Genomic DNA, 57,671 nt, shown 5'->3' with positions numbered 1-57,671 from the left:
CGAGGACCTTCCCGGTGTCGGCCGCGGACGCGGAGACCGCGGCCATCGCGCCGGGGTCGCCGTCCGGGACGGCGTCGAGGATCGCCCCGGCCCGGGCGTGGCTGGCGTGCAGCAGCGCCTCGGGCGTGAACGCGCCCGCCGCGGCCAGCGCCGTCAGCTCGCCGTAGCTGTGCCCGCCGAGCATCGCGGGCCGCACGCCGGCGCGGGTCAGCAGCCGGAACGCGGCCAGGCCGGTGAGGCCGAGCGCGGGCTGGGCGACGCGGGTGTCGGTGACGCGGTCGGCGGCCGCCCGCCGCGCGGGTTCGCCGAACGCGGCCGGGCCGAAGACCACCTCGGCGGTCGGCGGGTCCAGCCGCAGGTACCGCTGCAGTTCCGGGAAGGTGACGAACAGCTCGGCGAACATGCCGGGCCGCTGGCTGCCCTGGCCCGGGAACAGGACCGCGACCGCACCCGGCTCGCCGTCGCCCGCGCGGTACACCCCCGGTACGTCTCGCCCGTCCAACGCCCGGCGCAGCAGCCCGGTCAGCTCGTCCACAGTGGACGCCACCACCGCGAGCCGGACCGGACGGCCCTGCGCGCGCAGCGACGCGCTCAGCGCCAGGTCGCGCAGCCGCCACGGCTGCCGGTCCGCCGGCACGTCCGAGGCCAGGGCCAGCAGGTCGCGGGCGGCCGCGTCGGTGGCGAAGAGGAACAGCTCGGCCGGCCACTCGTCGGCCGCCTGCGCCGGCGGGACGCCGTCGTGCGCGCCGAGCACGACGTGGAAGTTGGTGCCGCCGAAGCCGAACGCGCTGACCCCGGCGAGCCGTTCGGCGGGCGGGGCGGCCCACGGCTGGGCGGCCGTCCGGAACACGAACGGGCTGCTGCCGGGATCCCACGCCGGGTTCGGCTCCGTCAGGTGCAGCGTCGGCGGTTTGACGCCGGTGTGCAGGGCCAGCGCGGTCTTGATCAGCCCGGCCAGCCCGGCGGCGCACTTGGTGTGCCCGATCTGGGACTTCACCGAGCCGATCGTGCACCCGCCCGGCGCGGCGCCGGCCTCGGTGAACACCTTCGTCAGCGTGCCCAGTTCGGTGCGGTCGCCGACGACCGTGCCGGTGCCGTGCGCCTCGAGGAGCCCGACGCGCGCGGGCGAGACACCGGCGTTGCGGTAGGCCCGGGTCAGCGCGGTGTGCTGGCCCTCGGGCCGGGGCGCGGTGAGGCCGAGAGCGCGGCCGTCCGAGGCCGCGCCGACGCCCTTGATCACCGCGTACACGCGGTCGCCGTCGCGTTCGGCGTCGGCGAGGCGTTTCAGCGCGACACAGGCGACGCCTTCGCCGAGCGCGATGCCGTCGGCCGCGCTGTCGAACGTCGCCGAGCGCCCGGTCGGCGAGAGGGCGTGCGCCGAGGCGAACAACAGGTAGTCGTTGATGCCGTTGTGCAGGTCCGCGCCGCCGCAGAGGACGAGGTCGCTGGTGCCGGCGGTCAGCTCCTTGCAGGCGACGTCGACCGCGGTCAGCGACGACGCGCACGCGGCGTCGACGGTGTAGTTCGCCCCGCCCAGGTCCAGCCGGTTGGCGATCCGCCCGGCGATGACATTGGCGAGCACGCCCGGGAAGGAGTCCTCGGTGATCCGCGGCAGCCGATCGTCGAGTTCGGACGGCAGTTCGCCCAGGTACGACGGCAGCACGGTGCGCAGGGTCATCGCGTTCGACAGGTCACTGCCCGCCTCGGCGCCGAACACGACCGACGTCCGGGCCCGGTCGAACGCGCGGTCGGCGTAGCCCGCGTCCGCCAGCGCGCGGTGCGCGGCCTCCAGGGCCAGCAGCTGCACCGGTTCGATGCTGGCCAGCGACGACGGCGGGATGCCGTAGCGCAGCGGGTCGAACCCGATCTCCGGCAGGAACCCGCCCCAGCGCGACGGAGTCCGCTCGCCCTGGCCTTCGCGGTCGTAGTAGAGCGAGGCGTCCCAGCGCTGCGGCGGAACCTCGGTGACGGCGTCGGCTCCGGACAGGACGTTCGCCCAGAACGCGGCCAGGTCGGGTGCCTGCGGGAACATGCAGGCCATCCCGACGATCGCGATGTCCAGCGGCTCGGGCGCGGGCGGTTCCGGGGTGGCGAAACCGCATTCGGCGGCCCGGGCGCGCAGGAAGGCGTGCGCGCCTTCGCCGACGGCGGCGTGCAGGTCGGCGATCGTCGTGACGGCCGAGCGCAGCACGGCGACCTCGCCCGCCATGAACATGCCTTCGGCGAGCTGCCGGTCCTCACCGACGTCCCGCAGTTCCGCGCCGACGCGTTCGATGCCCTTGCTCGCCAGGCGAAGCCGTCCGACGTTGAGCGTCTCCAGCCGCTCCCACGCCTCCCGGCTCGGCACCCCCTGCTCGGCGAGGCCGGCCTTGATCGCCGCGTACTCCTCGGTGAACGGGCTGCGGACGCAGCGGGTGGCGTGGCCCGGCGCGGTTTCCAGCAGGTCGGTGTGCTCGGCTTCGAGGAGCCGGCGCTGGAACAGCGGGAGCACGGCGCCCGCGTCGACGGCTTCGCGCGTGAAGAGGTAGGCGGTGCCCATCAGCACGCCGATCGCGGCGCCCCGCGCGGCCGCCGGCGCGGCCAGCGCCGCCACCATCGCGGCCGACCGCTCGTCGTGGATGCCGCCCGCGAACAGCAGCCGCAGGTCCGCGGCGGCGTCCGGCGTCGCCGCGAGGAAGTCGGCGAGGACGCCGAGCTGGGCCTCCCACAACGCGAAGCTGGTGCGGGGCCCGACGTGCCCGCCGCACTCCGAACCTTCGAAGACGAACTTGCGCGCCCCCGCTTCGAGGAACTGCTTGAGCAGGCCGGGCGAGGGCACGTGCAGGAACGTGGCGATGCCGGCGTCTTCCAGCGCCGCGGCCTGGGCCGGGCGGCCGCCGGCGATGATCGCGTGGGTGGGCCGCAGCTCGCGGATCACCTCCAGCTGCGCAGCCTTGACGTCGTCGGCGGCGAAGCCGAGCACGCCGACGCCCCAGGGCGCGCCGCCGACCGCTTCGCGGGTCCGTTCCAGCACGTCGCGGGTCTGCTCCGGGCCGGAGAGGGCCAGCGCGACGAAGGGCAGCGCGCCGGCCGCGGCGACCTCGGCGGCGAACGCGGGCTGGTCGCTGACCCGGGTCATCGGTCCCTGCGCGATCGGCAGCGACGTCCCCGACGCGCGGCTGCCGGGGCCCAGCACCGGGACCTCCGTGCCCAGCGCTTCGCCGACGGCTTCACGCAGGCCGCGCACCGCCGCGGTCACCGTGCCCCAGCGGTCGCGGAACCGGGTGGCGAGGAAGACGTCCTGCCCGGCTTCGAGCGGCTCGGCGCCGCGCCGGGCCAGCACGCGGACGCCGTCGGTGACGACGGTTTCGGAGCCGTCGAGGCCGGTCAGCGCGGCGGTGAACGCCGACGGCAGCTCGGCTTCCGGCAGGAGGGCGAGCTGCGTGTCGACGACGACCCCGGCCGCGCCTCCCGCGACCGCGGCCGCGGCGGTGTGCGGCCCGATGCCGCCCGCCGCCCACACCGGGACGTCGAGAGCGTCGTCCGCGAGCAGGGCCTGCAGCAACACGAACGTGCTCAGCTCCCCCGTCCGGCCGCCGCATTCGTGACCGCGCGCGATCAGCCCGTGGGCACCCCCGGCGACGGCCCGCGCCGCTCCCGCCCGGCTGGTGACCTCGGCCAGCACCCGCCGGCCCGGGAAATCCCGCGCCGTGCACGGCGAGTCGTCGGTCAGCAGGACGGTCGACACGGCTTCGGGCAAGTCGGTGACCGGGCCGGTCAGCCGGACGCCGAAGGCCGGGACGCCCCATTCGCCCAGGAGCGCGAGCTCGTCCGCGGCGGCCGTGTCCCCGCCGGTCAGGTCGAGCACGCCGAGCCCGCCCCCGCGCGCGGCCGCCGCGACCCCGCGCGCCGACGGCCACCGCAGTGGTGACACGGCGACGACCAGCGTGGCCGGTACGCGGACGTCTTTCGAGACACGCATGGGAACTCCCGCTACGCACGAAAGGGTGATGGGTAACGGGGAGTACTTAAGCGGGTTCCTTCGGTGCCGTCAACAACCCGCCCCGATTTCATCGCCGGGGCTCAGAAAATCCGGGATCGACCAGCTTGGGGACGCAAGAATTTAACTTCGCCGTCACGTTCCACCCGCCGGGATGGCGAGCGGGATTGCCTCACGCGAGGGGCGTTCGCCCGCCCGGACCGGTGCGACCGGTGGTCCTGCGGGGTCACGCCTCCGGACGGCGCAAGCCATCCCGCCTGCCGGACGCGGAACCGTTAGCCGGACCGGTCCACTCCGACCGGCGGGTCGGTGTTTCGCGGGAGTCGTCGCGGTGTATCCGCGCGGTAAAGCACCAGCCGCGGCTCCGCGTTTCCGGCAGCGAAGCCCGGATACCGTTCACCGGGTCCGCCCGGCGAATTCCCGGCGCTTTCCGGAGCTCCGGAAGAATCGCCCGGAAAACGCCCGGCGGACCCCCGCGCCGCCCCGGACGTCCACTGTGGATTCGCCGATCGCCGGGGTTCTTCGTGCTCACGCGACCTGGGCAGCCGGACGTCCGGCACCCTCGCGGGCTCTCCCTGCCCGGCACGGACGCACGACGGGCGGTTATCGGGCGCACACCGGCGGTACGACGTCTTGTGAGGTCCGTGTGCCGATGCTCGAAATTTTCCGTCGGGTCGGCACAGTTTTCCCGAGAGAAAGCTGAAAAGGTTTCGCGTACTTGCGAGTAGTACTGGACAGATCGTCTAGGCTTCGACTGGATGTCCAGGTGTGGAGGTGGTCGTGGAGTACTGGTACGCCGACGAGCGCTCGGGAACGCGCTACCCGGGCGACCCGCTGCGGTGGCGCGGCGACGACGGCGCTCCGCTGACCGTCGCGCCCCTGGCCGGGCTCGGCCCCGGCGACGTCGACACCGGGGTCCGGTCGCTCTGGCGGTACCGGGGCGCGCTGCCCGGCGACCTGCGTCCGGTCTCCCTCGGCGAGGGCTGCACCCCGCTGGTGCCGCAGCGGTGGGGTGACGGCGACGTCCGGTTCAAGCTCGAGTGGTTCAGCCCGACCGGCAGCTTCAAGGACCGCGGGTCCAGCGTCATGATCTCCGCGCTGGCCGGCGCCGGCGTGCGGGAACTGCTGGAGGACAGCTCCGGCAACGGCGGCTCGTCGGTCGCGGCGTACAGCGCCGCGGCCGGGATCGCGGCGACCGTCCTGGCCCCGGAGGGGACGTCACCGGCGAAGGTCCTGCAGACCCGCGCGTACGACGCGAACGTCGAACTGGTGCCCGGCACGCGGGACGACACCGCCGCCGAAGCCGTCCGCCGCTCGGCGCGGACCACCTACGCCAGCCACAACTGGCACCCCTTCTTCCTGCAGGGCACCAAGACCCTCGCCTACGAGCTGTGGGAGGACCTCGGCTTCCGCGCGCCGGACGCGGTCGTCACGGTCGCCGGCGCCGGCAGCATCGTGCTGGGCTGCGACCTGGGGTTCGGCGAGCTCCTGGCCGCCGGGTCGATCGCGGAGCGCCCGCGGCTGCTGGTCGCGCAGCCGCGGAACTGCTCGCCCCTCGACGCGGCCTTCCACGACCGGCAGCCGCCGCCCTTCGCCCCGACCGTGGCCGAGGGGACCGCGATCCGGCGGCCGGTGCGGCTGCCCGAGGTCGTGGCGGCGATCCGCCGCTCGGGCGGCGACACCGCCGCGATCGGCGAGGACGCCATCGCCGCGGCCGCCCGCCGCCTGGCGTCCCTCGGCCTCTACGCGGAGCCGACCAGCGCGACCGCCGCCGCGGCCATCGACGTGTTCCGCGCCCGCGGCGCGATCCGGCCCGGCGAGACCACCGTCGTCGTGCTCACCGGCTCGGGCCTGAAGGCGGCCGAGCAGCTGCGGGAGCTGATCGGATGACCGAGGACGAGCTCCTGCTGCGCGAAGCCGGGAAGATCGCCCAGGCGGTCGGGCGGATGTTCCCGGGACTCTGCGAGGTCGTCCTGCACGACCTGCGCGACCCGGCCCACGCCGTCCGCGCGATCGAAGGCGGGCTGTCCGGGCGCGCGGTCGGTGACCCCGCGACCGAGCTGGGCCTGGCCCGGATCGCCGACCCGGAGTTCCCGGACGTGCTCCAGAACTACCCGAACCGCTTCCCCGACGGCCGCCCGGCGAAGAGCACGTCGATCGGCATCCGCAACTCCGGCGGCGAGTACGTCGCGGCGCTGTGCCTCAACCTCGACGTCTCCCTGCTCGGCTCGGCGGCCCGCGCCCTGACCCGGCTCGCGCGCACCGACGAGCCCGCCCCGCTCGCCGAATCCCTGCGCGCCCGGACCGGCGACGAGCTGCGCGCGCTGGTCGAGGACTACGCGACCGAACGCGGCCACACCCCGCGCAGCCTGCCGGCGGCCGGGAAGAAGGACCTCGTCCGGTCGTTGAAGGAGCGCGGGTTCCTGGAGCTGAAGAACGCGGTCCCGGCACTGACCGACCTGCTCGGGATCTCCCGGGCCAGCGTCTACAACTACCTGCGCTGACTCAGAAGATCGACCAGCCGGTCAGCGTCGTGAACCGGTCCAGTGCCGAGACGCCCGCCACCGAGTTGCCGCGCGCGTCCAGGCCGGGGCTCCAGACGCAGACCGCGCAGCGGCCCGGGACGATCGCGACGACGCCGCCGCCGACACCGCTCTTGCCCGGCAGGCCGACCCGGTAGGCGAACTCCCCCGCCGCGTCGTAGGTCCCGCACGTCAGCATCACCGCGTTGATCCGCTTCGCCGCGCTCAGCCCGAGCAACCGGGTGCCGTCGTTGCGGACGCCGTGGCGGGCCAGGAACAGCGCCGAGCGGGCGACGTCGCCGCAGCTCATCGCGATCGAGCACTGGCGGACGTACTGGTCGAGCACCGACGGCACCGGGTGGCGCATGTTGCCGTAGGACGCCATGAAGTAGGCCAGCGCGCGGTTGCGGTCGGCGTGCCCGGCCTCCGAGGCGGCCACCTCCGGATCGACGTCGATCTCCGGCCGGCCGCTCTCCTCGCGGAGGAACGCCAGCAGGGCGGCGACGGCGTCGCCGTGCCGGGCGAGCTCGTCGGTCACCACCAGCGCGCCCGCGTTGATGAACGGGTTGCGCGGGATGCCGTCCTCGTGTTCCAGCTGCACCAGCGAGTTGAACGGGTCGCCCGACGGCTCGCGGCCGACCCGCGCCCACACGCCGTCGCCGCGGGACAGCACGAGCGCCAGGGTGAACACCTTGGACATGCTCTGCACGGAGAAGGGGTGCTTCTAGTCGCCGACGCCGTGCACCGCACCGTCCACTTCGGCCACCGCCATGCCGAACCGCCGCGGCTCGACCCGGGCCAGGGCGGGGATGTAGTCGGCGACGGCGCCGCGGCCGACGTCGGGCGCGACGTCGACGGCGATCCGGTCCAGCAGCGCCGCGAGATCCACGGCCGTAGCGTAGGAGGCGCTCCCGGCCGGGTCGCAGGCGGCCCTGTCAAATCGAAACCGGGCGACAGCGGGAAAAACCGGCCCGTGATCTCCGGCACACCTTAAGTCTTCCTTATGCTGCTTGGTGACTTGCCGCACAAGCTCTAGCGTCCGGGAACCATGGATTCCTCGCTGCTCACCGAAAAAGGTGAAAGCTACTCGAAAGCGCTGGGCAACCGCCAGGTGCAGATGATCGCCATCGGCGGCGCGATCGGCGTCGGGCTCTTCCTCGGCGCCGGCGGCAAGCTCCACCAGGTCGGCCCGTCGCTGATCTTCTCCTACGCGATCTGCGGGGTGGCCGCCTACTTCGTGATGCGCGCGCTCGGCGAGCTCGTCCTGCACGAGCCCAGTTCCGGCAGCTTCGTCACCTACGCGCGGAAGTTCATCGGGCCGTGGGCCGGCTTCGCTTCGGGCTGGATGTACTGGGTGAACTGGGCGATGACCGGGATCGCGGAGATCACCGCGGTGGCGATCTACGTGCACAAGTGGCTGCCGGACGTGCCGCAGTGGGTCACCGCGCTGGTCGCCCTCGGCGTCCTGATCGCGGTCAACCTGCTTTCGGTGAAGCTGTTCGGCGAGCTGGAGTTCTGGTTCTCGGTGGTCAAGGTGCTGGCCATCGTGGTCTTCCTGATCACCGCCGTCGGCCTGGTGCTCACCAGCGCGGACATCGGCGGCACGCCCGCCGGGGTGCACAACCTGACCGGCCACAGTGGACTTTTCCCGGCCGGCGTCGGGATCGCCCTGATGACGCTGCAGGCGGTCATCTTCGCCTACTCGGCCATCGAGGTCGTCGGCATCGCGGCCGGTGAAACGAAGGACGCCCGCAAGGTGCTGCCGAAGGCGATCAACGGCGTGGTCTGGCGGATCGGCGTGTTCTACGTCGGGTCGGTGCTGATGCTGGCGATGCTGCTGCCCTGGCCGTTCTACAACGGCGACGAGAGCCCGTTCGTGACCGTGTTCAGCCGCCTCGGCATCCCGGGCATCGGCGACGTGATGAACGCGGTCGTCCTCACCGCGGCCCTGTCCAGTGTCAACTCCGGCCTCTACTCCACCGGCCGGATCCTGCGTTCGCTGGCCGACGAGGGCGAGGCGCCGTCCTTCGTCAGCCGGATGAGCAGCCGGCACGTGCCCTACGGCGGCATCCTCTTCACCTCGGTCGCCTACCTCCTCGGCGTGGTGCTCAACTACCTGGTGCCGAAGGAGGCGTTCGACATCGCCATCGCGATCGCGTCGCTCGGCGTGATCACGACGTGGGCGACGCTGATCTTCTGCCAGCTGCGGCTCCGCCAGGCGGCGCTGCGCGGCGAGGTGGAACGGCCGTCGTACCGGATGCCGTGGGCGCCCTACAGCGGCTGGGCGACGCTGGCGTTCCTGGCGCTGGTCGTGGTGCTGATGGGCTTCTCGGACGGCGCGGAGAAGATCGCGTTCTGGTCGATCCCGGTGCTGGCCGTGGTCCTGGCGGTGGGCTGGCGCGTCATCTCGAAGCGGCGCGAACGCACCCCGCTCGGGTAGCGCCCCGGCCGCGGGCGGGCATACTCGACGGGTGTCCTCGAGCAGCACCGAACCCCGGCGGGTGACGATCCACGACGTCGCGCGCTCGGCCGGGGTCTCCCGGCAGACGGTGTCGCGGGCGCTGAACGACAAGGCCGAGATCGACGGCTCGACCAAGCAGCGCGTCCTCGACGCCGCCCGCGAACTCGGGTACCGCCCGAGCCGCTTCGCCCGCGGCCTGGTCCGCCCGGACACCACCACGATCGGGCTGGTGGTGCCGGACCTGCTCAACCCGTTCTTCACCGAGGTCGCCTCCGGTGCGCTGGAGGCGGCCCGGGCCCGCGGCTGGCACGTCGTCGTCTACGACACCACCGGCGACCCCGAGCAGGAGCTCGCCACGCTCCGGGTGATCGGCACCCAGGTGGACGCGGTCGTCGGCTACTTCGGCCGGTCCGACGAGGACCTCGACCGGTTCACCGCCGGCGTCCCCGTGGTGCTCATCGGCCGCGAGCCGCCCACCCCGCGGTTCAGCGGTATCTCGATCGACGGCGAGGACGGCGTCCGCGAGGCCGTCGCCCACCTCGTCGGGCGCGGGCACCGGCGGATCGGGATGCTCGACCACGACGGCCGGCCCGAGCCGAGCATCCGCCAGGTCTGGTTCCGCCGGGCCGTCGCCGACCACGGCATCGCCGTGGCGCCCGGCTGGATCACGCGCACCGCCCAGACCGTCGACGGCGGCGGCGCGGCGCTGGCCACCCTGCTCGCCGCCCACCCCGACGTCACCGCCGTGTTCGCCTTCAACGACGTGATCGCCATCGGTGCCCTGCGCGAGGCCCGCCGGTTCGGCCTGCGCGTGCCCGCCGACCTCGCGGTGATCGGGTTCGACGGGCTGGCGCTCGGCACCCTCGTGGAACCGGAGCTCTCCAGCGTCGCGATCGACACCCGCGCGCTCGGCGCGCTGGCCGTCGACCAGGCGGCCCGGCTCGTGACCGGTGCCGCTCCCCTCGAACCCGGCGAGCTGATCGTCCGCGCCGGGCTCCACCTGCGCGAATCCGCCTGATCCCTTGACACGCCGTTCCGTCACCGAGCACACTGCGGCGCGTGCCGTGAACGTTCACGGGAGCGTTCACGGAGTTCTGAAGGGGAGTCCATGTCGTACGTCGAAGACCCCGGCCCCGGGCGCGGTTCGCTGCCCCCGCGCGCGGCCTTCACCTCCGATGCCCCGTCGCTGTCGCTGAACGGCAGCTGGCGGTTCCGGCTGTCGCCGGGTCTCGCGGCCGCTCCCCCCGGCGTCGAGCGCGACGACTTCGACGACTCGGCGTGGGACGAGCTGCCGGTGCCGTCGCTGTGGCAGCTGCACGGCCACGGCCGGCCCGCCTACACGAACGTGCACTACCCGTTCCCGGTCGACCCGCCGCACGTGCCGTCGGACAACCCGACCGGGGACCACCGGCGGCGCTTCGACCTGCCCGCGGACTGGCCCGGCGGGTCCGCCGTGCTGCGCTTCGACGGGATCGACTCGTGCGGCCGGATCTGGCTCAACGGCACCGAGCTCGGCGTCACGAAGGGCAGCCGGCTGCCGTCCGAATTCGAGGTGGGACCGCTGCTGCGGGCCACCGGCAACGTGCTCGTGGTGCGCGTGCACCAGTGGTCGGCCGCCAGCTACCTCGAGGACCAGGACATGTGGTGGCTGTCCGGGATCTTCCGCGCCGTCACGCTGCTCACCCGGCCCGACGGCGGCATCGGCGACTACTGGGTCCGCGCGGACTACGACCACACGACCGGGCTGGGCACGGTCCGGGTCGAGACCGGCCCGGACGTCGTGCTGGACATCCCCGAGCTGGGCGTCACCGGGCACCCGGCCGGGCTCGCCCTCGAACGGCCCGTCGAGCCGTGGACCGCGGAGACGCCCCGGTTGTACGAGGGCACGCTGTCCACCGCGGCCGAACGCGTGCGGGTGCGGATCGGGTTCCGGACCGTCACGATCTCCGGCGGACAGCTCCGGGTCAACGGGCGCCGGCTGCTGCTGCGCGGGGTGAACCGCCACGAGCACGATCCGCGCACCGGGCGCGTCGTGTCGCCGGAAACCGCGCTCGCCGACGTCCTGCTCATGAAGCGGCACAACGTCAACGCCGTCCGGACCAGCCACTACCCGCCGGACCCGGCGTTCCTCGAGCTGTGCGACGAGCACGGACTGTGGGTGATCGACGAGTGCGACCTGGAGACCCACGGGTTCGGGCCGCTGGACTGGGACCGGAACCCGAGCGGCGAGCCGAGGTGGGCGGAGGCGTACCTCGACCGGATGCGGCGCACGGTGGAGCGGGACAAGAACCGGCCCAGCGTGATCCTCTGGTCGCTGGGCAACGAGGCGCACACCGGGGAGAACCTGGCGCGGATGGCGGAATGGGTGCGCCACCGCGACCCGACCCGGCCGGTGCACTACGAAGGCGACCACGAGTGCTCCTATGTGGACGTCCACAGCCGGATGTACGCGACACACGCCGAAGTGGAGCGCATCGGCCGGCGCGAGGACGACAACGCGCGGCGGCGGGACCTGCCGTTCCTGCTCTGCGAGTACGGGCACGCGATGGGCAACGGCCCGGGCGGCCTGCTCGAGTACCGGGAGCTGTTCGAGCGGTACCCGAACTGCCAGGGCGGGTTCGTCTGGGAGTGGATCGACCACGGCCTGGCCACCGCGGACCACTTCGCCTACGGCGGCGACTTCGGGGAGCCGATCCACGACGGCAACTTCGTCATCGACGGTCTCGTCTTCCCCGACCGGACGCCGTCGCCCGGGCTGGTCGAGTACGCGAAGATCATCGAGCCGGTCCGGATCTCGCCGGGCGCGTCCGGCATCGAGGTGGCGAACCACTACGACTTCGTCGGCACGGCGCACCTGGCGTTCACCTGGGTGCTCGAGGACGAGGGAATCGCCGTCGCCTCGGGCGTCCTGGATGTTCCGTCCGTCCAATCCGGACAGAGCGTCGCGGTGCCGCTGCCCGCGTTGCCCGCCACGGGCGGCGAGGCGTGGCTGACCGTTTCCGCGTCGCTGGCTTCGGCGACGCCGTGGGCGCCCGCCGGGCACGTCGTCGGGTGGGGGCAGCTGCCGGTGGCACCGGCGCCGGCCGCGCCGTCCTTGCCGCCGCGCGGGCCGGTGTTCCGCACCGGCGGGCGGCTGGTCCTCGGCGTCGGCGAGTTCGACGCGGTGACCGGTTCGCTGACCGCGCTCGCCGGGCACGAGGTGCGGGGTCCGCGGCTCGACGTCTGGCGCGCGACGACGGACAACGACCGGGGCGCGTTCGCGGGGCCGCCTCCGGCTTCGCAGTGGCGCGAGGCGGGCCTGCACCGGATGCAGCACCGGGTGATCGCGGTCGACGCCGACGGCGACGAACTCGTGGTGCGCACCCGCGTCGCCCCGCCGGGGCAGGCGTTCGGCCTGTTCGCGGACTACACGTGGACGGCGTTCGCCGACCGCCTGCGGCTCCGGGTGGAGGTGACCCCGGACGGTTCGCTGCCGGAGACGCTCCCCCGGCTCGGCCTGACGATGGCGGTCCCGGGCACGCTCGGCTCGGCGGAGTGGTTCGGCGGCGGCCCGGGCGAGGCGTACCCGGACAGCCGCCAGGCGGCGCGGATCGGCCGGTTTTCCCGCAGCGTCGACGGCCTGCAGACGCCGTACGTGTTCCCGCAGGAGAACGGCAACCGCACGGCGGTCCGCTGGGCCGGCCTGACGACACCGGCCGGCACGGGCCTGCGCATCGACGGCGACCCGACGTTCGACTTCACGGCCCGCCGGTGGACGGCGGCGTCCCTGGAGGCGGCCCGGCACACGTCCGACCTGGTCCCGGACGACGTGGTGCACCTGACGCTGGACGTGGCCCAGCACGGCCTGGGGTCGGCGTCGTGCGGGCCGGGGGTGCTGCCGCCGTACCGGCTGGTGCCGCAGAAGACGGCGTTCACGCTGTGGTTCCGCGGTGTCGCAAATTGAGACATCCGGGGCGCTCCGGATGCGGTGTTGTTGAGGCCCAGACAGGACAGGAGCGTCCCGGATGAGCCCCTCCACGACAACCCCTTCGAGCGCGCGGTTGCTGGCGACCCCCGGCGCGCTGGGGCTGGCCGACCTCGTCGCGTTGTTCGAAGACCTGCAGTTCACGCTGAAGTGCTGCGAACGGCTGGTCACGGAGGTGGCGCACCCCCAGCCGGACGCGGTGCTCGTCGAGGCGCTGTGGGTGTCCGCGCTGAACTCCTACGCGCGCTGCTTCCGCCCCGGCGACCGCGGCATGGGCCTGACGGTGGACGACGTCAAGGCCACCGGGGTCCCGGGCGAGGTCGCGGAGTGGCACGAACTGCTCGGCCGGATCCGCGACTTCTCGATCGAAGGACCGGTCAACCCGCGGGAGACGTACGCGGTGGGCGTCTCCCAATCGGAGGCCGGTCAGGCGGCGGGCATCGTCATCACGTCGGCCCTGCGGCCCCTGGTGGACGACGTGACGATCCGCCAGACCGGGCGGCTGGCGTTCGAGCTGAGCCGGCTCGTCGACGACCGGATCCAGGAGCACCAGCGGAAGGTGTTCGAAACGGCCTCGCGAATGACTCCGGAAGAGCTCGCGGCGTTACCGGTTGTCGAGGTCAGCGCCGAGTCTCAATAAGTCTCAACCGATCACCGGTGCAGGAGCGTGCCGGGGTTCGGCGAGAGGGAGGTGGTCGTGCACGAACTGCGCCACGCTGCCGGACGCCTCGACGACTTCGCTGGTCAAGATCCCGCCGCCTTCGCCGACCGCGACGTAGCCCCTTTCGAACAGGCTGTCGCACCCCAGGACGCAGGCCAGCATGCGCCGCACAGCCCGCAGACGTCGCCCGCCAGCTCGACCAGCCGCCGCTTCAGGCTCGGGTGCTCACGACGCCAGTTGACCGTCCGCATGCTGTCGATCGGACCGTCCGGCGCCACCGTCGACCCGACCGGACGGGCGTGGGCGGCGCAGGTCCGCTGGAGGTTGTTCGTGTCTTCGAGGTTGGCGAGGTCGACCAGGTTTCCCGGCCTCTCCCCGCGATCGTCTCAATAAGTCTCATTAATCAGTCTCAATATTCGCGCCTGGCAGGTGCCGGTAGATCGTCGCCCGGGAGACGCCCAGCGCCGTCGCGATGTCGGATGGGGAGTGGCCCGCGTCGTAGAGGCGGCGGGCCGCCTCGATCGTCTCCCGGCTCATCACCGGGGGGCGGCCGCGGCGGCCCCGGGGGCGCTCCTCCGGTTCCGCGGGGCCGAACAGCCGGTCGACGCCGTCGAGGACCGCGACGCGCAGCTCGGCGGGTGGCGCGTCGGCGAACAGGACCACCGGGTCGCTGAGCATCGCGATCGCCTGCGCCGCGCGGACCTGGCCGGCCAGGTCCGCCTCCGGGCCCGCGACCAGCCGGTTCGCCTGCAGCATGCCGTCGCGGAACCGGTCGAACACCGCTTTCGACGCGGTCAGCCCGAGGTCGCGCAGGTTCATCCGGAGCAGGTACCGGTGGGCCAGCCACACGTCGAGAAGGCCTTCGATCGCCGCGGCGCGGGGGTCGGGGGCGGCCGCGGCCTTCGTCATCGTCGCTTCGAGGTCGTCCAGGAGCGGCTCGGCCAGCGCCGTCACGATGTCGGCTTTGCCGGGGAAGTGGTACAGCACCGCGGTCTTGGTCAGGCCGACGCGTTCGGCCAGCTCCCGCACCGACGTCGCGTGGAAGCCGCGTTCCGAGAACTCCTCGAGCGCGGCGCGCAGGATCCGGGCCCGGGTGTCGTCCGTCATCGGCCGAGCCTAGCCGGTTGCCTGACCGATGGACAGGCGTGTACCGTCGCCACTGACCGATGGTCAGGACCTTGATGGGGGTACAGGCATGACGGAGCAGACCGTACTGATTTCCGGCGCGGGAGTCGCCGGACCGACGCTGGCTTACTGGCTGGCCCGCGCGGGCTTCCGGCCCACCGTGGTGGAACGCGCGGCCGGGCTGCGCTCCAGCGGGAGCCCCGTCGACGTCCGCGGGCCGGCCGCGCGCGTCGCCGACCGGATGGGCATCACCGCGAAGCTGCGCGAAGCGAGCACCGACGCGACGTCCCTGAAGTTCGTCGACGACGCCGGACGGCGGACCGCGCAGGTGCCGATGAACGCCCTCGGCGGCGACGGCGACATCGAACTCCCCCGCACCGACCTCGCGGCGATCCTCCACGAGGCGGCGGGCGAGCACGCCGAGTTCGTCTTCCACGACTCGATCACCGAACTGCGGCAGGACGACGGCGGCGTCGACGTCACGTTCGAGCGCGGTGCCCCGCGGCGTTTCGACCTCGTCCTCGGCGCGGACGGCCTGCACTCCGCCGTGCGGCGGCTGGCGTTCGGGCCGGAAACCGCGTTCGTCCGGCACATGGGCGTCTACATCGCGACGCTGCCCCTGGCGGATCCGCCGGCCGACCCGGGCGCGATCGTGATGTACAACTCGCCCGGCCGGGCGGTCGCGGTGCACCCGTCCCGCGGCCACGGCATCGCGGCGTTCATGTTCCGCGGCGCCGCGGTGCCGGGGTTCGACCACCGGGACACCGCGCTGCACAAGGAAATGCTCGCGGAGGCTTACGTGGGCGCCGGGTGGCGGGTGCCCGACCTGCTGGAGCGCGTGCGCGAGGCGGACGAGCTGTACTTCGACTCGGTGAGCCAGGTGCGGCTGGACCGCTGGGCCACCGGCCGGATCGCCTTGGTGGGTGACGCGGCCTCGTGCGTGTCCCTGTTCGGTGACGGATCGACGCTGGCCATGGCGGGCGCCTTCACCCTGGCGGAGGAGCTGCGCCGAACCCCGGACGACGCGGCGGCGGCATTCCGGCGCTACGAGGAGGAACACCGGAAGCTGGTGGAACCGAAGCAGCGCAACGTCTCCACGGCGGCGGCTCTGCTGATCCCGGCCACGCGCCGGGGGTTGGCTGCCCGCAATCTCGGGACGCGCCTGCTGCCGTTGGTGTCCGCGGCGCGACGGCTGGTTCCGGCCCGCGCGGCCTGACCAGCGGCCGCAGCACTCCCGATCACCCCCGCAGCATCGGCGGGTACAGCAGCTCCGCATTCCCGCGCCTATACAACTGGGCCGGGCGGCCACCGTCCCGGGTAGTCGTCCGGCCTGTCGGCTCCAACAGCCCCTCCGCTCCCGTCACCTTGCGGTGGAAGTTCCGCGGATCCAGCCGCGTGTCCCACACCAGCTCGTACACCCTCCGCAGCTCCGCCACCGTGAACTCCGGTGGGCAGAACGCCGTCGCCAGGGGGAATACTCCAGTTTCGCCCGGGCCCGTTCGAGGCCGTCCGCCAGGATGCGGTCGTGGTCGAACGCCAGGCGCTCGCCCAGCAACGAGCGCACCGGGGCCCAGCGGGCCTCCGCCGCGTCCGTGCCCGCGCGGGGCGTCGGCAGGTCCGGCGCCAGCGCCAGGTACGCGACCGTCACGACCCGCATCCGGGGATCCCGGCCGGGGGCGCCGTAGCCGGCGAGCTGTTCGATGTGGACGGTCCCCGGCGCCAGGCCCGTCTCCTCCGCCAGTTCGCGGCGCGCCGCGTCCGACAGGTCCTCGTCGGCGCGGACGAACCCGCCCGGCAGGGCCCATTCGCCCAGGAACGGCGAGACGCCGCGGCGCACCACCAAGGCGCACAGCCCGTCCCCGGTCAGGGTGAGCACGACGAGGTCGACGGTGACGGCGAACGGCGGGTGACCCATGCCACCACCCTACCCGCTAATCGTCAGCTTGACGATTAGGCCGCCCACGCCATATCGTCACCTCGACGATAAGAGGAGGGCTCCATGGCCGACATCGACCGCCGGTTCGGGTTCCGGCACCTGCGCGGCGCACCCACCGTGCACATCCGCCACTACCGCCGCGGCAAGCTCGCGCACGACGGCGTCGGGCTGTCGTTCTGGTACCGGCCGCTGACGGCGGTCGTGTCGGAGGTCCCGGTCGACGACCGCGAGCTGCCGCTGCTGTTCCACGCCCGCACGGCCGACTTCCAGGACGTCACCGTCCAGCTCGCCCTCACCTTCCGGATCGAGGACCCGGCGCTCGCCGCGCAGCGGATCGACTTCTCCATCGACCCGGACACCGGACGCTGGAGAAGCGACCCGCTCGCCCAGATCAGCGGGCTGCTCACCGAAAACGTCCAGCAGTACGCCGTCGAAGTCCTGACCCGCACGCCTCTCGAAACCGCGCTCGCCGACGGCGTCCGGGCGGTCCGCGACCGGATCCGCGCCGGGCTCGCCGAGGAGGACACGCGCCTCGCGCAGACCGGGTCGGCGGTGCTCGACGTCCGGGTTGTCGCCATCCGCGCCGAACCCGAGGTCGAGAAGGCGCTGCAGACGACCGCGCGGGAGAAGGTGCGGCAGGAGGCCGACCGGGCGACGTTCGAGCGGCGCGCGCTGGCCGTCGAACGCGAACGCGCGATCAGCGAAAACGAGCTGCAGAACCAGATCGAGCTGGCCCGGCGCGAGGAGCAGCTGCTCGCCCAGCGCGGCGCCAACGCCCGCCGTCAGGCCGAAGAAGCCGCGGCGGCGAACCACATCGAGACCGAGGCGCAGGCGTCCCGGGAGGAACGGCTGACCCAGGTCAAGGCCGCGGGCACGCGGGCCCTCGGTGAGGCGGAGGCCGCCGGTGAGGCCGCGCGGATCGCGGCGTACCGCGACCTGCCCGAGGGCGTCCTGGCCGGGCTGGCGCTGAAGGAGCTGGCCGGCAACCTGCCGCAGATCGACAGCCTGGTCGTGACCCCCGATCTGCTCACGCCGTTGCTGACGAAGCTGGGCGTGCGGTCGTGAGCCTCGCGCCGCGCGTCGTGCTGGTGCACCGGCGCACCGAGCTCGACGAGCTCGTGGCCCGGCACGGGACCCGCGGTCAGGCGGAGTTCTTCCTGCGCACGCGCGGCCGCGACCTCGCCGAGGTGACCGAGGCGGACGCCGCCGTGCGCGCGGCGCTCGCCGCGGCGAGCGCCGCCATCCCGCTGGACTGGCGCCGCGGCGAGGTCGAACGCGCCGACCTCGACCGGTTCCTGTTCACCCCGGAGGACATCGTCGTCGTGGTCGGGCAGGACGGCCTGATCGCCAACGTGGCCAAGTACCTCGACGGCCAGCCGGTGATCGGCGTGACGCCCGGCGCGCCCGGCGTCCTCGTCAGGCACCCGCCGGCCGCGGTCGCGGACCTCGTGCGCGCCACCGGGAACGTCGAGCACCGGACGATGGCCGAGCTCACCGCCGACGACGGCCAGCGGCTGCTCGCGCTCAACGAGATCTACCTGGGACACGCCGGGCACCAGACCGCCCGCTACCGGCTGGGGGTCGGGGGCGAGCGGGCGGAACGGCAGGCGTCGTCCGGGATCCTGGTCGGGACCGGCACCGGCGCGACGGGCTGGTGCGGCTCGGTGAGGCGCGAGCGCGGCAGCGGGCTGCGCCTCCCGGCCCCCGGCGAGTCCCGGCTGGTCTGGTTCGTGCGGGAGGCGTGGCCGTCGCCGGGCACGGGCACTGCCCACACCGAAGGCGAACTGACCGGCCGGCCCCTGACGGTCGAAGTCGAGTCCGACCGCCTGGTCGCGTTCGGCGACGGCCTCGAAGCCGACGCGGTCGCCCTCACCCGCGGCCAGACGGCGACGTTCGTCCCGGCGGCGAAGACCGTCCGCCTGGTGCGGTGACCCCCGGCCCGGCACACCGAGGGGGCGTGCCGGGCCGGGGGTCACTCAGGTGCCGTAGCGGGACTTGACGATCGACGGCGTGTCGAGGTTGTGGCCCGCGTCCATGCTCTGGGCCAGCCGCAGGTACTGGCCCTCGGCCCACATCAGCGGACCCGCGCTCCCGGTCGGCCGGCCCAGCCCGAAGCAGCCGATGTCGGCGCGGTCCCAGACCTGCTCGGGCACGAAGTAGCCGTCGTTGGCCGAGTCCGCCATGGACTTGAGGTACACCGCCGCCGAGCGGCCGTTGGCCAGTTCGTACTGGCCGCGCTCCCCCGACAGGACCGGCCAGAGCCGCCCGAACCGCTGACTGCCGCCCGCGGGCCAGCCGGTGCAGGTCGCGCCGCTCTCGCCGTAGTTGTCGTGCGGGTAGCGGTGGAAGTAGACGTCGCCGTTGGGCAGGGTCACCTGCACCGGGGAGTTGCCGTCGGACGCCGCGGCCGTCGGCGCGACCGAGTTCGCGATCGTGGCGTCGCCGGCCGGGCGGATACCGAGGCGCACCAGGTCGAGGAACCCGAAGTCGGTGACGTCGTGCTCGTAGAAGCAGCCTTCGTCGAAGCAGATCGTCGCGCCGTCGTTCGGGTTCCCGGCGCGGTCGAGGCGTTCGTAGTAGGTGTGCCCGCCCCAGTAGCCCGAGGTCGTCACGGTCCAGCCCGCGAGGGAGTTGCGCCAGGTGTCCGCCGTGGACTCCCACGACGTCGCGCTCGCGGTGTCGCCGTTGGCCCGCGCGAGCGCGCCCGCGGCGATCAGCCCGGCGATCTCGGCCGCCACCGACGACGGCGACTTGCCGTACTGCTCCTCCCACCGCTCGGTGGTGTCCGGGCCGGTCGCCACGATGTGGTTCGCCGTCGTCTTGACCTTGGCGTACGTCGAGGCGTCGGTGAGGCCGGTCAGCCAGGCCAGCAGGATCGCGTCCGCGTCCTGGTCGAGCTGTTCGCAGCACCCGAGCTGCTGGGCACTGGCGCCCGCGACACCGGAAACCGGGCTGTAGCGCGGGAAGGAGCCCGCCGGGTACGTCGTGCCGTCACCCGCGGTCGGGCTGCCGATCCACTGGGAGTTCCACAGGAACTGGGCCATCCGCTTGGCCTGCGCGCTGTCGCCGGCGGCCAGGAGGCCGGTCGCCTGCTGGTAGAGGTCACGGCCCCAGACGCGGTGGTAGCCGTCGTTGAGCTGGTCGCCGTTCGTGAAGGCGCCCCACGGCGTCGCCAGGCCCGCGACGCTCGCGCCCGGGTGCTGCTTGTCCTCGGCGGTCTTCAGGGCCATCGCCGCGACGTAGTACGCGCGACGTCGCTGGGTGTCGCCCGAAACGCTCGCGGGTGCGGGTTTCAGGCCGCCGACGTAGGAATTCCAGCCGCTGCGGTAGGACGCCGACACGCTCGCGAAGCCACTGCTCAGCGACCCGCCGGCCGCCGACGAAGCGGCGGCCGCGGTGCCGCCGTAGCCGAGGGCGACGGTGAACGTCGTGTCCGCGCCGACCGGGATCTGTCCACACTGGACGACGTTGCCGGTGCCCGAGACGGTGTCGAACTGGTTGTTCAGGTTCTTGTCGGCGCGCAGGTCGACCAGGCAGTCGCTGGCCGCGCCGCTGTAGCCGTTGTCGTGGGCGGTGAAGCCGGTCGAGACGCGCAGGGCGGAGACGACCGTGGTGGCGCTCCCGCCGAACAGCGTCTCGGTGCCGCTCGCCATCAACGCCCCGGACGAGTCCCACCAGGCGTTGTCGTTCGCCCCGCCGCCCGCCATCGACGGGTTGGCCAGCAGGTAGAGCCGGTAGCTGCCGCCGTCGAGGGACTGGAACCGCGTGTTCGTGACCAGGGTCGCGCGAGCCGGATCGGTGACGTAGTTCGTCGTGATCCGGTACTTCCCGCTCTTGGCGGTGTTGGTGACGGTGTACTGCAGCGCCTTCTCGTCGGGCATGGAGACGACGTGGTTCGTGGCGTCGCGTTCGAGGTCGACGAAGCTCGACCCGTCGGTGACGACGTACTGCAGGTCCTGCATGTTGGCGACGTCGGCGCGCGGGTAGAAGACTTCCGAGGTCACGCCGCCGGCGACGGTGAACCACACCGGGCTGCCCGTGGTGGTCGAGGTGCCGAGCGCGGACTTGTCGCCGGTCGCCCAGGAGGCCCCGCCGCCGCAGCAGTCGGTCGCGGTGCCGCTCGCCAGTGCCGTGCCGGGCAGCGTCCCGGCGAGCAGGATTCCCGCTCCCGCGCAGGCCAAGACGGCTTTCCACCTGATCATGGGGACCCTCCGACGTCGTCGTCGTCAATATGTTGCGAGCCGCAACATATTGCGCGCCGGAGCGATGACAGGCAATGTCCGGTCGTCCTGAACCGATACAGCCCTCCGCTGAACGGCTCAGGCGTCGGCGATGCGGTCGAGCCACTCCGCCAGCAGGACGCGCTCGGCCCCGGTCAACGCCGTCGCCCCGTCGAGCCCGGCCCGCAGCGCGATCGCGCGCCCGGGCAGATCCGACCCCGCCGGTTCGGCGGCGCCGGTGAGGATCCGGCTCAACACGGTCTCGCGAGCCGTCGCCGACAGCTCGGGGTCGCGCTCGTCCTCGGGGGTCGCGATGAGCGAAAGCACCACGCCCATGCCGGTCGCGTGCACCAGCCGCGCCGCGCGTTCGACGCTCACGCGCAGCCGGCCCGCCTCCGCGACGCGCTCGACGATGGCCCGCAGCATCGCTTCGGCCTCCCGCGCGGCGGGTGACGTGCGACCCGGGCGCGCGTCGCCGTACATGAGCACGTAGAACTCCGGACGCGAGAGACCGAACTCCACGTGGGTGTCCCAGCCGCGCCGGAGGTCCTCGACCGGGTCGCCGGTCGAGCCCATCGCGCGTTTGCTGCCGAGGTACTCGTCGAAACCGTAGGCGGCGACGGCGTCGAGCAGGCCGTCCTTGTCGCCGAAGAGGCGGTACAGCGCGGGCGGCTGGACGCCCGCGGCCGCGCTCACCGCGCGGGTCGAGAGGCCGTCACGCCCTTCCGCCGCCAGGAGCGCGGCCGCCGCCTCGAGGATCCGCTCACGGGTGTCCACCGCCGTCTTCGTCGCCATGGTTCCAATGATAACAAATCTCGGGTAGCACTCGTTCAGTATCGATGATACGTTCTGATCGATATCAACGGAAACGAGGAGTTCTCGCTCATGAGTACCCGCACCCTCGGCCGGACCGGTCCGGCCGTCTCCCCCCTCGGTCTCGGTCTGATGGGGATGTCCGACCTGTACGGCCCGGCCGACGACGCCGAGTCGGTCGCGACGGTCCACGCCGCCCTCGACGCCGGCGTCACCCTGCTGGACACCGGCGACTTCTACGGCATGGGCCACAACGAGCTGCTGCTGCGGGACGCGCTGCGCGGCCGCAACCGCGACCACGCGGTGATCAGCGTCAAGTTCGGCGCCCTGCGCGGCCCGGACGGCGCCTGGCTCGGCTACGACAGCCGTCCCGAGGCCATCAAGACGTTCCTCGCCTACAGCCTGCGCCGCCTCGGCACCGACCACGTCGACGTCTACCGCCCGGCGCGGCTCGACCCGGCCGTCCCGATTGAAGAGCAGGTCGGCGCGCTGGCCGAACTGGTGCGGGCGGGGCACATCCGCCACATCGGCCTCTCGGAGGTCGGCGCCGACACCCTGCGCCGCGCCGCCGCCGTGCACCCGATCGCCGACCTGCAGATCGAGTATTCGCTGCTCTCGCGCGGGATCGAGGCGGAGATCCTGCCGACGGCCCGTGAGCTGGGCATCGGCGTCACCGCCTACGGTGTCCTGTCCCGTGGTCTGCTGAGCGGGCACTGGACGCCGTCGCGCGCGCTGGACGCGAGCGACTTCCGCGGGCACAACCCGCGGTTCCAGGGCGAGAACCTCGACCGCAACCTCGCGCTGACCGAGGCGCTGGGCAAGCTCGCCGCGGCGAAGGGCGTGACGACCGCGCAGCTGGCCATCGCCTGGGTCGCCGCGCAGGGCGAGGACATCGTCCCGCTGGTGGGCGCCCGCACCCGGGCCCGGCTGGCGGAGTCCCTGGGCGCGGAAGAGGTCGAGCTGACCGAGGCCGACCTGACCGAGATCGAAGCGGCGATCCCGGCCGGGGCCGCGGCGGGCGACCGGTACATGGCCGCCCAGCTGGACCATCTGGACAGCGAGAAGTAGGTCATCGGCCGAGGTGCTCCCCCGGCGAGGCGGCGCGAAAGCAGGTCCCCGGCCCAGGTGCTCCCCCGGCGAGGCGGCGCGACAGCAGGTCCCCGGCCCAGGTGCTCCCCCGGCGAGGCGGCGCGAAAGCAGGTCCCCGGCCCAGGTGCTCCCCCGGCGAGGCGGCGCGACAGCAGGTCCCCGGCCCAGGTGCTCCCCCGGCGAGGCGGCGCGACAGCAGGTCTCCCGCCGAGGTGATCCCCGGCGAGGCGGCGCACCAACAACAGGTCACCGGCCCAGGTGATCCTCGGCCACGCGGTGGGCGAGGCGGCGCAGCAGCGGCGCCGCCTCCGCCATGCAGCGGGCCGGGTCCGGCTCGACGTCCGTGAGTGCGTACGCGGCCGAGATGCCCGCCTCGGCCAGCTCCCGGCCGGACAGCAGGCAGCGTCCGGACACCGCCACGCAGGGGATGCCCTGGGCCGCCGCCGCGCGGGCCACGCCCGCCGGGGCCTTGCCGGACAACGTCTGCCGGTCGAGAGAACCCTCGCCGGTGACGACCAGCGAGGCCCCGGCCAGGGCCGCCTCGAACCCGAGCAGCTCCAGCAGCAGCTCGATGCCCGGGCGCATCCGGGCGCCCAGCACGGCCATCGCGGCGAAGCCGACTCCCCCGGCCGCTCCGGCACCGGGCCGGGAAGCGAACTCCGGCCCGGCGATCGACGCCCAGTGCCGCAACGCGGCGTCGAGCACTTCGACGTCGCCGGGGGTCGCCCCTTTCTGCGGGCCGTAGATCGCAGCGGCCCCGCGCGGCCCGTACAGCGGGTTGTCCACGTCGCTCGCCAGCTCGATGTCCACTTCGGACAGGCCGGTCAGGTCCACCGAAGCGAGCCGGGTGAGGGCCGCACCACCCAGGGGGAGTTCACACCCCGCGTCGTCGAGGAGCCGGGCGCCCAGGGCGGTCACCAGCCCGGCGCCGCCGTCGGTGCAGGCGCTGCCGCCGACGCCGAGCACGATCCGGCGGCACCCCGCCCGGACCGCGGCGGCGATGACGTCGCCGGTGCCCGCGCTGGTCGCCGTGAGCGGTTCCGGCGCTCCGGGCAGCCGGTGCAGCCCGGACGCCTCGGCCAGCTCGACAACCGCGGTGTCGCCGCGGACCGCGTACGACGCGGTCAGCGGCAACCCCGTCGGGCCCCGCGCGGGGACGGCCACCCGGCGGAACCCGGCGGCGACGGCGGCGTCGACCGTGCCGTCGCCGCCGTCGGCCACCGGGAGTTCGTGCACCGCGAGGCCGGGGTGGACGTCGGCGAGGCCGGAAGCCACCGCCGACGCCACCTCGGCCGCGGTCAGCGACCCCTTGAACTTGTCCGGCGCGACGAGCACCTTCACGCGCTCGCCTTGAACGCCCGCCAGTCGCCGATCTCCGTGATGTCCCGCAGGGCGACGGGCGAGGTGTAGGGCCGCCGCAGCAGCATCGCGAACGCCGAACTGCCGTCCGCCAGCTCCACGACACCCAGCTCCAGCTCGTGCGGCTCGGACGGCAGCACCTTGTCCCGCAGGTCGTCCAGCGAGACGTCGTAGACCTCGCCGGTCACCGGGGCGCCGCCGTGCGACACCGGGTACAGCGCCGGGCACTGGTCGCCGACGGCGTAGAACCGGTACTTCGCCGCCGTCCGCGCGGTGCCCACGAAGGGTGAACCTTCGAGCAGGTGGTGCAGCGGCTCGCCGCGCATGGCGCCGCCGTTGAAGAACATCAGGGCCACGGGAACTCCTAACGGAAGAGGGCTTCGACACCGTCGATGGCGAAGTACACCGCGAACACCAGCGCCAGCAGGGACAGCAGCCAGCCGGCCTCGCGCCACTTGCCGCGGCCGATCTTGATCAGCACGAACGCGATCAGGCCGGCGCCGACGCCGTTGGTGATCGAGTAGGTGAACGGGATCAAGGCAGCGGTCAAGAACACCGGGATCGTGTAGTCCGGGTCGTGCCACGGGATGGTCCGGCACTGCGCGACCATCATGCCGCCGATGACCACCAGCGCCGGCGCCGCGGCCTGGGCCGGGACCACCCCGGCCAGGGGCGTGAACAGCAGCGTCCCGGCGAACAGCAGCCCGGTGACGACGCTCGCCAGCCCGGTCCGCGCCCCCTCGCCGACGCCGGCCGCGGATTCGAGGAACACCGTGTTCGGCGACGAGCCGGTGACGCCGCCCGCGATCGCGCCCGCGCCGTCGACCAGCAGGATCCGGCCCATCCGCGGGACCTTGCCGTTCTTCGACAGCCCGGCTTCGTCGGAGACGCTGGTGATCGTGCCCATGGCGTCGAAGAAGCCGGACAGCACCAGCGTGAACAGGAAGACCGTGGCCGCGAGCGCGCCCGCCGAGGCGAAGCCGCCGAAGAGGTCGATGTGGCCGAAGAGCCCGAAGTCGGGTGCCGCGACGACGTGGTCGGGCAGCGCCGGGTCGGTGCGGCCCCAGCCGCCGACGCCGAAGCCGTCGTGCAGGACGACCGCGAGCACCGTGGCGACGCCGATGCTGATCAGCACCGCACCCGGGACCTTGCGCGCCACCAGCACGATCATCAGCAGCAGGCCCACGCAGAACACCACGATCGGCCAGCCGGCGAGGTGGCCGCTCGCGCCGAGGCGGACCGGGACCGGGGAGTCGGCGACGTCCGGTACCCGGGTCACGAACCCGGCGCTGACCAGCCCGACGAGCGCGATGTAGAGCCCGATCCCAACCGTGATGGCGGTCTTGAGCGGCCGCGGGATGGCGTTCATGATCCGCTCGCGGACACCGCTGACGGCCATCAGCACGATGCACACGCCTTCGAGCACGACCAGCCCGAAGGCCTGCGCCCAGGTCATCGACGGCGCCATCTGGAAGGCGACGATGCCGTTGATGCCGAGCCCGGCGGCCAGCGCGAGGGGCGCGTTGCCGACGAGTCCCATGAGGACGGTCATCACCGCGGCCGCCAGCGCGGTCGCCGTCGTCACCTGCGCGGCCGAGAGCCGGGCGCCGGTGATGTCGGCGGAGGCGCCGAGGATGAGCGGGTTGAGCAGCACGATGTAGGCCATCGCGACGAACGTCGTGACGCCGCCGCGGACTTCGCGGCCGATCGTGCTCTGCCGGGCGCGCAGCTCGAACAGCTTGTCGAGCAGCGATCGGCGGTGCGGTGGTTCGGGTACTTCGTCGACTACTGGGGCGGTGATTTCGGTCTGGGTCATGCGTCCTGCCCTTGCCGGTGGGTGCGCTCGGCCAGGCCTAGGCACAGCGCCGTGCCTGGGCGAGCGGGACGTTCGTCGGGTTGTGCTCCGGTCAGCTGGCCTTGTGGGTCAGTAGTCGGTGCGGTCGCTCTTGTCGAGCCAGGCCGCGAAGGGGGCGAAACCGTCCTTTGCCGACAGTCGCGTCACGGGAACCGTCCACGTCTCGCGGGGACGGTCGAACAGTTCGTAGAAGGCCCGGTCGTCGAACCCGGCCTTGGCCGCGTCGTCGCGGTCGGCGGCGAAGATCACCTTGTCCACGCGCGCCCAGAGCGCCGAGGAGAGACACATCGGGCAGGGCTCACAGCTGGAGACGAGCACGCAGCCGTCGAGCTTGAAGGTGCCCAGCGCCTGGCAGGCCGCGCGGATCGCGACGACCTCGGCGTGCGCGGTGGGGTCGAGGTTCGCGGTGACGCGGTTGACGCCGGTCGCGACGACCTCGCCGTCCCGCACGATCAGCGCGCCGAACGGGCCGCCGCCGTTCGCGACGTTGGTCTCCGCGATGCGGACGGCTTCGTCGAGCCATTCCTGTTCGACGGAAATCGACGTGGTCATCTCAGGCTCCTGTGATGTGCTCGGGGCGGATCGGAACGCGCGGCAGCTCGAGGCCGGTGGCCGCGCGGATGGCGTTGGCGATCGCCGGGGTCGCCGAGATCGTGGGCGGCTCGCCGACGCCGCGGACGCCGTAGGGCGCGTGCGGGTCGGGCCGTTCGAGGACCTCGACGCGCATCGGCGGCATGTCGAGGATGGTCGGGATGAGGTAGTCGGTGAACGACGGGTTCCGCACCTTGCCGCCCTCGACCAGGATCTCCTCCATCACCGCGAGGCCGAGGCCCTGCGCCGAGCCGCCCTGGATCTGGGCGACGACGGCGTCGGGGTTCATCGCCTTGCCGACGTCCTGGGCGCAGTCGAGCTGCACCACCTTGACCAGGCCGAGGTCGAGGTCGACGTCGACCACCGCGCGGTGGGCCGAAAAGCCGTACTGCACGTGGGCGTCACCCTGGCCGGTTTCCGGGTCGAGCGGGTATGTCCGGCGGTGGTGGAACTCGCGGGTCTCCTCGATCGCGGTGTCGCCGAGCAGCTCGGCCAGGTCCGCGACGACTTCGCCGTCGGCCGCGACGACCTTCCCGCCCGTCAGGGACATCCCTTCGGAAGACACCCCGAGCCGCGCGCAGACCGCCTCGGCGACCGCGCGGCAGGCGTTGCGGACCGCGCCGCCGGTGACGTACGTCTGGCGCGACGCCGAGCTGGAGCCGGCGTCGCCGACGCTCGTGTCGGCCGGGTGCACGCTCACCCGCGTCAGGCCGAGTTCGGTGCGGGCGATCTGCTGCTGCAGCGTCACCAGCCCCTGGCCGACCTCGGCCGCGGCGGTGTGCACCATCGCCACCGGCTCGCCGCCGAGCACCTCCAGCCGGACGCGGGCGGTCGAGTAGTCGTCGAGGCCTTCGGCGTAGGAGATGTTCTTGATGGTGACGCCGTAGCCGACCCCGCGGACGACGCCTTCGCCGTGGGTGGTGTTGGACGCGCCGCCCGGCAGCTCGCGGATGTCCCGCGAGCCGGTGGGTTCGGGCGGCAGCGGCAGGTCGCGGACGCGCTGGACCAGTTCGGCGACGGGTGCCGGGAAGTCGACCACCTGACCGGTGACCACAGTGGACCCTTCGCTCAGCGCGTTGCGGATCCGCAGCTCGGCCGGGTCCATGTCCAGGGCCGCCGCGAGCTTGTCCATTTGGGACTCGTAGGCGTAGGTCGGCTGCACCGCGCCGAGCCCGCGCATGGCGCCGCAGGTCGGGTTGTTCGTGTAGACGCCCCAGCCCTCGATGTGCGCGTTCGGCACGTCGTAGGGGCCGACGCTCAGCGTGGTGCCGTTGCCGACCACGACCGGCGTCTTGGACGCGTACGCGCCACCGTCGAAGTACAGCTTCGCCCGGACGTAGACGAGCTTGCCGTCCTTCGTCGCGCCGTGCTCGTAGTACATCTTCGCCGGGTGGCGGTGGACGTGCCCGAAGAACGACTCCAGGCGGTTGTAGCTCATCTTCACCGGACGGCCGGTGCGCAGCGCCAGCATGCACGAGTGGATCTGCATCGACAGGTCCTCGCGGCCGCCGAACGCGCCCCCGACGCCGGAGAGCGTCAGCCGGACCTTCTCCAGGGGCAGGCCGAGGGCCTTCGCCGTCTGGCGCTGGTCGACGTGCAGCCACTGGGTGGCCAGGTAGAGGTCGACGCCGCCGTCCTCGGCTGGCACGGCGAGCCCGGACTCCGGGCCGAGGAACGCCTGGTCCTGCATCCCGATCTCGTACACCCCGGACACCACGACGTCCGCGGTCGCGGCCGGGTCGCCCTTGACGATCCGCTGGTGGCGGACGAGGTTCCCGCCCGGGTGCAGCTTCGGCAGGGTGTCGTCGTGCGCGGCCCGCTCGGGGTCGGTGATCGGCTCGAGGATGTCGTACTCGACGACGATCTCCTTGAGCGCCTGCCGCGCGATCTCCGGGTGGTCGGCGGCGAGGATGGCCACCGGCTCGCCCTGGTACCGGACGACGCCTTCGGCCAGCGCCGGGGTGTCCTGGTACTTGAGGCCGTAGACGTTCTCCCCCGGGACGTCCTCGTGGGTCAGCACCGCGTGCACGCCCGGCTGGGCGAGCGCGCGGGAGACGTCGAGGCGGACGATCCGGGCGTGCGGGTGCGGGCTGCGCAGGGTCGCGCCCCACAGCATGTCCTCGTGCCACAGGTCCGAGGAGTAGGCGAACTCGCCGCGGACCTTGAGCGTGCCGTCCGGGCGCAGCGGGCTCTCGCCGATACCGCCCGCGATCGTGTCGTGCAGCTCCTGCGGGGAGCGGGCCGGCGCGCTCATCGGACGGCCTTCTTCGCGGCGGCGTCGCGGACGGCGTCCAGGATCTTCTCGTAGCCGGTGCAGCGGCAGAGGTTCCCGGCGAGCGCCTCGCGGATCTCGACGTCGCTGGGCTCGGGGGTGCGCTCGATCAGGTCGTGCGCGGCGACCAGCAGGCCGGGCGTGCAGAAGCCGCACTGGACGGCGCCGCGTTCGACGAACGCCTCCTGCACCGGGTCGAGCTCGTCGCCGGACGCGAGCCCTTCGACCGTGACGACGTCGCGGCCCTCGGCCTGCCCGGCCGCGACCAGGCAGGCGCACGCCGGAACGCCGTCGAGGTAGACCGTGCACGAACCACATTCGCCCTGCTCGCAGGCGTTCTTCGAGCCGGGGAGGCCGAGCCGCTCGCGCAGGACGTAGAGCAGGCTTTCGCCTTCCCAGACGTTGTCCGCCCGGCGGGGCTCGCCGTTGACGGTGACGTTCACGCGCACTTCGCGCTCCCTCCGCAGTATTCGGTCCAGGCCCAGGTCAGCGTCCTTCTCGCCATGACGCCGAGCGCGTGGCGCCGATAGGCCGCGCTGCCCCGGACGTCGTCGATCGGTGACGCGGCCGCGGCGACCAGGTCGCCGAAGCGGCGCTTGACCGAGTCGTCGAGCGCCTTCGGGGCGTCCCAGTCCAGCTCACCGGCCAGGAACTCCTCGGCTTCGAGGGCCCGCCGCGGTGTGGGCGCGGCCGAGCCGACGCCGGTGCCGACCCGCCGCTGCTCCGGGTGCAGCGCCAGGCCGAAGGCGGCGACCGCGATGACCATCGCGTTGCGCGTGCCGATCTTGCTGAACTGCTGCGGCCCGGTGGCCGGGGCCAGCAGGACGCCGGTGATCAGCTCGTCGTCCTCCAGGACGTTGCGCTTCACCCCGACGTAGAAGTCCTCCGCCGCGACGATCCTGGTGCCGCGCACCGAGGCGATCTCGACCTCGGCGTCCGCGGCCAGCAGGGCCGGGTGCGAGTCGCCCGCGGGTGACGCCGCACCGAGGTTGCCGCCCACGGAACCGCGGTTGCGGATCTGCGGGGAGCCGACGGTCCGCGCGGCCATCGCGAGGCCGGGCAGCCGCGCGCCCAGCTCGGTGATGATCCGGGTGTAGGGCACGGCCGCGCCGATCCGGATCCGGCCACCGTCGGTGCCGTGCTCGTGCAGCTCGGCGACGCGGCCGAGGTCGAGCAGGGCGCCGGGACGGCGGTGGTCGAAGTTGAGCTCGACCATCACGTCCGTGCCGCCGGCGATCGGGACCGCACCGGGGTTCGCGGCCTTCGCGGCGAGCGCGTCGGCCAGCGAGGCGGGTCGGAGGAATTCCACTGTGGACGTCCTTTCGGGGCTGCTTCGGCAAGAAGTACACACGCTCCGGTGTGGCCGGGACCACGGCAAAACCCCTGAAAGAAGGGCGAATTTCGGGCTCGCGTTTGTACTTTCCGACAACCGCCTTCGTGCGCGCGCGGAAAGGCCGCCGTACGAGGTCAGGTCTCGTACGGCGGCCGTGGCCACGCGGGTGCTACGCGGGTTCGAACTCCTTCACGGCGTCGAGGGCGGCGCCCATCGCGGCGTTGCCCTCACGCTCGATCATGATCTCCACGAGGACCGGGCGGCTGGTCCGCTCGGCCTCCTTGCGGGCCCATTCCAGGGACGTCCGGATCTCCCCGGGTTCGAGCACGCGGGTGCCCGAGCAGCCGTAGGCTTCCATGATCTTGACGTTGTCCGTGCCGTTCGAGTCGTAGTGGATGTCGACTTCGAAGTTCATGTCGTACCCGGTCTCGGCCTGGCGGATCAGGCCGAGGTACTCGTTGTTGAGCATGATCAGCACGAACCCGACGTCGTACTGGGCGGCGACCGCCAGCTCCTCGACCAGGAACTGGAACGAGTAGTCGCCGACCACGCCGACGACCTCGGCCTCCGGCCGCGCCTTCTTCACCCCGATCGCCGCCGGGATCTCCCAGCCGAGCGGGCCGGCCTGGCCGCACACCTGGTAGTGGCGCGGCTTGTGCGCCTTCTGGAACTGGCCCGACCAGATCTGGTAGAGCCCGATCGCGGTGACGAAGTAGGTGTCCTCGCCGAAGGTTTCGTTGATCTCCTTGAAGACCCGCGGCGCCTTGATCGGCAGGCTGTCGAAGTCGTCCCGGCGGGGAAGCGCTTCCTTCAGCTCCGCGATGCGCCCGATCCACTCGCGGCGCGGCGTCGGTTCGCGTTGCTCCAGCGCGGTCAGCACCGCGTCCAAGAACTCCCGGGTGTCCGAAACGATCCCGAGGTCGGGCCCGAACACCTTGCCCAGCTGGGTGGGCTCGATGTCGACGTGGATGAACTTCCGCTCACCGCGGTACACCGACAGCTCGCCGGTGTGCCGGTCGCCGAACCGCGCGCCCAGCGCCAGGACCAGGTCGGACTCCAGGAAGGCCGCGTTCGCCCAGCGCTGCGACGTCTGGATGCCCGCCATCCCGGCGAACAGCTCGTGGTCCTCGGGGAAGCTGCCCTTGCCCATCAGCGTCACCTGCACCGGGACGCCGAGCCGTTCGGCGGCGGCCCGCAGCTGCTCGCTCGCCCCGCCGAGGACGACGCCGCCACCGGCCAGGATCAGCGGGCGTTCGGCAGCCAGGAGCATCTCGAGGGCCCGCTCGACCCGCGCGGACGCGGGCTTGACGGCCGTGACCGGCAGCGGCGAATCGATCGACGAGTCCCACTCGATGTCCTGCTTCTGGACGTCGATCGGCAGGTCGATGAGCACCGGGCCGGGACGCCCCGAGCGGGCGATCCGGAACGCCTCGCGGAAGATCCACGGCAGCTGCGCGGCCTCCTTGACCTGCACCGCCCACTTCGTCACCGGCTTGGCGATCTCGACGATGTCGACCGCCTGGAACGCCTCCTGGTGCAGCTTCGTCGTCGCCGCCTGGCCGGTGATGCAGATCATCGGGATCGAGTCCGCGTGCGCGGTGTAGAGCCCGGTGATCATGTTCGTCCCGGCCGGGCCGGACGTGCCGATCGCGACGCCGACCTTGCCGTTCGTCCGGGCCCAGCCGTCGGCCATGTGCGTCGCGCCTTCTTCGTGGCGGACGATCAGGTGCTCGATCGCCCGGCCTTGTAGGGCGTTATACAGCGGGAGGATCGCGGCGCCGGGGCAGCCGAAGACGGTGTCGACGCCTTCGCTTTCCAGGACGTCGACGACCGCTTGCATGGCGGGGATCCTGGGCATGTCACACCTCCGCCGGGACGCGGCCCGACAACTGTTCGACGACCTTCAGCAAGGCCGAGTGGTCCAGGGAGCCGTGGCCCATGGCGCGGCCGGCGGCGACGAGCTGGGCGACCAGCCCGGTGAGCGGGAGCGCGACGTCGGCCTGCCGGGCGGCGGCCAGCGCGATCCCCATGTCCTTGTGGTGCAGGTCGATCCGGAACCCGGGGGCGAACTGCCGGTCCACCATGGACTTGCGCTTGAGCTCGAGGATCCGGCTGCCCGCCAGGCCGCCGGCGAGCACGTCCAAGCCGACGGCGGCGTCCACTCCGGACGCTTCGAGCAGCACGATCGCCTCGGCGACGAGCCCGTAGATCCCGCCCACGACGAGCTGGTTCGCGGCCTTCACCACCTGGCCGGCGCCGTGCGGGCCGACGTGGACGATCGTCTTGCCGACGGCGTCGAGCACCGGCTTGGCGGCTTCGAAGTCTTCTTCGGTGCCACCGACCATGATGGACAACGAGGCCTGTTCGGCGCCGGCCTGGCCGCCCGACACCGGGGCGTCGAGGACGCGGATCTTCTTGTCCCGCGCGGCTTCCGCGACGGCGATCGACGTCTCCGGCCGGATGGTGCTCATGTCGATCAGGAGCGTGCCGGGCCCGGCGGCGTCGAGCACGCCTCCCGCGGCCAGCACGACCTCCTCGACCTGCGGGTGGTTGGGCAGCATCGTGATCACGACGTCCGCCCCCGCCACGGCGTCGGCGACACCGCTCGCGGCGCGCCCGCCGGCGGCCGCCAGCTTCTCCCCGGCGGCGGGGGCGACGTCGTAGCCGCTGACGTCGTGCCCGGCCGCGACCAGGTGCGCGGCCATCGGGGCCCCCATCACGCCCAGTCCGATGAATCCCAGTTTCATGCTCGTCCCCTTCGGGTGATCGGCAGCCAGTCCAGCGACGTGAGGGTGTCCGGCTCCGGGACGTACTCGATCCCGACGAACCCGGCGTAACCCGCCTTCTGCAGCCTCGCGAGGTGCCCGTCGAGGTCCAGGGAGCCGGTGCCCGGCTGGTGCCGGCCGGGCGCGTCGGCGATCTGCACGTGCCCGATCCGGGAGAGGTGCTGCGTCGCCAGCGCGTCGAGGTCGTCCCCGTTGACTGCCAGGTGGTACAGGTCGGCCAGCAGCCGCACGTTGTCGCGCCCGAGGTCGTCGAGCACGGCCACGGCGTCCGCGGCGGTCTTGAGCGGGTAGCGGTCCGCGCCGGAGAGCGGTTCGAGCACCAGCTGCGCGCCGATGCGCGCGGCGGCCTCCGCGGCGGTCGCGAGGTGCACCAGGGCCAGGTCGTCCTGCTTGGCCGGCTCCTCGCCGTCGAGCCGGTTGCCGTAGAGCGCGTTGAAGCTGCGGCAACCGGTGCGTTCGGCGATGCCCAGCGCGACGACGAGGCTGTCGGCGAACTCGGCCTCGCGGCCGATCCACGACACCAGGCCGCGCTCCCCCGCCGCCATGTCGCCGGCGTAGAAGTTCAGCCCGCGCAGCCGGACGCCGTCGAGGCTCTGCACGAACGCGTCCACGTCGTCCCGGGCGGGCACGGCGGTGTCGAACGGCCACCAGTACTCGACGTCGGTGAACCCGGCCTCCCGCGCGGCGGCCGCGCGCTCGAGCAGCGGTACCTCCTTGAACAGGATCGACAGGTTGACGACGTACGGCAGGGAGTGCCCCTCTTCTGGCATCGCGACCTCGAATTTCGCTATCCGGAATTTTTCTTTCGCATATCGAGAATAGCCGTTGAGCTGCGACGCGGTCAACGGCTGCCGCGGAACAGGCCGCGCGGAAAGGCCCGACTTGCCTCCACCCTCGGGAGCGAGGCGGGAGGTCCGGGTGAACACCACCACCGATCCGGCGGTCGCCGCCGCGGACGCCGGCCGGGTGATCACGCCCCGGCGCGTCCGGAACGGGATGATCGACCGGCGGCCCGGCCCGGGGCGAAGCCCCGCATGTCACCGGGGTTCGAGTTCGCGCTCCACGACGTCGGCCCCGGTCCTACCCGGAAATCCGGCGGCTGGTCGAACCCGCCTGCCGCGCCGGTCCCGTCCCCGCACACGGTCATCGCCATCGAGCCGATGGGCGGCGCGATCGCCCGCGTGGCTGCCGTCCTACGAACCCGGGAACTTCTTCCGCCTCGACGAGAACATCCAGCCGGTGCGCTGAGCGCTAGGGCGCCTTCTTCTCGACGTGCTGCCAGCCGAAGCGGCCCTTGATGCAGAGGTTCCCGTGCGTCACCGAGCTGTCGTGCGGCGAGGTCACCTTGACGATCTCGTTGTCCTGGACGTGCAGCGTCAAGTTGCAGCCGACCCCGCAGAACGTGCAGACCGTCGTCGTCTGCTTCTGGCGGGACTCGTCCCAGGTGCCGTCTTCGCGCTTGTCGTACTCGCGCTTGAAGCTCAGCGCTCCGGTCGGGCAGACCTCGACGCAGTTGCCGCAGTACACGCACGCGCTCTCCGGCAACGGGTTCGAGAACTCCGTGGAGATCCGCGCGTCGAACCCGCGGCCCGCGACGCTGATCGCGAACGAGTTCTGCCACTGGTCGCCGCAGGCGTCGACGCACTTGTAGCAGAGAATGCACTTCCCGTAGTCCCGGACGTACAGCTCGTTGTCCACCAAGGCCGGTTGCGCCACCGTCGCGGCGTCCGGGCCGAAGCGGCCGGGGTCGGCGCCCGTATCGGTCATCCATTCGGCGACGCCGGGCGTGGTCGACAGGTCCGTCGCCGACGCCAGCAGCTCCAGCACCACCTTGCGGCTCGTGCGCGTCCGCTCCGAATCGGTGTGCACCACCATGCCCGGCTCGGCCTTGCGCGAGCAGGACGGGACGAGTGTCCGCGAGCCTTCGACCTCGACCATGCAGACCCGGCAGGCGTTCGCCGGTTCCAAGGTGTCGCCGTAGCACAACGTCGGAATGTCCTTGCCCGCCGCCGTGCACGCGTCGAGGATCGTCGCCCCCTCCGGCACCCGGACCGCCTCACCGTCCACAGTGAACTCGACAAGCCGCTTCGGGATCCCGATGTCCACAGTGCTCATGGCTCCTCCACTGAGAAGCGTGCGTCGTCGCTGGTCACTACAGTGCTCCCAACCGGTCGATGGCGGATTCGATGGCGTTCCACGCCGTCTGGCCGAGACCGCAGATCGACGAGTCGCGCATGACCCCGCCCACCTCGCGCAGCAGCGGCCGCTCGTCCGAGCCGGCCGCCAGGACCCGGCGGATCGCCTCCTCCTGCCGCACCGTCCCGATCCGGCACGGAACGCACTGCCCGCACGACTCGTCCCGGAAGAACTCCGCGATCCGCAGCAGGAACCCGCCGAGATCGGCCAGGTCGTCCAGCACCAGGACGACCCCCGAGCCGAGCGTCGTCTTCGCCGCCCGCGCGTCCTCGAAGGTGAGCGGCAGGTCCAGCTCGTCCGGCCGGACGAACCCGCCCGCCGCGCCACCCAGCAGGATCGCGCGCAGCGAGCGGCCCTCGGGCACTCCCCCGGCCAAGGAGAGGAGTTCCCGGAGCGTCGTCCCGAACGGCACTTCGTAGACACCCGGCCGCTCGACGTTGCCGGACAGGCAGAACAGCTTCGGCCCGGCGGAGGCCTCCGTGCCGAGGGAACGGTACGCGGCCGCGCCCTCGGTGAGGATCAGCGGCACGTTCACCAGCGTCTCGACGTTGTTGACGACGGTCGGCTTGCCGAACAGCCCCTTCTCGACCGGGAACGGCGGCTTCGTGCGGGGTTCCCCGCGGAAGCCCTCGATCGAGTTGAAGATCGCGGTCTCCTCGCCGCAGATGTACGCGCCCGCGCCCCGCCGGATCTCGATGTCGAACGAGAACCCCTCGTGGCCCATGATGTCCACCCCGAGGAATCCGCGTTCGCGACAGACCTCCAGCGCGTTCCGCAGCAGCCGCAGCGCCCGCGGGTACTCACCGCGCAGGTAGACGTAACCGCGGCGGGCACCGATCGCGAACGCCGCGATCGTCATCGACTCGACCAGGGCGAACGGGTCGCCTTCGAGCAGGACCCGGTCCTTGAACGTGCCGGGCTCGCTCTCGTCGGCGTTGCACACCAGGTAGTGCGGCCCGGCGGGCTGCGCGGCCGTGGCCGCCCACTTGCGCCCGGTCGGGAACGCGGCGCCGCCGCGGCCGAGCAGGCCGGAGTCGGTGACCTCGCGCAGCACCGCGGCCTGCCCCACGCGCAGCGCGTTCCGCAGGGCGGCGTACCCGCCGGTCGCGCGGTAGTCGTCCAAACTGGACGGATCGACCACGCCGACGCGGCGCAGCAGCCGCAGTCCCCCGGTCTGGTGGATCACCGGTGGGGTGCCTTCGGCGGCAGCCGGTTCCCGCTGGGCGGCCAGCACGGCCGACGCGCCGGTCGCCGGAGCGAGCAGTTCGGTGGTCGCCGGGTCGCCGGCCTGGAACGTCAGCGCCGCGGGGGCTCGTTCGCACACGCCGAGGCACGGGCTGCGCAGCCACGTGACCCCGCCGCGCGCCTTCCCCGCGGCGCCGACGTGCTCGGTGAGGACGTCGCACACGGTGTCCGCGCCCTTGAGCCGGCAGGCCAGGTCGGTGCACACGTGCACCACCCGCTCCGGGCGCTCCTCCAGGGCGAACAGCGAGTAGAAGCTCGCCACGCCGTACGCGTCGGCGGGCGGCACGTGCAGCGTCTCGCAGATGAGGTTGAGCGCGCCCTGGCTGATCCAGCCGACCCGGTCGTTGACCGCGTGCAGCGCGGGCAGCAGCTGGTCGCGGCCGCCGCCCGCGAAGCCCGCGACCGCGTCCCGTTCTTCCCGCGACGCGACGGCGTCCAAGAGCTTCAGGTCCACTTCAGACCTCCACCGGGAGCTTGTCGACGCGGATGGCCGCCGCCTTGTACTCGGCGGTCCCGGCGATCGGGCACGTCGCTTCGATGGTGATGACGTTGACGTCGACCTCGTCCGGGAAGTGGAAGGTCATGAAGGCGAGCCCGGGCTTCAGCCCCTTGTCGAGCCGGACCGGCGCCACGATCTCCCCGCGCCGCGAGGAGATCCGGACCAGCTCGTCGGGTTCGACCCCCAGTGACCGCGCGTCCTCCGGGCACAGGTCCAGGGTCTCGCCCTGCCGCAGCGGCGACGGGAACCCGGCGGACTGGACGCCGGTGTTGTAGGAGTCCAGGCGCCGTCCGGTGGTGAGCCGGATCGGGAACTCCTCGGTGAGCAGGTCGACCGGCGGGCTGTGCTCGATCACCGTGAACGGCGCCGGGCGGCCGCGCTCGGCCGGGTCGTCGGCCCACAGGCGGCCGTGCAGGAACGTCGGTTCGAGGGTGTCCTCGGAGTAGCACGGCCACTGGATGCCGCCGAGCTCTTCGAGGCGCGCGTAGGACATCCCGGCGTGCATCGGCGACAGGGAGCGCAGCTCGTCCCAGACCTCTTCGCCGCCGGTGTAGTGCCAGTCGTGGCCGAGCCGGCGGGCCAGTTCCGAGAGCAGCTCGATGTCGTCGCGCGCGCCTTCCGGCGGTTCGAGGGCCTTGCGGACGCGCTGGACGCGGCGTTCGGAGTTGGTGAAGGTGCCGTCGCTCTCGCACCAGGCCGCCGAGGCGGGCAGCACGACGTCGGCCAGCTGCGCGGTCTTGGTGAGGAAGATGTCCTGCACGATCAGGTGGTCCACGTTGGCCAGCCGCTTGATCGTGTGCTCGCAGTCCGCTTCGGACTGCACCGGGTTCTCGCCGATGATGTACACGCAGGTCAGGTCGCCGCGTTCCATCGCGTCGAGCATCTGGGTGAGGTTGAGGCCCTTGTGCGGCGGGATCGACGAGCCCCACGCGGTGTCGAACTTCGCCCGGACGTCCGCGTCGAGGATGTCCTGGAAGCCCGGCATCCGGTCCGGGATGGCGCCCATGTCGCCGCCGCCCTGGACGTTGTTCTGCCCCCGCAGCGGGTTCAGCCCGGCGCCGTAGCGGCCGACCTGCCCGGCGAGCAGCGCGAGGTTGATCAGCGAGAGGACGTTGTCGGTGCCGTTGTGGTGCTCGGTGATGCCGAGGGTCCACGACAGCTGGGCGCGGTCGGCGCGGGCGTAGGTGTGGGCCAGTTCGCGGATCAGCTCGGCGGGCACGCCGGTGGTCTTCTCGGCGACCTCGAGGGTCCACGGCTCGACCGACGCGGCGAACTCGGCGTACCCCTCGGTCGCGCGCTCGATGAACGTCGTGTTCGCCAGTCCCGAGTGGATGATCTCCCGCGCGATCGCGTGGGCCAGCGGGATGTCCGTGCCGACCTCGAGCTGGAGCTGCCGGTGCGCCCAGCTCGCGGTGCTCGTCTGCCGCGGGTCGACGACGAACAGCTTCGCTCCCCGGTGCACCGCCTTGAGGACGTGCTGGAAGAAGATCGGGTGCGCCTCGCGGGGGTTGCCACCCCAGATCACGATGACGTCGGCGTCCTCGATCTCCTGGTAGGACGACGTCCCGCCGCCGCTGTCGAACACCCGGGCCAGCCCGGCGACGCTCGGGGCGTGGCAGGTGCGGTTGCACGAGTCGACGTTGTTCGTGCCGACGACCGCGCGGGTGAACTTCTGCGCGACGAAGTTCATCTCGTTGGTCGCGCGGGCGCACGAGAACATGCCGAACGCCTCGGGCCCCTTGTTCTCGAGGGTGCGGCGGATCCCGGCGGCGGCCCGGTCGAGGGCTTCGGTCCAGGTCGCCGGCCGCAGCACCCCGGAGTCGCGCACGAGGGGCTGGGTGAGGCGGACGTACGGCTCGGTCTTCTTGCGCTTCACGGGAACCTCCGGATCAGTGCGCCGCGGCGGGGACGGGCGTGGAGCTGGTGTGGTCGAGCAGGCCGATGGCGGCGTGGACGTGGCGCAGGGCCGGCGCGGGCACGCCGGTCAGGTCGGCCAGCTCCACCACCGCGCCGATGATCGCGTCGATCTCCAGGGGCTTGCCCGCTTCGAGGTCCTGCAGCATCGACGTCTTGTGGTGGCCGACCCGCCAGGCGCCGTCGATGCGCTTCTCGACCGAGACGCCGGGATCGCTGCCCGCCGCCCGGGCGATGGCCAGCGCCTCGGTCATCATCGTGGCGACGAGCGCGCGCGTGTCGTCGTGCTCGCACATCTGCGCCATGGTCGCCCGGGTCAGGGCCGAGAGCGGGTTGAAGGCGACGTTGCCCATCAGCTTGACCCAGATGTCGTCGCGCAGGTCGGGCTCGACCGGGGCCTTGAGCCCGCCGGCGATCATCGCCGCGCTGAGGACCTTGCAGCGGGCCGAGAGCTCGCCGTCCGGCTCGCCGAGGGAGAACCGCGTGCCTTCGAGGTGCCGGATCACGCCCGGTTCCTCGATCACCGTCGAGCAGTAGACGACGCAGCCGATCGCGCGCCGGAGTTCGAGCACCGCGGTCACCGAGCCGCCGGGGTCGACGGTCTCGATCCGCCGCCCTTCGAGCGGGTGTCCCTTCAGGCCGTGGAAGTACCACCACGGGATGCCGTTCTGCGCGGCCACGATCGCCGTCTCCGGGCCGAGCAGGGGCGCGAGCAGCGGCCCGCACGAGGCGTAGGAGTTGGCCTTCAGGCCGAGGAACACGTAGTCGACCTCGCCGACTTCGGCCGGGTCGTCCGTGACGTGCGGGTGCGCCGTGAAGTCGCCCCGCGGGCTGAGCACGCGGACGCCGCGCTCGCGCATCGCGGCGAGGTGGGCCCGCCGGGCGATCAGGTGCACCTCGGTCCCGCCGCGGTGCAGCGCGGCCCCGACGTAGGCGCCGATCGCCCCGGCCCCGAGAACAGCCACCTTCATGATGTGCCTCCCACTTCGGTCCAGCACGTAATTGCATACAGTATCCTGGATCCGCGATCGAGACCAGAGTTTGTGCCGCTCGACGATCCGTCGCCACTCAGGCGGCTCAGCCGAGTGCGACAAACCGGACACTCGGGGTCACATCGCCTGGTCGTCGCTGATCCACATCGGGAGAAAACGCCGGAGCGGGGTGAGATTCTGGGATTTTGCATACCAAAACCTGTATCCTGGGTGTCAACGCGTTCCTCTCCCCTTCGAGGTGTCCTGTGAGCCAGCCCGCTTCCCCGCTCCAAGACCGCGGCCCCACGGGCCGCCGCACGGCCAAGGGCTCGCTCAGCTCGACCGCCGCCAAGCGGGTCGAACGACCCGCGCCGCTGCGCCAGGTCGTCTACGAGGCCCTCGCCGAGCTGATCATCAACCGCACCCTCGAACCCGGCCAGCACCTGGTCGAAGCCGACCTGGCCGAGTACCTCGGCGTCAGCCGGCAGCCCGTCCGCGAAGCCCTGCAGCGCCTGCAGAGCGAAGGCTGGGTCGACCTCCGGCCCGCGCAGGGCGCCTTCGTGCACCTGCCCACCGACGAGGAGGCCGACCAGCTGCTGAGCGTCCGCAGCGTGCTGGAGACGCACTCCGCGAAGCTCGCCGCGGACCGGGCCACCGAAGAAGACGTCAAGCGCCTGTGGGAACTGCAGAACGCCGGCGTCAAGGCCCTCGCCGAGGAGGACACCGAAGGCCTCGTCGCGGCGAACGCCGCCCTGCACGCGTTTATCACCGAGCTGTCCGGGAACGCCGTGCTCGCGGAACTGATCGGGCTGGTCGACCGGCGTGTCCGCTGGTACTACACGCCGATCGCCCGGCCCCGCGGACAGGACGCCTGGCACGAGCACGAGGAGCTGATCACCGCGATCTCGGCGCAGAACGCGGAGGCGGCCGAGAAGATCATGGCCAAGCACACCGAGCGGACCCGCCAGGCCTACCACGAACGTCCGGAAGCTCCCCGATCCTGATTTCGGCAGGACCGGGGAGCGGGATACCGGACTAGCCGTCGGCCGCGGCCGACGGTCGCGCCACCAGCTCGGTTTCGGCGAGCTGGTGGCGCTTCCGGCCGGGCTGGCGCAGGAACAGCGTCAGCACCGCCGAAAGGAGGGCGATGCACCCGGCGAGGACGTACGCGCCGGTGTAGCCCCACACGCTGATGACACCCGCGGCGAGCCCGCCGCCGCCGACGCCACCGACCAGTTTCGCGCTGTAGACCAGGCCGTAGTTCGACGCGTTGTTGTTCTCGCCGAAGTAGTCCGGCACCAGCGCCGCGAACAGCGGGTAGAACGCGCCGCTGCCGAACCCGGTCAGGAACGCGAACACCATGAACAGCACCAGGTTGTGGGTGTTCCCGGCGTACAGCACCCCGAACTGCGCGCCGGCCGCGATCACCAGCACCAGGGTGAGGGTCTGGCGCCGCCCGAGCTTGTCCGACGCCCAGCCGACGACCGCGCGGCCGGTGCCGTTCACGATCGCCAGGACCCCGGCCGAAGAAGCCGCGACGAACGCGCCGAAGTGGCTCACCTTCGCGAACGGCACCTGGAAGTTGATGCCGAACAGCGAAACCCCGCCGATGATCACCAGGCACACCCACATCAGCGGGAGCATCCCGGTCCGGATGGCCTCCACCGGCGAGAACTGCTTCACCGCGGGCGGGTTCTTCGCCAGCCCGCCGCTCTTGGACTGCCGGTCGCGGACCCAGCCGAGCGGGTCGACGTCGTGCGGCCACCAGCTCTTCGGCGGGTCCTTGAACAGGAACCCGCAGATCCCGACGGCCACGAGCATGTACACGCCCATGACGTCGAGGATCACCGAGTAGTTGGCCGGGGTGAGGAAGGCGGCGAACACGTAGATGAACGGGACCGCGCCGTAGGCGAACCCGCCGTTGACGAAGCCGGTCCGCGCACCCCGCTTCTCGGGGTACCACTTGCCGACCATGTTGATGCAGGTCGCGTACACCAGCCCGGCGCCGATGCCGCCGAGCACGGAGTAGCCGGCGAACGCCAGCACGAGGTTGCCGCTGTGCGAGATGGTGAAGTAGCCGATGGCGCTGCACGCCGCGCCGGCGAGCATGGCCGTCTTCGCCGACACGATGTTCTTCTCCCGCAACCGCCCGGCGGGGAAGGCGACCGCGGCCTGGAACACGGCCCAGATGCTGGCCAGCCAGAACGCGTCCGACAGCGTCCAGCCGTATTTCTCCTCCAAGGTGCCTTCGACGGCACCCCAGCCGTACTCGAACACGCTGACCGCCATCATGGCGATCCACGGCAGCCAGACCATCCAGCTGCGCGAGCGCCCCATGATGTCGTGCGGGGTCTCGCCGATGCGGTACACGCGCCCGTTCTCGTCAGTGATCTCCTGGTATGCAGCTGCTGTCATGAGAGTTCTCTTTCGTCACCGTTGACAGGGAAATCCAGGGCTTCGCCCTGAGCCGGGGGCTTCGCCACCCGGACCCCCGAGAGCACCAAAAGTCCCTCTGCGGTCGCGCGCACCCGGCGTCAGCCGGTGGCCGGCCGTGCCACCAGCTCGGTTTCGGCGAGCCCGTGGCGCATCCCGCCGGCGTTCCGGCCGGGCTGGCGCAAGAACAGGGCGAGACCGGCCGCCAGCAGGCTCGTCCCGGCCGCCAGGTAGAAGGCCGCGCCGTAGCCCCACCCGTCGATCACCATCTTGCCGAGGCCCGCACCGACGATCCCGGAGACGAGCTTCGAGCTGTAGACGAGGCCGTAATTGCTGGCGTTGTTGTTTTCGCCGAAGTAGTCGGCGGTCAGCGCGGCGAACAACGGGAAGATCGCCCCGCCGCCGAACCCGGAGACCATCGACGCCAGCAGGAACAGCGGCATGCTGCCGATCGAACCGGACAGGAACACCGCGACCTGGGCCAGCCCGAGGACCACGCAGACCAGCAGCAGCGTCTGCCGCCGCCCGTACCGGTCGGAGATCCAGCCGATCACGCCGCGCCCGGCACCGTTGATGACCGCCTTCAGGCTCATCGCCAGTGCGACGATGCCGCCGGCGAAGCCCATCTCCTTGCCGAAGGGGACCTGCGCGGAGATGCCGAAGATGTTCACCCCCGCCGTGCACAGCAGGCAGATCCACATCAGCGGCAGCATCCCGGTCCGGACCGCCTCCCGCGGGGTGAACTGCTTGACCGCGGGCGGGTTCTTCGCCAGCGACCGGCGCACCCGCGGGTCGTCCGGCACCTTCAGCGGGTCGACGTGCGCCGGCCACCAGTTCTTCGGCGGGTCCCGGAAGAAGAGCCCGCTCACCGCGACGGCGGCGGCCAGGAACAGCCCCACCGCCGGCAGGATGGCGCCGTAGTTGCCCAGGTCGAGGTAGTTCGTGAAGATGAAGATGAAGGGCACGGACCCGTAGGCGAACCCGCCGTTGACGAAGCCCGTCTTCCCGCCCTTGCGCTCCGGGTACCACTTGCCGACCATGTTGATGCAGGTCGCGTAGACGAACCCGGCGCCACCGCCGCCGAACAGGCCGAAGCCCAGGTAGGCCCAGAAGACGCTCGGCGAGTAGGCCAGGGCCAGGTAGCCGAGCACGGTGCCGGCCGCGCCGAGGAACATCGCGGACCGGGCGGACAGCCGGCCGCTCTCCCGCATCTTGCCCGCCGGGAAGGCGACCGCCGCCTGGAAGAACACCCAGACGGCCAGCAGCCAGAAGATGTGCGCGCCGTGCCAGCCGTGCGCCGCGGACAGCGTGTCCTCGGCCGAAGTGAACGCGTATTCCGAAGAGCTGATGGCCATCATGGCCACCCAGGGCAGGACGACCATCGTCCACCGGGGTCTGCCCATGATGTCCCGGTCGGATTCGCCGACCCGGTAGACCCGCCCGTTCGGGTCAGTGATCTCCTGGTACGTAGCTGCGGTCATGAGAGTTCTCTTTCGTCACCGTTGACTGAAATCCCTCTGTTGCCGTCGTGCGGTGGATCTTCGTCCTTCCTGTGCGATCGGGCCAGCCCCTGTGGAGGCGGTTCACAGCAGGCCGGCGGCCCGGGCCCAGCGGTACTTCGCGCCGAGCACGGCCACCGGCTTTTCGGTCGTGTACGGGTAGGCGACGACACCGTGGTCGTAGAGGTAGGTGCTCGCCTCTTCGACCTCGACGTCGCCCGACAGCGACGCGACGACGGGCTTGTGGATGCCCTTCGCGCGGTACTCCTCGACCACTTCGGACACCAGCTCCGCGAACACCATCGGCGGGGTGACGATGGTGTGCCAGTAGCCCAGGATCAGGGCGTGGATGCGGTCGTCCTCGAGGCCCAGCGCGATGGTGTTGCGGTAGGTCGAGGGCGGCTCACCCCCGGTGATGTCCACCGGATTGCCCGCCGCGCCGAACGGCGGGATGAACTTCCGGAACGCCGTGTCGAGGTCCGGCGGGATCTCCATCAGGCTCAGCCCGTTGTCGACGCAGGCGTCCGACAGCAGCACGCCCGAGCCGCCGGCGCCGGTGATGATGACGACGTTCTCGCCGGTCGGCGTGGGCAGCAGCGGGATGCCGCGGGCGTATTCGAGCATGTCGTTCAGCCCGGGCGCCCGGATGACGCCGCTCTGGCGGAGGATGTCGTCGTAGACCTTGTCGTTCCCGGCCAGCGCGCCGGTGTGCGAACTGGCCGCCTTCGCGCCCTGGGACGTCCGGCCCGCCTTCAGGACCACGACGGGCTTGCGCTTCGACACGCGCTTCGCCGTCTCCGCGAACGACCGCCCGTCCTTGAGGTCCTCCAGGTGCATGGCGACGAGCTGGGTGTTGTCGTCCTGCTCGAAGAAGGTGAGCAGGTCGTCCTCGTCGATGTCGGCCTTGTTGCCGACGCCGACGATCGAGGAGACGCCCATCTTCGCCGAGCGGCTGAAGCCCAGGATCGCCATCCCGATGCCGCCGCTCTGGGACGACAGGGCCACGCCGCCCTTGACGTCGTACGGCGTGCAGAAGGTCGCCGACAGGTTCTCCGGCGTGTAGTAGTAGCCGTAGATGTTGGGGCCGAGGATGCGCACGCCGTGCTTGCGCGCGATGGCGACAACCTCGTCCTGCAGCTCGATGTTGCCGGTCTCGCCGAACCCGGACGGGATGAGGATCGCGCCGGCCGCGCCCTTCCGGCCGACCTCCTCCAGCGCCGCGGGGACGAACTTCGCCGGGATGGCGAAGACGGCCACGTCGACGTCGCCGGGCACGTCGGTGATGCTGGCGTAGGCCTTGCGGTCGAGGATCTCGGTCGCCTTCGGGTTGATCGGGTGGATCTCCCCCGCGTAACCGCCGTTGACCAGGTTCTTCATCACCGAGTTGCCGATCTTCCCGGCCTCGGCCGACGCGCCGATCACCGCGATCGACGCCGGTTTCATGATCCGGTTCATCGAGGCGAGGATCTCCTCCTGGGTGAACCGGACCGGCTCCTTCGCCGCGTCGGCGTCGACCAGGATCCGGACGTCGACCGCGGTGGCGCCGGACGCCGTCGCGAGCACCGGGTTGAGGTCCACTTCGGACAGCTGCGGGAAGTCCGCGACCAGCTGCCCGAGCCCGGTGATCACCGCGGCGAGCGCGGCGCGGTCGACCGGCTCGGCCCCGCGGACGCCCCGCAGGATCTCGGCGGCCTGGATGCCGTCGATCATCGACAGCGCCTCTTCGGTGCTCGTCGGCGCGAGCCGGAAGGTGACGTCCTTGAGCACCTCCACCAGCACGCCGCCGAGGCCGAACGCGACGATCTTGCCGAACGTCGGGTCGGTGACCGAGCCGATGATCACCTCCTGGCCCTCGGTGAGCATCTGCTGCACCTGGACGCCGAGGATCCGCGCGTCCGCGTTGTACGCCTTCGCGTTCTCGACGATCTTCTCGAAACCCGCCTTGACCGCTTCCGCGTCCTTCAGCCCGACGAGGACACCGCCGGCTTCGGTCTTGTGCAGGATGTCCGGCGAGACGATCTTGAGCACCACCGGCAGCCCGATGTCCCGCGCGTGGGCCACGGCCTCGTCCGCCGTGGTGGCCAGCCGCTCGGCCGGGGTCGGGATGCCGTAGGCCTCGCAGACCGCACGCCCCTCGGGTGCGGTCAGCGAAGACCGCCCTTCGGCCGCCGCCTGGTCGAGGATCTTTTCGACCGCCGCGCGATCCGCCACTCAGATCACCCCCGCCGCGCGGAACTTCTCGAGCTCCGCTTCTCCGTAGCCGAGTTCGGCCAGCACCTCGTCGTTGTGCTCGCCGAGCAGCGGCGACCGCTCGATCTCGACCGGCGAGTCGGACAGCTTGAGCGGGCAGCCGACGGTCTTGAAGGTGCCGCGCTCGGGGTGCGCGACCTCGACGACCGACTCGAGCTCGGCCAGCGTCTCGTCCTCGATCAGTTCCTTCGTGGACAGGATCGGGCCGCAGGGGATGTTGTGGGCGTTGAGCTTCTCCATCACTTCCCACTTGGTGTGCTTCTCGGTCCACTCCTCCACGAGCGCGAACATCTTGTCCAGTTTGGACAGCCGCACCTCGGGGGTGGCCCACGCCGGGTCCTCGGCCAGCTCCTCCTTGCCGATCAGGCGGGCGAGCGGGGCCCAGCCGGGTGGCTGGACGATCACGTAGATGTAGTCGTTCGGGCCGCCGGGTGCGCACTTGACCGCCCAGCCGGGCTGGCCGCCGCCGGAGGCGTTGCCCGACCGCGGGACCTCGTCGCCGAACTGGTCGTTCGGGTACTCGCCGAGCGGCCCGTGCGCCAGCCGCTGCTGATCGCGCAGCTTGACCCGGCACAGGTTGAGCACGGCGTCCTGCATGGCGACCTGGACGCGCTGGCCGCGGCCGGTGGAGGTCCGCTGGTAGAGCGCGGCGAGGATGGCGGCCACCAGGTGGATGCCGGTGCCGGAGTCGCCGATCTGCGCGCCGGTCGCGGTCGGCGGGCCGTCTTCGAACCCGGTGGTGCTCATCGCGCCGCCCATGGCCTGCGCGACCACCTCGTACGCCTTGAAGTCGGCGTAGCGGCCGGGGCCGAACCCCTTGATGGAGGCGTAGATCAGCCGCGGGTTGAGCGCGGCCAGCTTCTCCCACGGGTAGCCGAACCGGTCGACGACGCCCGGGCCGAAGTTCTCGACCAGGATGTCCACTCCGGACACGAGCTTCTCGAAGATCTCCTTGCCTTCGTCGCTCTTCATGTTGAGCGTGATGCTGCGCTTGTTGGAGTTCAGCATCGTGAAGTAGAGGCTGTCCACGCCGGGCAGGTCGCGCAGCTGCCCGCGCGTGATGTCGCCGCGGCCGGGGGTCTCCAGCTTGATCACGTCCGCGCCGAGCCAGGCCAGCAGCTGGGTGGACGACGGACCGGACTGCACGTGCGTCATGTCGAGGACACGGACGCCGTCGAGGGCCTTTCCCATGACTTGTCCTCCGCTCACTTGTACATGGTCTGGTTCATGGTTCCGGGGGCGTACACGTCGGGATCGACCCAGACGTTGATCAGCGACGGCTTGCCGGACTCGCGGGCCCGCAGCAGCGCCGGCCCGATGTCGGCCGGGTCGCGGACCTCTTCGCCGTGGCCGCCGAGCATCCGGGCGAACTCGTCGTAGCGGACGTCGCCGAGGGTGTTGCCGATGCGCTCGCGCGGCAGGCCGTACTTCGCGGCCTGGCCGTAGCGGATCTGGTTCATCGACGAGTTGTTGCCGACGATGCCGACGAACGGCAGGTCGAACCGCACCAGCGTCTCGAAGTCCCAGCCGGTGAGGCTGAAGGCGCCGTCGCCGAAGAGCGCGACAACCTCCTTGTCCGGCCGGGCGTGCTTGGCGGCCATGACGAAGGGGATGCCGACGCCGAGCGTCCCGAGCGGACCGGGGTCCATCCAGTGGCCGGGCGACTTGGGCTGCACGACCTGCCCGGAGAAGGTGACGATGTCGCCGCCGTCGCCGATGTAGATCGAGTCCTCGGTGAGGAACTCGTTGATCTCGTGCACCAGCCGGTACGGGTGGATCGGGCTCGCGTCGGAGTGCTGCAGCGGCAGCCGCTTCTGCTTCGCCTTCTCCTCCACCGCCTGGAGTTCTTCCAGCCAGACCTTGCGGCCGACGGCGCCGTTGTCGGAGCGGCCGGACGCGGCCTCGGCCACGGCGGCGAGGACCTGGCCGGCGTCGCCGACGATGCCGAGGTCGACGTCGCGGTTCTTGCCGACCGTGCGGTAGTCGAGGTCGATCTGGACGACGGTGGCGTCCTTCGACAGCCGCTTGCCGTAGCCCATCCGGAAGTCGAACGGAGTGCCGACGATGACGATGACGTCGGCGTTGTCGAAGGCGTAGCGGCGCGAGAGCTGGAAGTGGTGCGGGTCGCCCGGCGGCAGCGTGCCGCGGCCGGCGCCGTTCATGTACGCCGGGATGTTGAGCGTGCGCACCAGGTCGACGGCCGGTCCGGTGGCCCGCGTGGTCCAGACCTGGCTGCCGAGCAGGATGGCCGGCTTCTTCGCGTGCACCAGCAGGTCGGCGAGCTTCTCGATGTCCGCGGGATCGCCCGCGTTCCTCGTCGACGCCCGGTAGCGGCCGGCTTCCGGGATCCGGGCCTGCTCCAGCGGTACGCGCGCGTCGAGGACGTCACGCGGGATCTCCAGGAACGACGGCCCGGGCGCGCCGGCGTAGGCCTCGCGGAAGGCCATCGACACGAGGTCGGCGACCCGCGCGGTGTGCGGCACGGTGGCGGCGAACTTCGTGATCGGCGTCATCATGTCCACGTGCGGGAGGTCCTGCAGGGACCCCATCTTGTGCTGGGTCAGCGCGCCCTGGCCGCCGATCAGCAGCATCGGGCTTTCCGCGCGCAACGCGTTCGCGACCCCGGTGACGGCGTCGGTGGTGCCCGGGCCGGCGGTGACCACCGCGCACCCGGGCTTGCCGGTGATCCGCGCGTAGCCGTCGGCCGCGTGCGCCGCGACCTGCTCGTGCCGGACGTCGATGACCTCGATGCCCTCGTCGACGCAGCCGTCGTAGATGTCGATGATGTGCCCGCCGCACAGGGTGAAGATCGTGTCGACCCCTTCGGCCTTGAGCGCCTTCGCCACCAGGTGGCCGCCGGATATTTCGGCCGGCGCGGGCTCGGCGCCGTTCGTCGCTCGGGCACTCTCCCCCGCGGTCGTGCCGGTCGTTGTCAGCGCCATTGCTCAACTCCTCTGGTCCGCCGCCGGATCTCTCTTGTCCGGCGCTCCGTACTCCGGTCCGCTCGGGCCGCCGCCGACGTCCGTCGAGGTCAGCGGCCCCTGAGCGGCAGACTGTAGATTGCATACCGTATGGGGTAGGCATATAGTCACTCCTCAAGCAGCCCGTGTCCAGGGCCATCCGCAGGGTTTTTCTCCCGGCTTCGACCCGGCCCCGCGGACCACCACCACGCCCGGGCACGGCGGACCTCCTTGCCCTGCCCCGCCGCGGAAAGGACGCCCCGCATGGACCTCTTCGAACACGAAGCCCGCGATCTCTTCGAGAAGCACGGCGTACCCGTCCCCCGCGGCCGGGTCGCCGCCGACCCGGCCGCGGCCCGGGCCGCGGCCGTTGCCCTGGACGGCCCCGTGGTGGTCAAAGCCCAGGTGAAGACCGGCGGCCGCGGCAAGGCGGGCGGCGTCCGCGTGGTGCAGACCGCCGACGACGCCGAACAGGCCGCCGACGACATCCTCGGCATGGACATCAAGGGCCACACCGTGCACCGGGTGCTGGTGACCGAGGCGAGCGAGATCGCCGACGAGTACTACGTCTCCTTCCTGCTCGACCGCGCCGGGCGGACGTTCCTCGCCATGGCGTCGGTCGAAGGCGGCATGGAGATCGAGGAGGTCGCCGCGAACAACCCCTCGGCCCTCCGGCGCGTTCCGGTCGACCCGCTGACCGGCGTCGACGCGGCCGCGGTCGCCGCGGGGTTCCCCGCCGACGTCCGCGCCGAAGTCGCCGGCGTCGTCGAGAAGCTGTGGGACGTGTTCGTCGCCGAGGACTGCACGCTGGTCGAGGTGAACCCGCTGGCCGGCACGGCCACCGGGATCGTCGCGCTCGACGGCAAGATCACCTTGGACGACAACGCTTCCTTCCGTCGCTCATCGTCCTTCGAGGACCCGCACGACGGCGATCCGCTGGAGCGGGAGGCGCACGCCAAGGGCCTCAACTACGTCAAGCTCGACGGCGACATCGGCGTGATCGGCAACGGCGCCGGCCTCGTCATGTCCACTTTGGACGTCGTGGCGGCCGCCGCGGCCGAGGCGGGCGCGCGCGGGCCGGCGAACTTCCTCGACATCGGCGGCGGCGCCTCGGCCGAGGTGATGGTCGCCGGGCTGACCGTGATCCTCGGCGACCCGCAGGTGCGCAGCGTCTTCGTCAACGTCTTCGGCGGCATCACCGCGTGCGACGCCGTCGCGACCGGGATCGTGCGGTCGCTGGAGATCCTGGGTTCGCGCGCGACCAAGCCCCTGGTCGTCCGCCTCGACGGCAACAACGTCAGCGAAGGCAGGCGGATCCTCGCCGAAGCCGCCCACCCCCTGGTCACCGTGGTGGCCACCATGGACGACGCCGCCCGCGAGGCGGCGAAGCTCGCGATCGCGGAGGTCTGAGACGTGGCCATCTTCCTGGACGAGACCAGCCGGATCGTCGTCTCCGGCATCACCGGCTCCGAAGGCGCCAAGCACACCCGGCGGATGCTCGCCGCCGGGACGAACGTCGTCGGCGGCGTCAACCCGCGCAAGGCGGGACAGACCGTGGAGATCGGCGGCTCGGCACTGCCGGTGTTCGGGAGCGTCGCGGAGTCGGTGGCCTCGGTCGCCGCCGACGTCTGCGTGCTGTTCGTGCCGCCGCCGTTCGTCGAAGACGCCGTGGCCGAGGCCGTCGACGCCGGGATCGGCCTCGCGGTGGTGATCACCGAAGGCGTTCCGGTGCACGACTCCGCGCGGCTGTGGGCGCACGCCGTCGCGGCGGGCGGGCGGACGCGGATCATCGGCCCGAACTGCCCGGGCATCATCTCCCCCGGCAGGTCCAACGCCGGGATCATCCCCGCCGACATCACCGGCCCGGGGCGGATCGGGCTGGTGTCGAAGTCCGGCACGCTGACCTACCAGCTCATGCACGAGCTGCGGGACATCGGGTTCTCCACCTGCGTCGGGATCGGCGGCGACCCGATCATCGGGACGACGCACATCGACGCGGTGGAGGCGTTCGAAAAGGACCCCGAGACCGACCTGATCGTCCTGATCGGCGAGATCGGGGGCGACGCCGAGGAGCGCGCGGCGGAATTCGTGCGGGCGAACGTTTCGAAGCCGGTCGTCGGGTACGTCGCCGGGTTCACCGCGCCCGAGGGCAAGACGATGGGCCACGCGGGCGCGATCGTCTCGGGGTCGTCGGGCACGGCGTCGGCGAAGAAGGAAGCGTTGGAGGCGGCGGGGATCCGCGTCGGGCGGACGCCGAGCGAAACCGCGGCGCTCGCCCGCGAGGTGCTGGGCTGATGTCCCTGTTCCCCCGGCCCCGGCTGCCGCTCGGCGACGTGCCGCAACGGCCGCGGCTGAAGGTGGCGGTGCTCGCGTGCATGGACGCGCGGATCAGCGTGTACCGGCTGCTCGGGCTGTGTGAGGGCGACGCGCACGTGATCCGCAACGCCGGCGGCGCGGTCACCGACGACGCCATCCGGTCGCTGACGGTGAGCCAGCACCTGCTCGGCACGCGCGAGATCGTGCTGATCCACCACCAGGACTGCGGGATGCGCACGTTCACCGACACGGAGTTCGCGCGGCGGCTGGAGTCGTCGACGGGGATGCGGCCGAGCTGGGCGGCGGAGACGTTCACCGACCCGGCCCAGGACATCCGCCAGTGCATCGCGCGGCTGCGGGCCAGCCCGTTCCTCCCGCACACCGGGGAGGTGCGCGGGTTCGTCCTGGACGAGCGGACGGGCGCGCTCGACGAGGTGACGTGATGGAGCTGCGCCAGCTGGCGGTGGTGGTGGCGGTCGCCGAGGAGGGCGGCTTCACGGCGGCCGCCCAGCGCCTGCGGACGGTCCAGTCGACGGTGTCGACCGTCGTGCGGGCGCTGGAACGCGACCTCGGCACGCCGTTGTTCCACCGCACGACGCACCGGGTGGTGCTGACACCGGCGGGCGAAGCGTTCGTTCCCGCCGCGCGGGCAGCCCTCGAGGCGGCGGAACGAGCCCGGGCGGCGGTGTCCCCCATGGGCGGCCGGGTCCGGCTGGGGGTCCGGCCGGGACTGCTCGCGGATTTGCACCGGGTGCTGGCCACGCTGCGGCACGTTCACCCGGGGTTGGTGGTGGAGGTCCGGCAGATCCCCGGCGGCGAGGTGCGGCGGGCGGTGGCGGAGTCCACAGTGGACGTAGTGCTCACGGTGGCGCCCGGCTGCGCCGAGCGTGGCGGGGATGGCGGAACCGGGGCCGACTCGGCTGCAGTTCTCGCGGCACGCGGTGATGCGGCGCCCGAGCCGGTGGCCGCCGCCGAGCGCCCGGCGCCGGGTGGCTCCGCCGCCACGCCGGTCGCGGCACCCGGTGGTTCGCCGCCCCGGCCGGGAACCGCCGCCCACGGCGCGGCACCCGGCGACCTGGCCGCCGACGCAGCCACCTCCACCACCGCCGCCACGCCCGCCGGTCCCCCGCCCGGAAACGCCGCCCGCGACGCGGAGCTCGCCGCCTCCCCACCCCCGTTCGCCGCGCCCGCGACCGAGCCGGTCACCACTCCCCTGCCCGGCGAAGAACTCGTCCTCGCCACCGCGCCCGGCGGGTCGCGCTCCGCCCCCGCCGACCTGTCCGAACTGTCCCTGGTGGACTTCCCGCCGGGCTGGGCGATCCGCGAGGCCGTCGACCGGGCCTTTCCCTGCCGCCGGGTCGCGCTCGAGGTCGATGATCTCGCCGTCGCCGCGGGGCTCGTGCGGGCCGGGCTCGCCGCCTGTGTGCTGCCCGCCTCCGCGGCCGCGCGGTTCCCGGACCTCACCGTCCGGCGGTTCGCGCGGCCGCCGTCGTGGCAGCTCGCCGCCGTGCACCGGGGCGAGGTCCCGGCCGCGGTCGGCGCCGTGCTGGCTCAGCTCGGCTGAAGGCCCAGGCGATCGGGTCGCGTGTAGACGTTCATCGACGTGCCGCGCAGGAACCCCACCAGCGTCAGCCCCAGCTCGGCCGCCAGGTCCACCGCCAGCGAAGACGGCGCCGAAACCGCGGCCAGCACCGGGATCCCGGCCATCGCCGCCTTCTGCACCAGCTCGAACGACGCCCGGCCGCTGACCATCAGCACCGTCCCGGCGAGGGGCAGCCTGCCGTCGCGGGTCGCCCAGCCGACCACCTTGTCCACCGCGTTGTGCCGGCCGACGTCCTCGCGCAGGCACAGCAGCTTCCCGTCGGCGTCGAAGAGCCCCGCCGCGTGGAGGCCGCCCGTGCGGTCGAAGACCCGTTGCGCCGCCCGGAGTTCGTCCGGCAGCCCGGCCAGCGCCGCCGGATCGGTGACCAGCGGGTCGGCGGCGATCGGCCAGGTCACCGTCGTGCGGACGGCGTCCAGGCTCGCCTTCCCGCACAGGCCGCACGAGGACGTCGTGTAGAAGTTCCGTTCCACCGAGACGTCCGGCGGGGCGACCCCGGGGGCGAGCACGACGTCGAGGACGTTGTAGGTGTTGCCGCCGTCCGCGGTCGCCCCGGCGCAGTAGCGGATCGAGCGGACGTCCGCGGCCGCCCGCACCACGCCCTCGCCGACCAGGAACCCGGCGGCGAGGTCGAAGTCGTCGCCCGGCGTCCGCATCGTGATCGACAGCGCCTTCCCGGCGACGCGGATTTCGAGGGGTTCCTCGACGGTCAGCGTGTCCGGGCGCGCGGTGGGCACGCCGTCGCGGACGCGCAGCACCCGCCGCCGGCTGGTCATCCGGCCCATGTCACGCCACCGGCAGCAGCGACTTGGGCCGGCCCGGCTGGGTCAGCCGCCCGGACAGCACCGCGCCGGCCAGGCTCAGCACCCCGGCCGCGGTGAACGCGCCGGCGAACCCGTGCGACGTGACGACCAGGGCGGCGAGCCCGATCCCGACCACCGCACCGACGGCCTTGGCGCTGTAGAGGATCCCGAAGTTCTGCGCCGCCGACTCCTCGCCGAAGTACTCGCGGACCAGGCCGACCAGCAGCGTGTAGCAGCAGCCGTTGCCGAGCCCGGCGAGCGTGACACCCAGCAGCAGGCCGACGGCGTGCCGGTGCTCGCCGGAATAGAAGAGCACGAACTGCGCGGCCCCGCCCGCGACCAGCGCGAAGCGCAGGATGCGGTGGCGGCCGAGCCGGTCGGCGAGCCGTCCGATGAGGACCCGCCCGCTGCCGGTGGCCACGGCGAGCAGCGCCAGCGCGGCCGCGGCGAGCCCGGGACCGCTGCGCGCGGCGACGAACGTCGCGAGGTAGGCGAGGTCGAACAGCAGCACGGCGGCCGCGAGCACGACCACGAGGTACAGCGCGAGGGTGGTGCCGCAGCGGAACAGCTCCGCCGGCCGGTAGTGCCGGACCGCGGGACGCCGGTTGTGCGCCTTGTCCAGCGCCCAGGCGCGCGGCTCGGGCGTCGCGGGCCACCAGTGCCGCGGCGGGTAGCGCAGCAGCGCGCCGCTCCCGGCGATGACGACGAGCACGACGGCCGCGGTGACGTCCAGCAGCACCGGCCGCGCGGCCGGCAGGGCGGCGGCGAGCACGACGAACGGGACGCTGCCGTAGGCGAACGCCCCGCTCACGAGGCCGGCGCGGGCTCCGGTGCGATCCGGGAACCAGGCGAGGACGGCGCCGACGCAGGTGGCGTAGACCAGTCCGGTGCCGAGGCCGCCGAGCACGGAGTACCCGAGGAACACGACGAGCAGGCTGCTCGCGTGGCCGAGCGTGACCAGCCCCGCGGCGCACAGCACCGCGCCGAGGGCCATCGCCGCGGGGGCGGGCAGCACGCCGCGTTCCCGCAGCCAGGCCGCCGGGAACGCGGCCCCGGCCTGGCAGATCGCCCACACCGCGAACGTCAGGACGATCCCGCCGAACGTCCACCCGTGCACCCGGCTCAGCGCGGGGACGACCGCCCCGAACCCGTACTGCTGCACCCCGGCGGCGAGCATGCCCGCCGCGGCCAGCCAGGTGATCCACGTCCGCGGCCGGCCGAGCAGCTCGCGGTCGGACTCCCCGACGCGGTACCGCCGTCCGTACACGTCCTGGAGCTCGCGGACCTCGGACATGGTGACCGCCTCCTCACCCTGACTGAAGATTGTATGCAGTATGGAGTAGTCAGAGTGTGCGCCTGTCCGCGCCGGATGTCCACAGAAAGGTCCGATGTGCCGCCCGGTCGGGCGAGGCCGCGGCGATCGAGGGCCGCGAGCGAGAAAGGCGGCCCGGTGGCCATCGAGGGAGGAGGCAGCCACCGGGCCGGTGCTCCGGCGCGGTACCGGCCGCGCGGAGCACTGCCAGTCTGGCCATCGGAGTCACCTCCGACAAGCTTTTCCCGCCCGGCAAAGTGCGCTCGAGTCCACAACGAACGGCACGGGGCCGGGGCGGATGGTCCCGACGGCGAGGTCCACCAAGACATTCGAGCCGGACGAGACGGGAAAGAACCGGGCGGCGTGCACGCACCGCGACGACCCGGCTACCGGCCAACGCGATTTTGCGCGCCGCCCAGCGTCACGAAGAGGCGATCAACCGGCCGCTCGCCGACGAAGCCGCGCCCGGTGGCGCGGCTTCGTCAACGCGCCGGTGATCTCAAGACTTCTTGCGCGTGGCCCGCTTGCGGGCCGGCTTGGCTTCGGCCGGTTCGGCCGCGGCGGCCTGGTCGGCCTCGAAGCCGGCGATGATCTCGCTCGAGAGGCGGCCACGCTCGGCGACCTCGTAGCCGTGCGCCTGCGCCCATTCGCGGATCTGCCGGTTGCGCTCGCGGTCGGTGCCCGAACCGGCCGAGCCGGTCAGGGACTGGCCGGTCGCGAGGCGGACCTTGCGGCCGCCGATGCGCCGCGCGGAGGCGACGTAGCGGGCGAGCTCGTCCCGCAGCGCGGAGGCGTTCTCCTCGGACAGGTCGATCTCGTAAGTCACCCCGTCGAGACTGAAGGGGACGGTCTGCGAAGCCTCGCTCCCGTCGAGATCGTCCACCATCTCGACGTGCACCCGTTGCGCCATGGTTCGTCGTTCCTCATCTTCTCCAGAACACGGTCGGACAGACCCTAACGTGTCGAATCACGTCCGGCACGCGCGACACCCGTGAAGCGTCCACAATGGCCGCCCGGGCGACGAGGCCGCCCGCGTCCAGGGTGACCGCAACCGAGCCGAAATGCGCGCCGTCTTGTCCAATATTTGTTTTTGTGATATGCTCGAAATCAAATCGGTACCGTGGTGGGATGACGACTGCTGATTTTCCCGGTATTGCCCCCGGCGCCAGCCGCACGGCGTTCACCGCGGCCGCCGCGCGGGCAGCACATTTGCTCGTCGACGCCGAGCCGTTCCTCTTCTCCGACACCCTGGCCGCGCCCCTTCTCGGCGACCACGCCGAGGAACTCCTGGCCTACCACCGCCTCCACGGAACACACCCGGTCCTGGCCGGCGCCCGCGCCCAGGCGGTGTGCCGGAGCCGGTTCACCGAAGAGCGGCTCTTCCGCGCCAATTCCGGTATAGACCAGTATGTGGTTTTGGGTGCCGGCCTCGATTCGTTCGCCTATCGGACCCCGCCCGGCCGTTTCCGCGTGTTCGAGGTCGACCACCCGGCGACCCAGGCGGTCAAACGGGAACTGCTCGACGCCGCCGGCGTCGCCGAACCGGCTTCGGTCACCTTCGTCCCGATCGACTTCGAAGCCGATCCCCTCCGGGAACGGCTCGTCCAGAGTGGACTCGACCCGTTCCGGCCCGTGTTCGTGAGCTGGCTCGGTGTCACCATGTACCTGACGCGGGAGGCGATTCTCACCACATTGACGGATCTCGGCGGTTTCGCACCGGGATCGGAAATCGTGACCGATCACCTGCTTCCCCCGGAACTGCGCGACGCGGCCGGAAACGGCTACGCCGAAGCCGTCGGGCCGGTGGCCGCCGAACAGGGTGAGCCGTGGCGCACGTTCCTCTCCCCCGCGGCGCTGGCCGGGCTCCTGCGCGAAGCCGGATTCGACGTCGTCGAACAGGCCGGCCAGCGGGACAGCGTCGCGCCGGAGCTGTGGAAGCGCGCCGACGCGCTGCGGCCCGCCGCGCTTTCCGCGCTGGCCCACGCGCGGATTCCCGGCCGGCCCGGAATGGCCGGCGCCGGAAGCTGAACACTTTCCCGTCGTGGCGCGGCATTCCCGGTCAGTCGGGCAGCATCGGCATTTCGAGGTCGTCCGGGCGGCCGAGCAGGACCGCCCGGGTGACCGCGGCCTTCCCGAACCGGTCCCGCACCGCGTCCAGCGCGGTGTCGAGCTCGGTCGCCCGCTGCCGCTCGAACGGCAGGGTCGGCTGGAACGGTTCGTCGTCGGCCAGGTTGGACAGCGCGGCGCCCAGCAGCGTGATCCCCCGGTCGGCGATCAGCGGCAGCGCGGCGACGAGCAGTTCCCGTGCGGCGTCGAGCAGCACGCCGGTGCCGGCGGTGGGGTCGTTCAGCGTCTGCGAGCGCGTGGCCCGGGTGAAGTCGGCGAAGCGCAGGCGGATCGTCACCGTCCGGCAGACGCGGTGGGCCGCGCGCAGCCGCCGGGCGATCCGGTCGATCAGCGCCACCAGCACGACGTCGAGCTCGGCCGGGGTCCGCCTGCCGCGTCCGAGGGCCCGCTGGGCGCCGATCGAGCGGCGCCGCCGGCCGAGCTCGACCCGGCGCGGGTCCTCGTTGTGCGCGAGGTCGTGCAGGTGCGCCCCCGCGGCCCGGCCGAGCAGGCCGATCAGGTCCACCTGCTCGGACGCGGCCAGCTGGCCCACAGTCGTGATGCCCCGGGCCCGCAGCTTCTCCGTGGTGACCTTGCCGAC

General features: G+C 72.2%; 43 protein-coding genes and 4 pseudogenes (2 of these 47 cut by a window edge). 16 read left to right on the top strand and 31 right to left on the bottom strand.

All coding sequences use genetic code 11. From position 1 onward, the window contains the following. Positions 1-3,961, bottom strand: the 5' portion of a protein-coding gene (locus ACH54P_RS04400; RefSeq protein WP_489911027.1) for an SDR family NAD(P)-dependent oxidoreductase. 2,810 nt of this gene lie to the left of the window's left edge; the window shows 3,961 of its 6,771 coding nt (coding positions 1-3,961); it begins with the start codon at positions 3,959-3,961; its stop codon lies off the left edge, out of view. Between the two features lie 798 nt (positions 3,962-4,759). Here ACH54P_RS04400 and ACH54P_RS04395 point away from each other — a divergent pair. After that, positions 4,760-5,869 (top strand): threonine synthase, encoded by a 1,110-nt coding sequence (locus tag ACH54P_RS04395; protein WP_489911026.1) that lies wholly within the window; start codon positions 4,760-4,762, stop codon positions 5,867-5,869. Further along, the gene (locus ACH54P_RS04390; RefSeq protein WP_489911025.1) at positions 5,866-6,483 is read left to right on the top strand and encodes a helix-turn-helix transcriptional regulator; all 618 of its coding nucleotides are present in this window, start codon (positions 5,866-5,868) and stop codon (positions 6,481-6,483) included. Before ACH54P_RS04395 ends, ACH54P_RS04390 begins: the two co-directional genes overlap by 4 nt. 1 nt (position 6,484) lies before the next feature. On the opposite strand, the pseudogene ACH54P_RS04385 reads toward ACH54P_RS04390, so the two are convergent. Further along, positions 6,485-7,390, bottom strand: a pseudogene (locus ACH54P_RS04385) (glutaminase). 159 nt (positions 7,391-7,549) lie between these two features. Between ACH54P_RS04385 and ACH54P_RS04380 the strand changes: the two are divergent. From ACH54P_RS04380 to ACH54P_RS04365, 4 genes are all read left to right on the top strand, one after another. Further along, positions 7,550-8,941 carry an amino acid permease gene (locus ACH54P_RS04380; protein ID WP_489911024.1) on the top strand — a complete coding sequence of 464 codons (1,392 nt, stop codon included), beginning with the start codon at positions 7,550-7,552 and terminating at the stop codon, positions 8,939-8,941. A 31-nt stretch (positions 8,942-8,972) separates the two neighbouring features. After that, entirely contained in the window at positions 8,973-9,980 is a 1,008-nt protein-coding gene (locus ACH54P_RS04375) for a LacI family DNA-binding transcriptional regulator (protein ID WP_489911023.1), read from the top strand. A gap of 90 nt (positions 9,981-10,070) precedes the next feature. After that, positions 10,071-12,905, top strand: a complete 2,835-nt coding sequence (locus ACH54P_RS04370; RefSeq protein WP_489911022.1) for a glycoside hydrolase family 2 TIM barrel-domain containing protein — start codon at positions 10,071-10,073, stop codon at positions 12,903-12,905. A gap of 61 nt (positions 12,906-12,966) precedes the next feature. After that, on the top strand, positions 12,967-13,566 hold the full coding sequence (locus ACH54P_RS04365) for a hypothetical protein (RefSeq protein WP_489911021.1): 600 nt from the start codon (positions 12,967-12,969) through the stop codon (positions 13,564-13,566). Between the two features lie 3 nt (positions 13,567-13,569). On the opposite strand, the gene ACH54P_RS04360 is transcribed toward ACH54P_RS04365, so the two are convergent. Further along, positions 13,570-13,758, bottom strand: coding sequence for a hypothetical protein (locus ACH54P_RS04360; RefSeq protein ID WP_489911020.1), 189 nt, complete (start codon positions 13,756-13,758; stop codon positions 13,570-13,572). Positions 13,759-13,986: 228 nt separating this feature from the next. After that, positions 13,987-14,694, bottom strand: coding sequence for a TetR family transcriptional regulator (locus tag ACH54P_RS04355; RefSeq protein WP_489911019.1), 708 nt, complete (start codon positions 14,692-14,694; stop codon positions 13,987-13,989). A gap of 88 nt (positions 14,695-14,782) precedes the next feature. Between ACH54P_RS04355 and ACH54P_RS04350 the strand changes: the two genes are divergently transcribed. After that, on the top strand, positions 14,783-15,928 hold the full coding sequence (locus ACH54P_RS04350; RefSeq protein ID WP_489911018.1) for an FAD-dependent monooxygenase: 1,146 nt from the start codon (positions 14,783-14,785) through the stop codon (positions 15,926-15,928). A gap of 22 nt (positions 15,929-15,950) precedes the next feature. Here the strand turns inward: ACH54P_RS04350 and ACH54P_RS04345 are convergent. Next, positions 15,951-16,627, bottom strand: a pseudogene (locus ACH54P_RS04345) (NUDIX hydrolase). Between the two features lie 84 nt (positions 16,628-16,711). Between ACH54P_RS04345 and ACH54P_RS04340 the strand changes: the two are divergent. Beyond that, a complete protein-coding gene (locus tag ACH54P_RS04340) occupies positions 16,712-17,713 on the top strand; it encodes an SPFH domain-containing protein (RefSeq protein WP_489911017.1) in 1,002 nt (333 codons plus the stop codon). Next, positions 17,710-18,579 (top strand): NAD(+)/NADH kinase, encoded by an 870-nt coding sequence (locus ACH54P_RS04335; RefSeq protein WP_489911016.1) that lies wholly within the window; start codon positions 17,710-17,712, stop codon positions 18,577-18,579. Before ACH54P_RS04340 ends, ACH54P_RS04335 begins: the two co-directional genes overlap by 4 nt. A 45-nt stretch (positions 18,580-18,624) precedes the next feature. On the opposite strand, the gene ACH54P_RS04330 is transcribed toward ACH54P_RS04335, so the two are convergent. Continuing rightward, the gene (locus ACH54P_RS04330) at positions 18,625-20,850 is read right to left on the bottom strand and encodes a glycoside hydrolase family 15 protein (RefSeq protein WP_489911015.1); all 2,226 of its coding nucleotides are present in this window, start codon (positions 20,848-20,850) and stop codon (positions 18,625-18,627) included. 117 nt (positions 20,851-20,967) lie between these two features. After that, a complete protein-coding gene (locus ACH54P_RS04325; RefSeq protein WP_489911014.1) occupies positions 20,968-21,663 on the bottom strand; it encodes a TetR/AcrR family transcriptional regulator in 696 nt (231 codons plus the stop codon). 90 nt (positions 21,664-21,753) lie between these two features. Between ACH54P_RS04325 and ACH54P_RS04320 the strand changes: the two genes are divergently transcribed. Beyond that, the gene (locus ACH54P_RS04320; RefSeq protein WP_489911013.1) at positions 21,754-22,749 is read left to right on the top strand and encodes an aldo/keto reductase; all 996 of its coding nucleotides are present in this window, start codon (positions 21,754-21,756) and stop codon (positions 22,747-22,749) included. 267 nt (positions 22,750-23,016) lie between these two features. Here the strand turns inward: ACH54P_RS04320 and ACH54P_RS04315 are convergent, their stop codons facing one another. The 15 genes and pseudogenes from ACH54P_RS04315 to ACH54P_RS04245 all read right to left on the bottom strand — a co-directional run bounded on the left by ACH54P_RS04315 (position 23,017) and on the right by ACH54P_RS04245 (position 39,791). Beyond that, on the bottom strand, positions 23,017-24,111 hold the full coding sequence (locus ACH54P_RS04315; protein ID WP_489911012.1) for a glycerate kinase: 1,095 nt from the start codon (positions 24,109-24,111) through the stop codon (positions 23,017-23,019). Continuing rightward, complete coding sequence (locus ACH54P_RS04310; protein ID WP_489911011.1) at positions 24,108-24,485, bottom strand: allophanate hydrolase-related protein; 378 nt, start codon at positions 24,483-24,485, stop codon at positions 24,108-24,110. Before ACH54P_RS04310 ends, ACH54P_RS04315 begins: the two co-directional genes overlap by 4 nt. A gap of 8 nt (positions 24,486-24,493) precedes the next feature. Beyond that, complete coding sequence (locus ACH54P_RS04305; protein ID WP_489911010.1) at positions 24,494-25,945, bottom strand: NCS2 family permease; 1,452 nt, start codon at positions 25,943-25,945, stop codon at positions 24,494-24,496. A gap of 108 nt (positions 25,946-26,053) precedes the next feature. Continuing rightward, positions 26,054-26,536, bottom strand: a complete 483-nt coding sequence (locus ACH54P_RS04300; RefSeq protein WP_489911009.1) for a nucleoside deaminase — start codon at positions 26,534-26,536, stop codon at positions 26,054-26,056. 1 nt (position 26,537) lies between these two features. Further along, complete coding sequence (gene pucD, locus ACH54P_RS04295) at positions 26,538-28,829, bottom strand: xanthine dehydrogenase subunit D (protein WP_489911008.1); 2,292 nt, start codon at positions 28,827-28,829, stop codon at positions 26,538-26,540. After that, entirely contained in the window at positions 28,826-29,296 is a 471-nt protein-coding gene (locus tag ACH54P_RS04290) for a (2Fe-2S)-binding protein (protein ID WP_489911007.1), read from the bottom strand. Before ACH54P_RS04290 ends, pucD begins: the two co-directional genes overlap by 4 nt. After that, the gene (locus ACH54P_RS04285; RefSeq protein ID WP_489911006.1) at positions 29,287-30,156 is read right to left on the bottom strand and encodes an FAD binding domain-containing protein; all 870 of its coding nucleotides are present in this window, start codon (positions 30,154-30,156) and stop codon (positions 29,287-29,289) included. Before ACH54P_RS04285 ends, ACH54P_RS04290 begins: the two co-directional genes overlap by 10 nt. Before the next feature lie 193 nt (positions 30,157-30,349). Beyond that, positions 30,350-32,038, bottom strand: coding sequence for a glyoxylate carboligase (gene gcl, locus ACH54P_RS04280; RefSeq protein WP_489911005.1), 1,689 nt, complete (start codon positions 32,036-32,038; stop codon positions 30,350-30,352). Position 32,039: 1 nt separating this feature from the next. Then, positions 32,040-32,927: a 2-hydroxy-3-oxopropionate reductase gene (locus ACH54P_RS04275; protein ID WP_489911004.1), complete on the bottom strand. Its 888-nt coding sequence runs from the start codon at positions 32,925-32,927 to the stop codon at positions 32,040-32,042. Continuing rightward, positions 32,924-33,736, bottom strand: coding sequence for a hydroxypyruvate isomerase family protein (locus ACH54P_RS04270; protein ID WP_489911003.1), 813 nt, complete (start codon positions 33,734-33,736; stop codon positions 32,924-32,926). Before ACH54P_RS04270 ends, ACH54P_RS04275 begins: the two co-directional genes overlap by 4 nt. 481 nt (positions 33,737-34,217) lie before the next feature. After that, a pseudogene (locus ACH54P_RS04265) lies at positions 34,218-34,331 on the bottom strand (2Fe-2S iron-sulfur cluster-binding protein); the annotation flags it as partial. 141 nt (positions 34,332-34,472) lie between these two features. Then, positions 34,473-35,081, bottom strand: a pseudogene (locus ACH54P_RS04260) (2Fe-2S iron-sulfur cluster-binding protein); the annotation flags it as partial. A gap of 37 nt (positions 35,082-35,118) precedes the next feature. Beyond that, the gene (locus ACH54P_RS04255; protein WP_489911002.1) at positions 35,119-36,861 is read right to left on the bottom strand and encodes an NAD(P)H-dependent oxidoreductase subunit E; all 1,743 of its coding nucleotides are present in this window, start codon (positions 36,859-36,861) and stop codon (positions 35,119-35,121) included. A 1-nt stretch (position 36,862) separates the two neighbouring features. Then, positions 36,863-38,782, bottom strand: a complete 1,920-nt coding sequence (locus tag ACH54P_RS04250) for a molybdopterin oxidoreductase family protein (RefSeq protein ID WP_489911001.1) — start codon at positions 38,780-38,782, stop codon at positions 36,863-36,865. A gap of 13 nt (positions 38,783-38,795) precedes the next feature. Then, entirely contained in the window at positions 38,796-39,791 is a 996-nt protein-coding gene (locus tag ACH54P_RS04245) for a 2-dehydropantoate 2-reductase (protein WP_489911000.1), read from the bottom strand. A gap of 266 nt (positions 39,792-40,057) precedes the next feature. On the opposite strand from ACH54P_RS04245, the gene ACH54P_RS04240 reads away from it, so the two are divergent. Beyond that, positions 40,058-40,795, top strand: a complete 738-nt coding sequence (locus tag ACH54P_RS04240) for a GntR family transcriptional regulator (RefSeq protein ID WP_489910999.1) — start codon at positions 40,058-40,060, stop codon at positions 40,793-40,795. 31 nt (positions 40,796-40,826) lie between these two features. On the opposite strand, the gene ACH54P_RS04235 is transcribed toward ACH54P_RS04240, so the two are convergent. From ACH54P_RS04235 to ACH54P_RS04215, 5 genes are all read right to left on the bottom strand, one after another. After that, positions 40,827-42,206 carry an OFA family MFS transporter gene (locus ACH54P_RS04235; RefSeq protein ID WP_489910998.1) on the bottom strand — a complete coding sequence of 460 codons (1,380 nt, stop codon included), beginning with the start codon at positions 42,204-42,206 and terminating at the stop codon, positions 40,827-40,829. 119 nt (positions 42,207-42,325) lie between these two features. Further along, positions 42,326-43,705, bottom strand: a complete 1,380-nt coding sequence (locus tag ACH54P_RS04230; protein WP_489910997.1) for an OFA family MFS transporter — start codon at positions 43,703-43,705, stop codon at positions 42,326-42,328. Between the two features lie 102 nt (positions 43,706-43,807). Further along, positions 43,808-45,934: an acetate--CoA ligase family protein gene (locus ACH54P_RS04225; RefSeq protein WP_489910996.1), complete on the bottom strand. Its 2,127-nt coding sequence runs from the start codon at positions 45,932-45,934 to the stop codon at positions 43,808-43,810. After that, a complete protein-coding gene (gene frc, locus ACH54P_RS04220; RefSeq protein ID WP_489910995.1) occupies positions 45,935-47,164 on the bottom strand; it encodes a formyl-CoA transferase in 1,230 nt (409 codons plus the stop codon). It lies immediately after the preceding gene. 14 nt (positions 47,165-47,178) lie between these two features. Beyond that, positions 47,179-48,915, bottom strand: coding sequence for a thiamine pyrophosphate-binding protein (locus ACH54P_RS04215; protein ID WP_489910994.1), 1,737 nt, complete (start codon positions 48,913-48,915; stop codon positions 47,179-47,181). Between the two features lie 249 nt (positions 48,916-49,164). Between ACH54P_RS04215 and sucC the strand changes: the two genes are divergently transcribed. The 4 genes from sucC to ACH54P_RS04195 are packed head-to-tail and all read left to right on the top strand — an operon-like array spanning position 49,165 to position 52,813. Continuing rightward, on the top strand, positions 49,165-50,343 hold the full coding sequence (gene sucC / locus ACH54P_RS04210) for an ADP-forming succinate--CoA ligase subunit beta (protein ID WP_489910993.1): 1,179 nt from the start codon (positions 49,165-49,167) through the stop codon (positions 50,341-50,343). Between the two features lie 3 nt (positions 50,344-50,346). Further along, positions 50,347-51,228 (top strand): succinate--CoA ligase subunit alpha, encoded by an 882-nt coding sequence (gene sucD, locus ACH54P_RS04205; protein WP_489910992.1) that lies wholly within the window; start codon positions 50,347-50,349, stop codon positions 51,226-51,228. Further along, positions 51,228-51,692: a beta-class carbonic anhydrase gene (locus ACH54P_RS04200; protein ID WP_489910991.1), complete on the top strand. Its 465-nt coding sequence runs from the start codon at positions 51,228-51,230 to the stop codon at positions 51,690-51,692. The genes sucD and ACH54P_RS04200 overlap by 1 nt, the downstream gene beginning before the upstream one ends. Beyond that, on the top strand, positions 51,692-52,813 hold the full coding sequence (locus ACH54P_RS04195) for a LysR family transcriptional regulator (protein WP_489910990.1): 1,122 nt from the start codon (positions 51,692-51,694) through the stop codon (positions 52,811-52,813). The genes ACH54P_RS04200 and ACH54P_RS04195 overlap by 1 nt, the downstream gene beginning before the upstream one ends. Here ACH54P_RS04195 and fdhD read toward each other — a convergent pair. From fdhD to ACH54P_RS04180, 3 genes are all read right to left on the bottom strand, one after another. Next, entirely contained in the window at positions 52,801-53,634 is an 834-nt protein-coding gene (gene fdhD / locus ACH54P_RS04190) for a formate dehydrogenase accessory sulfurtransferase FdhD (protein WP_489910989.1), read from the bottom strand. The genes ACH54P_RS04195 and fdhD overlap by 13 nt on opposite strands. Position 53,635: 1 nt before the next feature. Continuing rightward, positions 53,636-54,946: an OFA family MFS transporter gene (locus ACH54P_RS04185; protein ID WP_489910988.1), complete on the bottom strand. Its 1,311-nt coding sequence runs from the start codon at positions 54,944-54,946 to the stop codon at positions 53,636-53,638. Between the two features lie 517 nt (positions 54,947-55,463). Then, positions 55,464-55,874 (bottom strand): histone-like nucleoid-structuring protein Lsr2, encoded by a 411-nt coding sequence (locus ACH54P_RS04180; protein ID WP_489910987.1) that lies wholly within the window; start codon positions 55,872-55,874, stop codon positions 55,464-55,466. A gap of 218 nt (positions 55,875-56,092) precedes the next feature. On the opposite strand from ACH54P_RS04180, the gene ACH54P_RS04175 reads away from it, so the two are divergent. Then, entirely contained in the window at positions 56,093-56,992 is a 900-nt protein-coding gene (locus tag ACH54P_RS04175; protein WP_489910986.1) for a class I SAM-dependent methyltransferase, read from the top strand. A gap of 31 nt (positions 56,993-57,023) precedes the next feature. Here ACH54P_RS04175 and dinB read toward each other — a convergent pair whose 3' ends face one another. Further along, positions 57,024-57,671, bottom strand: partial view of a DNA polymerase IV gene (gene dinB, locus ACH54P_RS04170; RefSeq protein WP_489910985.1) — the 3' portion only. It continues 543 nt past the right edge of the window; the window shows 648 of its 1,191 coding nt (coding positions 544-1,191); its start codon lies off the right edge, out of view; it ends in the stop codon at positions 57,024-57,026.

The sequence above is a fragment of the Amycolatopsis sp. N2S4-7 genome (assembly GCF_058119595.1).
Note: the sequence above shows the minus strand (reverse complement) of the source record. Positions and strands in the feature narration are given on the sequence as shown.

Bases quoted from the DNA above. Each gene is read 5' to 3' on its own strand.
- ACH54P_RS04320 (WP_489911013.1), top strand. From the start codon at position 21,754: ATGAGTACCCGCACCCTCGGCCGGACCGGTCCGGCCGTCTCCCCCCTC.
- ACH54P_RS04175 (WP_489910986.1), top strand. From the start codon at position 56,093: ATGACGACTGCTGATTTTCCCGGTATTGCCCCCGGCGCCAGCCGCACG.
- gcl (WP_489911005.1), bottom strand. From the start codon at position 32,038: ATGCCCAGGATCCCCGCCATGCAAGCGGTCGTCGACGTCCTGGAAAGC.
- ACH54P_RS04180 (WP_489910987.1), bottom strand. From the start codon at position 55,874: ATGGCGCAACGGGTGCACGTCGAGATGGTGGACGATCTCGACGGGAGC.
- ACH54P_RS04380 (WP_489911024.1), top strand. From the start codon at position 7,550: ATGGATTCCTCGCTGCTCACCGAAAAAGGTGAAAGCTACTCGAAAGCG.
- ACH54P_RS04365 (WP_489911021.1), top strand. From the start codon at position 12,967: ATGAGCCCCTCCACGACAACCCCTTCGAGCGCGCGGTTGCTGGCGACC.
- ACH54P_RS04230 (WP_489910997.1), bottom strand. From the start codon at position 43,705: ATGACCGCAGCTACGTACCAGGAGATCACTGACCCGAACGGGCGGGTC.
- ACH54P_RS04300 (WP_489911009.1), bottom strand. From the start codon at position 26,536: ATGACCACGTCGATTTCCGTCGAACAGGAATGGCTCGACGAAGCCGTC.
- ACH54P_RS04235 (WP_489910998.1), bottom strand. From the start codon at position 42,206: ATGACAGCAGCTGCATACCAGGAGATCACTGACGAGAACGGGCGCGTG.
- ACH54P_RS04390 (WP_489911025.1), top strand. From the start codon at position 5,866: ATGACCGAGGACGAGCTCCTGCTGCGCGAAGCCGGGAAGATCGCCCAG.
- ACH54P_RS04370 (WP_489911022.1), top strand. From the start codon at position 10,071: ATGTCGTACGTCGAAGACCCCGGCCCCGGGCGCGGTTCGCTGCCCCCG.
- ACH54P_RS04270 (WP_489911003.1), bottom strand. From the start codon at position 33,736: ATGCCAGAAGAGGGGCACTCCCTGCCGTACGTCGTCAACCTGTCGATC.
- ACH54P_RS04330 (WP_489911015.1), bottom strand. From the start codon at position 20,850: ATGATCAGGTGGAAAGCCGTCTTGGCCTGCGCGGGAGCGGGAATCCTG.
- ACH54P_RS04195 (WP_489910990.1), top strand. From the start codon at position 51,692: ATGGAGCTGCGCCAGCTGGCGGTGGTGGTGGCGGTCGCCGAGGAGGGC.
- ACH54P_RS04245 (WP_489911000.1), bottom strand. From the start codon at position 39,791: ATGAAGGTGGCTGTTCTCGGGGCCGGGGCGATCGGCGCCTACGTCGGG.
- ACH54P_RS04200 (WP_489910991.1), top strand. From the start codon at position 51,228: ATGTCCCTGTTCCCCCGGCCCCGGCTGCCGCTCGGCGACGTGCCGCAA.
- fdhD (WP_489910989.1), bottom strand. From the start codon at position 53,634: ATGGGCCGGATGACCAGCCGGCGGCGGGTGCTGCGCGTCCGCGACGGC.
- ACH54P_RS04350 (WP_489911018.1), top strand. From the start codon at position 14,783: ATGACGGAGCAGACCGTACTGATTTCCGGCGCGGGAGTCGCCGGACCG.
- pucD (WP_489911008.1), bottom strand. From the start codon at position 28,829: ATGAGCGCGCCGGCCCGCTCCCCGCAGGAGCTGCACGACACGATCGCG.
- ACH54P_RS04215 (WP_489910994.1), bottom strand. From the start codon at position 48,915: ATGGCGCTGACAACGACCGGCACGACCGCGGGGGAGAGTGCCCGAGCG.
- frc (WP_489910995.1), bottom strand. From the start codon at position 47,164: ATGGGAAAGGCCCTCGACGGCGTCCGTGTCCTCGACATGACGCACGTG.
- ACH54P_RS04355 (WP_489911019.1), bottom strand. From the start codon at position 14,694: ATGACGGACGACACCCGGGCCCGGATCCTGCGCGCCGCGCTCGAGGAG.
- ACH54P_RS04185 (WP_489910988.1), bottom strand. From the start codon at position 54,946: ATGTCCGAGGTCCGCGAGCTCCAGGACGTGTACGGACGGCGGTACCGC.
- ACH54P_RS04305 (WP_489911010.1), bottom strand. From the start codon at position 25,945: ATGACCCAGACCGAAATCACCGCCCCAGTAGTCGACGAAGTACCCGAA.
- ACH54P_RS04325 (WP_489911014.1), bottom strand. From the start codon at position 21,663: ATGGCGACGAAGACGGCGGTGGACACCCGTGAGCGGATCCTCGAGGCG.
- ACH54P_RS04275 (WP_489911004.1), bottom strand. From the start codon at position 32,927: ATGAAACTGGGATTCATCGGACTGGGCGTGATGGGGGCCCCGATGGCC.
- ACH54P_RS04340 (WP_489911017.1), top strand. From the start codon at position 16,712: ATGGCCGACATCGACCGCCGGTTCGGGTTCCGGCACCTGCGCGGCGCA.